Origin of the sequence: Martinezella dioscoreae (genome assembly GCF_009176305.1) — a bacterium.
In the GTDB taxonomy this organism is placed as follows: Bacteria; Pseudomonadota; Alphaproteobacteria; order Rhizobiales; family Rhizobiaceae; genus Rhizobium; species Rhizobium dioscoreae.
Window position 1 is genome coordinate 508215 of sequence record NZ_BLAJ01000001.1, and the last position, 55034, is coordinate 563248.

At 59.9% G+C, this 55034-nt stretch carries 58 protein-coding genes, 1 tRNA gene and 1 riboswitch (2 of these 60 cut by a window edge); of the genes, 30 read left to right on the forward strand and 29 right to left on the reverse strand.

Annotation, left to right across the window (positions count from 1 at the left end):
• The 4 genes from tolA to hmuQ all read left to right on the forward strand — a co-directional run.
• Nucleotides 1–634 carry the 3' portion of a cell envelope integrity protein TolA gene (gene tolA / locus GDN47_RS02445; protein ID WP_113420457.1) on the forward strand. It extends 617 nt beyond the left edge of the window, so 634 of the gene's 1251 nt are visible here — the last part of the coding sequence; its start codon lies beyond the left edge, outside the window; it ends in the stop codon at nt 632–634.
• Between the two features lie 198 nt (nt 635–832).
• Nucleotides 833–1231: a DUF2325 domain-containing protein gene (locus GDN47_RS02450; protein ID WP_113330217.1), complete on the forward strand. Its 399-nt coding sequence runs from the start codon at nt 833–835 to the stop codon at nt 1229–1231.
• The gene (locus GDN47_RS02455) at nt 1228–1506 is read left to right on the forward strand and encodes a hypothetical protein (protein ID WP_113420458.1); all 279 of its coding nucleotides are present in this window, start codon (nt 1228–1230) and stop codon (nt 1504–1506) included. The genes GDN47_RS02450 and GDN47_RS02455 overlap by 4 nt, the downstream gene beginning before the upstream one ends.
• Before the next feature lie 18 nt (nt 1507–1524).
• A complete protein-coding gene (hmuQ, locus tag GDN47_RS02460; protein ID WP_113395443.1) occupies nt 1525–1839 on the forward strand; it encodes a heme-degrading protein HmuQ in 315 nt (104 codons plus the stop codon).
• 34 nt (nt 1840–1873) lie between these two features.
• Here hmuQ and GDN47_RS02465 read toward each other — a convergent pair whose 3' ends face one another.
• The 3 genes from GDN47_RS02465 to GDN47_RS02475 all read right to left on the reverse strand — a co-directional run bounded on the left by GDN47_RS02465 (nt 1874) and on the right by GDN47_RS02475 (nt 3781).
• Nucleotides 1874–2251 carry a DUF423 domain-containing protein gene (locus GDN47_RS02465; RefSeq protein WP_113351720.1) on the reverse strand — a complete coding sequence of 126 codons (378 nt, stop codon included), beginning with the start codon at nt 2249–2251 and terminating at the stop codon, nt 1874–1876.
• Nucleotides 2252–2258: 7 nt separating this feature from the next.
• Nucleotides 2259–2648, reverse strand: a complete 390-nt coding sequence (locus GDN47_RS02470; protein ID WP_145632184.1) for a group II truncated hemoglobin — start codon at nt 2646–2648, stop codon at nt 2259–2261.
• Between the two features lie 89 nt (nt 2649–2737).
• Entirely contained in the window at nt 2738–3781 is a 1044-nt protein-coding gene (locus tag GDN47_RS02475; RefSeq protein WP_145632186.1) for a substrate-binding domain-containing protein, read from the reverse strand.
• Between the two features lie 135 nt (nt 3782–3916).
• Between GDN47_RS02475 and GDN47_RS02480 the strand changes: the two genes are divergently transcribed.
• The 13 genes from GDN47_RS02480 (at nt 3917) to olsC (ending at nt 16167) form a co-directional block, all read left to right on the forward strand.
• Nucleotides 3917–4960, forward strand: coding sequence for a Gfo/Idh/MocA family protein (locus GDN47_RS02480; protein WP_152092592.1), 1044 nt, complete (start codon nt 3917–3919; stop codon nt 4958–4960).
• 4 nt (nt 4961–4964) lie between these two features.
• The gene (locus tag GDN47_RS02485) at nt 4965–5858 is read left to right on the forward strand and encodes a sugar phosphate isomerase/epimerase family protein (RefSeq protein ID WP_145316328.1); all 894 of its coding nucleotides are present in this window, start codon (nt 4965–4967) and stop codon (nt 5856–5858) included.
• Nucleotides 5859–6094: 236 nt separating this feature from the next.
• Nucleotides 6095–7363: an ABC transporter substrate-binding protein gene (locus GDN47_RS02490; RefSeq protein WP_152092593.1), complete on the forward strand. Its 1269-nt coding sequence runs from the start codon at nt 6095–6097 to the stop codon at nt 7361–7363.
• A 71-nt stretch (nt 7364–7434) separates the two neighbouring features.
• Nucleotides 7435–8340, forward strand: a complete 906-nt coding sequence (locus tag GDN47_RS02495; RefSeq protein ID WP_113330209.1) for a carbohydrate ABC transporter permease — start codon at nt 7435–7437, stop codon at nt 8338–8340.
• A 1-nt stretch (nt 8341) separates the two neighbouring features.
• Nucleotides 8342–9217 (forward strand): carbohydrate ABC transporter permease, encoded by an 876-nt coding sequence (locus tag GDN47_RS02500; RefSeq protein ID WP_113330208.1) that lies wholly within the window; start codon nt 8342–8344, stop codon nt 9215–9217.
• A gap of 90 nt (nt 9218–9307) precedes the next feature.
• Nucleotides 9308–10396 (forward strand): ABC transporter ATP-binding protein, encoded by a 1089-nt coding sequence (locus tag GDN47_RS02505; RefSeq protein ID WP_113330207.1) that lies wholly within the window; start codon nt 9308–9310, stop codon nt 10394–10396.
• Nucleotides 10397–10491: 95 nt separating this feature from the next.
• Entirely contained in the window at nt 10492–11055 is a 564-nt protein-coding gene (locus GDN47_RS02510; RefSeq protein ID WP_113330206.1) for a TetR/AcrR family transcriptional regulator, read from the forward strand.
• Nucleotides 11056–11074: 19 nt separating this feature from the next.
• On the forward strand, nt 11075–11416 hold the full coding sequence (locus tag GDN47_RS02515; protein ID WP_113330205.1) for a DMT family transporter: 342 nt from the start codon (nt 11075–11077) through the stop codon (nt 11414–11416).
• A 164-nt stretch (nt 11417–11580) separates the two neighbouring features.
• Nucleotides 11581–12366: a ThuA domain-containing protein gene (locus GDN47_RS02520; RefSeq protein ID WP_113330204.1), complete on the forward strand. Its 786-nt coding sequence runs from the start codon at nt 11581–11583 to the stop codon at nt 12364–12366.
• Between the two features lie 8 nt (nt 12367–12374).
• A complete protein-coding gene (locus tag GDN47_RS02525) occupies nt 12375–13418 on the forward strand; it encodes a Gfo/Idh/MocA family protein (RefSeq protein WP_113330203.1) in 1044 nt (347 codons plus the stop codon).
• Nucleotides 13419–13459: 41 nt separating this feature from the next.
• Nucleotides 13460–14287 (forward strand): class I SAM-dependent methyltransferase, encoded by an 828-nt coding sequence (locus GDN47_RS02530; RefSeq protein WP_113389032.1) that lies wholly within the window; start codon nt 13460–13462, stop codon nt 14285–14287.
• 43 nt (nt 14288–14330) lie between these two features.
• A riboswitch (Fluoride riboswitch) is annotated at nt 14331–14419 on the forward strand.
• A gap of 212 nt (nt 14420–14631) precedes the next feature.
• On the forward strand, nt 14632–15021 hold the full coding sequence (crcB, locus tag GDN47_RS02535; RefSeq protein WP_113389031.1) for a fluoride efflux transporter CrcB: 390 nt from the start codon (nt 14632–14634) through the stop codon (nt 15019–15021).
• 300 nt (nt 15022–15321) lie between these two features.
• Nucleotides 15322–16167 (forward strand): ornithine lipid ester-linked acyl 2-hydroxylase OlsC, encoded by an 846-nt coding sequence (gene olsC, locus GDN47_RS02540; RefSeq protein ID WP_113330200.1) that lies wholly within the window; start codon nt 15322–15324, stop codon nt 16165–16167.
• A gap of 80 nt (nt 16168–16247) precedes the next feature.
• Here the strand turns inward: olsC and GDN47_RS02545 are convergent, their stop codons facing one another.
• From GDN47_RS02545 to olsE, 5 genes are all read right to left on the reverse strand, one after another.
• Nucleotides 16248–17966, reverse strand: coding sequence for a flotillin family protein (locus GDN47_RS02545; RefSeq protein WP_113389030.1), 1719 nt, complete (start codon nt 17964–17966; stop codon nt 16248–16250).
• Nucleotides 17963–18616 carry an OB-fold-containig protein gene (locus tag GDN47_RS02550; RefSeq protein ID WP_113330198.1) on the reverse strand — a complete coding sequence of 218 codons (654 nt, stop codon included), beginning with the start codon at nt 18614–18616 and terminating at the stop codon, nt 17963–17965. The genes GDN47_RS02545 and GDN47_RS02550 overlap by 4 nt, the downstream gene beginning before the upstream one ends.
• A 3-nt stretch (nt 18617–18619) precedes the next feature.
• Nucleotides 18620–19765: a PspA/IM30 family protein gene (locus GDN47_RS02555; RefSeq protein WP_152092594.1), complete on the reverse strand. Its 1146-nt coding sequence runs from the start codon at nt 19763–19765 to the stop codon at nt 18620–18622.
• 248 nt (nt 19766–20013) lie between these two features.
• A complete protein-coding gene (locus GDN47_RS02560) occupies nt 20014–23337 on the reverse strand; it encodes a thiamine pyrophosphate-dependent enzyme (protein WP_152092595.1) in 3324 nt (1107 codons plus the stop codon).
• A 221-nt stretch (nt 23338–23558) separates the two neighbouring features.
• A complete protein-coding gene (gene olsE, locus GDN47_RS02565) occupies nt 23559–24554 on the reverse strand; it encodes an ornithine lipid hydroxylase OlsE (RefSeq protein WP_145316346.1) in 996 nt (331 codons plus the stop codon).
• A gap of 133 nt (nt 24555–24687) precedes the next feature.
• Here olsE and aac(6') point away from each other — a divergent pair, with 133 nt between their 5' ends.
• On the forward strand, nt 24688–25128 hold the full coding sequence (aac(6'), locus tag GDN47_RS02570) for an aminoglycoside 6'-N-acetyltransferase (protein ID WP_145632198.1): 441 nt from the start codon (nt 24688–24690) through the stop codon (nt 25126–25128).
• 21 nt (nt 25129–25149) lie between these two features.
• Here aac(6') and GDN47_RS02575 read toward each other — a convergent pair whose 3' ends face one another.
• The gene (locus tag GDN47_RS02575) at nt 25150–25812 is read right to left on the reverse strand and encodes a GNAT family N-acetyltransferase (RefSeq protein ID WP_152092596.1); all 663 of its coding nucleotides are present in this window, start codon (nt 25810–25812) and stop codon (nt 25150–25152) included.
• 29 nt (nt 25813–25841) lie between these two features.
• Nucleotides 25842–26525 (reverse strand): pyridoxamine 5'-phosphate oxidase family protein, encoded by a 684-nt coding sequence (locus GDN47_RS02580; protein ID WP_145632201.1) that lies wholly within the window; start codon nt 26523–26525, stop codon nt 25842–25844.
• Between the two features lie 94 nt (nt 26526–26619).
• On the opposite strand from GDN47_RS02580, the gene pdxR reads away from it, so the two are divergent.
• The gene (pdxR, locus tag GDN47_RS02585) at nt 26620–28044 is read left to right on the forward strand and encodes a MocR-like pyridoxine biosynthesis transcription factor PdxR (protein WP_152092597.1); all 1425 of its coding nucleotides are present in this window, start codon (nt 26620–26622) and stop codon (nt 28042–28044) included.
• On the opposite strand, the gene GDN47_RS02590 is transcribed toward pdxR, so the two are convergent.
• On the reverse strand, nt 28034–28897 hold the full coding sequence (locus GDN47_RS02590; RefSeq protein ID WP_145632207.1) for a helix-turn-helix domain-containing protein: 864 nt from the start codon (nt 28895–28897) through the stop codon (nt 28034–28036). The genes pdxR and GDN47_RS02590 overlap by 11 nt on opposite strands.
• Before the next feature lie 134 nt (nt 28898–29031).
• Between GDN47_RS02590 and GDN47_RS02595 the strand changes: the two genes are divergently transcribed.
• Entirely contained in the window at nt 29032–29967 is a 936-nt protein-coding gene (locus tag GDN47_RS02595) for a phytanoyl-CoA dioxygenase family protein (protein ID WP_145632210.1), read from the forward strand.
• A gap of 87 nt (nt 29968–30054) precedes the next feature.
• On the opposite strand, the gene GDN47_RS02600 is transcribed toward GDN47_RS02595, so the two are convergent.
• From GDN47_RS02600 to GDN47_RS02620, 5 genes are all read right to left on the reverse strand, one after another.
• Nucleotides 30055–30636, reverse strand: a complete 582-nt coding sequence (locus GDN47_RS02600; RefSeq protein ID WP_113351740.1) for a histidine phosphatase family protein — start codon at nt 30634–30636, stop codon at nt 30055–30057.
• Nucleotides 30637–30767: 131 nt separating this feature from the next.
• Nucleotides 30768–30974, reverse strand: coding sequence for a hypothetical protein (locus GDN47_RS02605; RefSeq protein WP_113330188.1), 207 nt, complete (start codon nt 30972–30974; stop codon nt 30768–30770).
• Entirely contained in the window at nt 30971–31717 is a 747-nt protein-coding gene (locus GDN47_RS02610; RefSeq protein WP_145632214.1) for a COG4280 domain-containing protein, read from the reverse strand. The genes GDN47_RS02605 and GDN47_RS02610 overlap by 4 nt, the downstream gene beginning before the upstream one ends.
• Nucleotides 31718–31838: 121 nt before the next feature.
• Nucleotides 31839–32738, reverse strand: a complete 900-nt coding sequence (locus GDN47_RS02615) for a MurR/RpiR family transcriptional regulator (RefSeq protein ID WP_145632217.1) — start codon at nt 32736–32738, stop codon at nt 31839–31841.
• 145 nt (nt 32739–32883) lie between these two features.
• Nucleotides 32884–33921, reverse strand: coding sequence for an LLM class flavin-dependent oxidoreductase (locus GDN47_RS02620; protein WP_145632220.1), 1038 nt, complete (start codon nt 33919–33921; stop codon nt 32884–32886).
• Nucleotides 33922–34135: 214 nt separating this feature from the next.
• On the opposite strand from GDN47_RS02620, the gene GDN47_RS02625 reads away from it, so the two are divergent.
• Entirely contained in the window at nt 34136–34513 is a 378-nt protein-coding gene (locus tag GDN47_RS02625; RefSeq protein WP_113330184.1) for a cupin domain-containing protein, read from the forward strand.
• Between the two features lie 57 nt (nt 34514–34570).
• Here GDN47_RS02625 and GDN47_RS02630 read toward each other — a convergent pair whose 3' ends face one another.
• A complete protein-coding gene (locus GDN47_RS02630) occupies nt 34571–36124 on the reverse strand; it encodes a phosphoethanolamine transferase (RefSeq protein WP_233788760.1) in 1554 nt (517 codons plus the stop codon).
• Nucleotides 36125–36481: 357 nt separating this feature from the next.
• Here GDN47_RS02630 and GDN47_RS02635 point away from each other — a divergent pair, with 357 nt between their 5' ends.
• Nucleotides 36482–36868, forward strand: a complete 387-nt coding sequence (locus GDN47_RS02635) for a response regulator (protein ID WP_113330421.1) — start codon at nt 36482–36484, stop codon at nt 36866–36868.
• A gap of 11 nt (nt 36869–36879) precedes the next feature.
• Here GDN47_RS02635 and GDN47_RS02640 read toward each other — a convergent pair whose 3' ends face one another.
• Entirely contained in the window at nt 36880–37587 is a 708-nt protein-coding gene (locus GDN47_RS02640; protein ID WP_233788759.1) for a phosphatase PAP2 family protein, read from the reverse strand.
• 269 nt (nt 37588–37856) lie between these two features.
• Nucleotides 37857–38234 (reverse strand): VOC family protein, encoded by a 378-nt coding sequence (locus tag GDN47_RS02645; protein WP_113330181.1) that lies wholly within the window; start codon nt 38232–38234, stop codon nt 37857–37859.
• A 359-nt stretch (nt 38235–38593) separates the two neighbouring features.
• On the opposite strand from GDN47_RS02645, the gene GDN47_RS02650 reads away from it, so the two are divergent.
• Together GDN47_RS02650 and GDN47_RS02655 are read left to right on the forward strand one after the other, a co-directional pair.
• Nucleotides 38594–38986 carry a YciI family protein gene (locus GDN47_RS02650; RefSeq protein WP_145632229.1) on the forward strand — a complete coding sequence of 131 codons (393 nt, stop codon included), beginning with the start codon at nt 38594–38596 and terminating at the stop codon, nt 38984–38986.
• Between the two features lie 31 nt (nt 38987–39017).
• Nucleotides 39018–40298, forward strand: coding sequence for an RNA polymerase sigma factor (locus tag GDN47_RS02655; protein ID WP_152092598.1), 1281 nt, complete (start codon nt 39018–39020; stop codon nt 40296–40298).
• A 32-nt stretch (nt 40299–40330) separates the two neighbouring features.
• Here GDN47_RS02655 and GDN47_RS02660 read toward each other — a convergent pair whose 3' ends face one another.
• Nucleotides 40331–41731: an MFS transporter gene (locus tag GDN47_RS02660; protein WP_145632235.1), complete on the reverse strand. Its 1401-nt coding sequence runs from the start codon at nt 41729–41731 to the stop codon at nt 40331–40333.
• A 121-nt stretch (nt 41732–41852) separates the two neighbouring features.
• Between GDN47_RS02660 and GDN47_RS02665 the strand changes: the two genes are divergently transcribed.
• Together GDN47_RS02665 and GDN47_RS02670 are read left to right on the forward strand one after the other, a co-directional pair.
• Nucleotides 41853–42848, forward strand: a complete 996-nt coding sequence (locus GDN47_RS02665) for a LysR family transcriptional regulator (RefSeq protein ID WP_113330178.1) — start codon at nt 41853–41855, stop codon at nt 42846–42848.
• Between the two features lie 19 nt (nt 42849–42867).
• On the forward strand, nt 42868–43386 hold the full coding sequence (locus tag GDN47_RS02670; RefSeq protein ID WP_145632237.1) for a GNAT family N-acetyltransferase: 519 nt from the start codon (nt 42868–42870) through the stop codon (nt 43384–43386).
• Here GDN47_RS02670 and GDN47_RS02675 read toward each other — a convergent pair.
• On the reverse strand, nt 43383–43844 hold the full coding sequence (locus GDN47_RS02675) for a cupin domain-containing protein (RefSeq protein WP_145316380.1): 462 nt from the start codon (nt 43842–43844) through the stop codon (nt 43383–43385). The two genes, GDN47_RS02670 and GDN47_RS02675, sit on opposite strands and share 4 nt — an antisense overlap.
• 376 nt (nt 43845–44220) lie before the next feature.
• On the opposite strand from GDN47_RS02675, the gene GDN47_RS02680 reads away from it, so the two are divergent.
• The 3 genes from GDN47_RS02680 to GDN47_RS02690 all read left to right on the forward strand — a co-directional run bounded on the left by GDN47_RS02680 (nt 44221) and on the right by GDN47_RS02690 (nt 47372).
• Nucleotides 44221–45321: a porin gene (locus tag GDN47_RS02680; protein WP_075851272.1), complete on the forward strand. Its 1101-nt coding sequence runs from the start codon at nt 44221–44223 to the stop codon at nt 45319–45321.
• 300 nt (nt 45322–45621) lie between these two features.
• Nucleotides 45622–45933, forward strand: coding sequence for a hypothetical protein (locus GDN47_RS02685; RefSeq protein WP_145632243.1), 312 nt, complete (start codon nt 45622–45624; stop codon nt 45931–45933).
• Between the two features lie 251 nt (nt 45934–46184).
• On the forward strand, nt 46185–47372 hold the full coding sequence (locus GDN47_RS02690) for an IS481 family transposase (protein ID WP_152092844.1): 1188 nt from the start codon (nt 46185–46187) through the stop codon (nt 47370–47372).
• Nucleotides 47373–47415: 43 nt separating this feature from the next.
• Here GDN47_RS02690 and GDN47_RS02695 read toward each other — a convergent pair.
• The 4 genes from GDN47_RS02695 to xylF all read right to left on the reverse strand — a co-directional run bounded on the left by GDN47_RS02695 (nt 47416) and on the right by xylF (nt 51097).
• A tRNA-Arg gene (locus GDN47_RS02695) sits at nt 47416–47492 on the reverse strand.
• Nucleotides 47493–47653: 161 nt separating this feature from the next.
• Entirely contained in the window at nt 47654–48436 is a 783-nt protein-coding gene (locus GDN47_RS02700; RefSeq protein ID WP_069612788.1) for an ATP-binding cassette domain-containing protein, read from the reverse strand.
• A 15-nt stretch (nt 48437–48451) separates the two neighbouring features.
• The gene (locus tag GDN47_RS02705) at nt 48452–49765 is read right to left on the reverse strand and encodes a sugar ABC transporter permease (RefSeq protein WP_145632249.1); all 1314 of its coding nucleotides are present in this window, start codon (nt 49763–49765) and stop codon (nt 48452–48454) included.
• A 291-nt stretch (nt 49766–50056) separates the two neighbouring features.
• Nucleotides 50057–51097 carry a D-xylose ABC transporter substrate-binding protein gene (gene xylF, locus GDN47_RS02710; protein ID WP_113332140.1) on the reverse strand — a complete coding sequence of 347 codons (1041 nt, stop codon included), beginning with the start codon at nt 51095–51097 and terminating at the stop codon, nt 50057–50059.
• A gap of 223 nt (nt 51098–51320) precedes the next feature.
• Here xylF and GDN47_RS02715 point away from each other — a divergent pair, with 223 nt between their 5' ends.
• A complete protein-coding gene (locus GDN47_RS02715; RefSeq protein ID WP_113332141.1) occupies nt 51321–52562 on the forward strand; it encodes an ROK family transcriptional regulator in 1242 nt (413 codons plus the stop codon).
• 57 nt (nt 52563–52619) lie between these two features.
• Here GDN47_RS02715 and GDN47_RS02720 read toward each other — a convergent pair whose 3' ends face one another.
• The 4 genes from GDN47_RS02720 to iolG all read right to left on the reverse strand — a co-directional run.
• Nucleotides 52620–53243 (reverse strand): ATP-dependent Clp protease proteolytic subunit, encoded by a 624-nt coding sequence (locus tag GDN47_RS02720; protein ID WP_145632252.1) that lies wholly within the window; start codon nt 53241–53243, stop codon nt 52620–52622.
• 44 nt (nt 53244–53287) lie between these two features.
• On the reverse strand, nt 53288–53647 hold the full coding sequence (locus GDN47_RS02725) for an SRPBCC family protein (protein WP_113351776.1): 360 nt from the start codon (nt 53645–53647) through the stop codon (nt 53288–53290).
• On the reverse strand, nt 53644–53958 hold the full coding sequence (locus GDN47_RS02730; RefSeq protein ID WP_145632258.1) for an ArsR/SmtB family transcription factor: 315 nt from the start codon (nt 53956–53958) through the stop codon (nt 53644–53646). The genes GDN47_RS02725 and GDN47_RS02730 overlap by 4 nt, the downstream gene beginning before the upstream one ends.
• A 152-nt stretch (nt 53959–54110) precedes the next feature.
• On the reverse strand, nt 54111–55034 hold the 3' portion of the coding sequence (gene iolG / locus GDN47_RS02735; protein ID WP_113389302.1) for an inositol 2-dehydrogenase. It continues 69 nt past the right edge of the window; 924 of the gene's 993 nt are visible here — the last part of the coding sequence; the start codon falls outside the window, past its right edge; the stop codon is at nt 54111–54113.

Sequence of the window (55034 nt, forward strand, 5' to 3'; positions counted from 1 at the left end):
GCAGACCCAGCCAATGGCAGTCGCACCCGAGCAGCCGCAGATTTTGGCGACGCAGGTACCGGCCGAGACGACGGTCATCCAGCCCGTCGAACCGGTGCAGCCTGTTGATAGCCAGGTTGCCGAAGTTCAGCCGACAGAGCCTCCGCCGGAGGTTGTGACGCCGGTGGAGAAGCCGAAGCCAGTTGAACGAGCAAAGGAAGTGAAGAAGCCTGCCGCAAAGGTCGCGAAGGTGAAGTCGGGATCGCGCGGCGAGAGCGAGCAGGATTCCAAGCGCGGGTCTGTCGATGGTACCGAGGCAGCGCAGTCCGATACCAATTCACAGGTAAATGCTCGTCGGACCGGTGCGGGTAGTGCAGCTGTTGCCAATTATCCTGGTAAGGTGCAATCGCGCATCCGGCGAGCTGTGCGCCTCTCATCCAAGTACGAGCCCGGCATTACTGTGCGTATCCGCCTCACGATTGGTTCGAGCGGTGATCTGACCTCCCTGTCAATCGCGCGGAGCTCGGGCTTCCCGGAGTTGGACGAAGCAGTTACCAGCGGTATCCGCCGGGCGGCACCGTTCCCGCCGTTGCCTTCGGAATGGGGCAAGCCGAGTTGGTCTTTCACGCAAGAAGTGCAAGTGACGGGACGATAGGTCCTGGGCCTGTCGGTTAGGTGTAACCAGATGCCGTTTACCGGTTCTGGAAGGGGCAAATCCCGAACATCCGCCAAGTGCCTTAAAATATGATAAAAATCATCAACTTTATACTTTACTACAAAACTCATGTTTACTAAGGTCGCCTCACGCTTGGTGGAATCAAGCGTGGACGAGCAACCAGCAAACGGGTGATGTATGGCGCGTAAGGGGAAGAGGGATTCTGGCCGTGAGAGCCGTGAGACGCAGACAACGGCGCAGGTTTCCGGGAAATCCACTCTCGATGGGCGCAGCTTCCTCTATGTGGGCGGCCGTGATTGCCAGGTGGCGCATCTTCGCCAGATCGCCAGCAATTTCGGTGCCGAACTGATCCACCATGATGGCGGCCTGCGCGAGGCGGTCTCGCGTATCGATACCGTGCTGCCGTCGGTCGACTGTGTGTTCTGCCCGATCGATTGCATCAGCCATGATGCCTGCCTGCGGGTGAAGACGGGCTGTAAGAAGTTTGGCAAGGCCTTCATTCCCTTGCGCAACGGTAGCAAATCCAGCCTCGAGCGGGCGTTGCAGACCATGAAAGAACGAGACGCATCAAGATGATCGATAACGGCCCTGACGGGTTTATGCTCATCGGCCTGCATAAGCTGGCCGCACAGAACGGCGATGGGTTGGTGCCCGAACTTTATGAATTGCTGATGCGTCGCAGCGAGGAACAACGGCGCGCCGCCAATGTCGCGACATTTCCGGCCTGGAGGACGCGGCAGCCGGGAGACGTGCCGGAGCAGCCGCTCGATGAAGCAAGCCGCAATGGCGCAAATGTCGTTGCCTTTGCGCCTGCCGTAGATAAGACTGTTGCCCATCGCAAGAAGGTCTGATCGTCGAACGAGGTTGCCATGTACATCGCCATGAACCGCTTCAAGGTCGTCATCGGTTTGGAGGGCGAATTCGAAGAGGTCTGGAGAGGCCGCGATTCTCGCCTATCGGAAGTGCCTGGTTTTCTCGAGTTCCGTCTCCTGCGCGGGAAATCGAGCTTGGAGGAGGGCTATACGCTATTTTCCTCGCACACGACCTGGCACAGCGAAGAAGCTTTCATCAACTGGACGAAATCCGAGCATTTTCGCATGGCGCACCGCAATGCGGCCGATAACAAGCGCCTCTATTGGGGGCCGCCGCAATTCGAAGGCTTCGCTGTCGTTCCGGGGATTTGAGACAGCGTCACCTACCTCGGTAAAATAGCTTCTTTCAGGCCTTGGTCGCACCGGTTCTGAAGAAAGCGCCGAGCGCTATCGCCGCCCAGCCGGCGATCATGCCCATTCCGCCCGTCGGAGCGGCCATCGGAAACAGCGAGCTGCCGCCGAAATGCCTGTTGATGAGATCACCGGCGAAGATCAGTGTCCCCAATCCTAGCAAGACAGCCGCAATCGGTGCGGTGCGGATGCGGTCATAGCCGGCATAAAGCGCCAGGAGGGCAGGGGCGTGGGCAAGGCTCATGGTGGAGGCCGCGCCGAGGAAATGCGTGTCGCCGCCATGAGTCGCTGCTGCGGCCAGCGCCACACCGCCGCCCCCGAGGATGCCGGCGATAAACAGGGTAGCCGGACGGATTATGGCGCCGATGCTCATGTTTTCCTCATTGCCTGTTCTGCATGTGAAAAGCCAGGCGCTCGATCGGCTCCCAGATGATCGCCCGCAGCTTTTCATTCTCGATGGCTTCATCCATGGCTCGGCGGAAGCATAGCAGCCATTCATCGCGCTCTTTCGGGCCGATGGCGGCAACGAAGTGGCGACTGCGCAGGCGAGGATGCCCGCGCTTCTCGATATAGAGCTGCGGCCCGCCGAGATAGCCGGTCAGATATTCGTAGAATTTCTCTTGCGAGCCTTCGAGGCTCGGCGGATGCACGGCACGGCAATTGGCGGCCTCCGGCAGCGTATCCATCAGTTCGTAAAAGCGCGCCGCCAGCGCCCGCACGGTTCGGCCGCCGCCGATCGCTTCGTAAAGTGTGATCGTTTCTTCGCTCAAGCCCAGGCCTCTGTTTGCGATGTCCTAGATGGCAACTCAGAGACGCTGCCGCAACTGTGGAAGCGGTCGGTGCGGCGTTTCGGCGCTGGTTATTTTACTGTTGTCAGCTGGAACGCGTCGCTTTCGCCGGGAATGAGTTCGAGAGGCCACACCGTCTGGCGTGCCTTCCCGGAGTATTCCTGACTATAGGCGGGCATACTGGAAAGCAGGATTTCCGCCAGCTCGACGCCAAGATCATGCACCGAGGTGCGAAAGCAAGTTAGCGCCGGCTGCAGGAATTTGGCGCGCGGCGCCTCGCGGAAGCTGACGACGGCGATGTCGCGGCCCGGAACGATGCCGGCTTCCATGAGGCGACGATAGAGGCCGATCGCCATCAATTCGTAGATCAGGATCACTGCGGTCGGCCTGTCATGCAGCTTCAGCAGTTCGTCGCCAACCTGGTAACCACCCTGTTCGCTCGATTTGGCGCGAAGGACCAGCGCAGGATCATAAGCGATGCCGTGCCGCTCCAGCGCCCGGCGATAGCCTTCCACGAAGATGAAGCCGAGATTGATCTCGCTTGCCGGCGCGCTGATGGCGATGCGACGATGTCCGTGTGCGACGAGCCGGTCGACGGCGGCATTGGCGACGCCGTCGAAATCGAGGTCGGCCCAGGCATGCTGCGCGCCGGAAAGACTGCGGCCAAGCGCTGCAAACGGGATCTTTGCCTTGGCGAGCAGATCGAAGCGCTTGTCGACACGCTGCGTCTCCGAAATGATCATCGCATCGGCAATACGCCGCGCTACCATGCGCTTCAGATATTCATAAGGGTCTTCGTCATGCGGGCAGGGGAGCATGATCAAATCGAGATTGTGTCGCGAGAAGACGCTCTGCAGCCCGCCCGTCACGGTCAGAAAGAAATTGTCGCTGTTCTCGACCGTTTCCCGGCTGGACTGGATCATCAGGCCGATGACATTTGTTGTGCCCTGTCGCAGGCTTCGTCCCGATTGATTGGCGACATAACCCAGTTGCTCAGCGGCGGCGAGAACGCGCTTGCGGGTTTCCTCGTTGACATCAGGCTTGCCGTTCAACGCGCGTGATACTGTGCCGATCGAGATATCGAGATGCTCGGCAAGCTGACGAATTCCCTTCATCGGCCGCGGTTTTCCTCCATGCGCCATTTTCCATAGTCCTCCTCTATTGACACAGGAAAATCTTTTCGCATAGTATCGTAAACGTTTACGGAGCGCGTGTCATGAGGGGTAATGCACGGCCCGCAGGAGGAAATCGTGAAATTTAATGCCATTTTGTGCGGGTGCGGAGCTATGTCCAAGGGCTGGCTCAGGGCTATCACCTCGACGCCGGCGCTTGCCGAATCCATTCAGATTGTCGGTCTGGTCGATCTCGATCGGGCGGCCGCCGAAAGCCTTGCGAAAGAGTTTTCTCTCGACGGTGCCGTCATCGGCTCCGACCTCGCGGAGGTCATTGCCGCGACCAAGGCGGATCTGGTCTTTGATATCGTTATTCCGGCTGCGCGTTTCGGCGTGGTTTCGACAGCGTTGAAGGCCGGCTGCCATGTGCTGAGCGAAAAGCCGATGGCGACGTCGCTCGCCGAGGGCGCAGCGCTGATCGATCTGGCCGCTGAAGCTGGCAAGATCCATGCCATCATCCAGAACCGCCGCTTCATCTCCGGCATCCGTCGCATGCGACGCTTTGTGGAGGAGGGGGCGATCGGCGAGCTGACGGGCGTCCATTGCGATTTCTTCCTCGGCCCGCATTTCGGCGGTTTCCGCGAGGAAATGGACAATGTACTGCTGCTCGACATGGCGATCCATACCTTCGATGCCGCCCGCTTCGTCTCAGGTAAGGTGCCGCTCTCAGTCTATTGCATCGAAAAGAATCCGGTGGGCTCCTGGTACAAACATGGCGCCTCGGCGCATGCGCTCTTCGATTTTTCCGATGATGTCGTCTTCAGCTATCGGGGGTCCTGGTGTGCCGAGGGCCGGCGTACGAGCTGGGAGAGCCAATGGCGGCTCACCGGCAGCAAGGGCATGCTGACCTGGGACGGCGAAGAGAGTTTCGAAGCCGCTGTTGCCGGCAACGAGCCGGGTCTGCTGCATGGCTTCACGCCGATCGAGGTTCCCGGACCGAAGCATGAGGAGGAGACGCATGGCCATGCCAGCGTTATCGCCTCCTTCATCGAAGCGATCAAAACGGGCAAGCCGCCGGAAACGGCGAGCTCTGACAACATTCGCAGCCTCGCCATGGTCTTAGGCGCGATAGAGAGCGCCAAGACTGGCCGCCGCGTCGACATTTCAGCACAAGGACAATGACATCATGACAAATCCGGCAAAGGCCATCCGCATCGGCACGATGATCAGGGCGACGAACGAGGATGCCGCAGAGAATATCGCCAAGATCGCTGATCTCGGCTTCGAGAGCTTCGAGCCCTTCTTCTGGCAGACGACCAACGGCCAGAACCTTGCGGATCTCGGCAAGCGCTGCCGCGAGGCCATCGGCGACCGCGACATCACGATCTCGACTCTCGGCATGTTCGGCAATCCGCTCGAAGAGCGCGAGATGGACCTGCAGACGCTGCAAGGCTGGAAGGATTGCATCGACAATGCCCATCATTTCGGCGCAACCTGCGTTGCCGGCTTCACCGGCCGCATCCGCAACCAGCCGCTCACCGACAGCCTGCCGCGCTATAAGCAGATCTGGAGCGAGCTTGCCAAGCGTGCCGCCGACAAGGGCATCAAGATCGCCTTCGAAAACTGCGCCATGGACGGCAACTGGGCGACCGGCGATTGGAACATCGCGCATAATCCGGATGCTTGGGAACTGATGTTCAACGAGACTCCGGACGATAATCTCGGCCTGGAATGGGAGCCTTGCCATCAGATGGTCTATCTGATCGAGCCGCTGCCGCAGATCCGCAAATGGGCGAAAAAGATTTTCCACGTCCATGGCAAGGACGCGACGATCCGTTGGGATGTCATCAAGGAACACGGCATCTTCGGCAAGGAGAAGTTCGTGTTCATGCGCACGCCGGGCTTTGGTGACAGCAACTGGACCGACATTATCTCCGAGCTGCGCTTGGCCGGCTGGTCCGGTTCCATCGATATCGAGGGCTGGCATGACCCGGTTTATCGCGATGCGCTCGAAATGACTGGCCAGGTTCACGGCCTGAACTATCTCAAGAGAAGCCGGGGTGGGGATTTCGTCGAGTAAAGCGCGCATTTGCGAATCTGCATCGATTTAGGAGGCGAGTTGTGCGTTAATGAAGTGCCCGGAGCGTCTGATGTTTCGGGCAGGACGGGTACCCAAACGGAGGAACTGCCGAGCGTCCGCTCCTTGTCCCAAGTGACAGGCGGGCGCTTGGTGCAGATAAGAGGAAAACGCCGATGGCAGCGCGGGCCATGTCATCGGACAGATACCGTCACGGTTCGCATGGTGGAGGAGAATATATGAATATTTTTTCGAAGCTGGCGATCACAGCCGGCATGTCGCTTCTGTTGGCTGCCGGTGTAGCGCAAGCCCAGAGCAAGACATTTAATGTCTGGTGGTTCGAACTGCCGGACACTTCGCAGGCCAAGGCCTGGACCAAGGCGCTCGAAGAGCTGAAAGCCAAGCATCCCGACGTCACGATCAATTTCGAACAGAAGACATTCGAGCAATTGCAAAAGGCTGGCAGCCTCATCCTCAATTCGGATCAGGCGCCGGATGTGCTTGAATACAACAAGGGTAATGCCACTGCAGGTCTCGTTGCCTCGCAGGGGCTGCTGACGCCGCTCGACGATCAATTCAAATCGCGCGGCTGGGACAAGATCCTCAATGAAACCAATAGCCAGCTCAGCAAATACGACGGCAACGGCATCTACGGTTCCGGTCCGATTATCGGCATCCCCGTCTATGGCGAATTCGTTTCGGTTTTCTACAATATCGACATGTTCCAGGCCAACGGCGTGAAAGTGCCGACCACGCTGGACGAGTTCGAAGTTGCGCTGGACACTTTCAAGAAGAAGGGCATTACGCCGCTTGCCTATGGTACGGTGGATTCCAACGCACAGCACCTCGTCTATACGCTTGCTCTGACGCAGGCTGACGACACCTGGGTCAAGAACTATCAGGGGCTCAAGGCACCGCTCGATACCAAACCCTTCCTGTTTGCCGCTCAGAAGATCGCCGACTGGGTGAGCAAGGGTTACATTTCGAAGGATTCGACCGGCCTCAAGGGTACCGGCGGCGCCGACAATCTCTTCTCGTCCGGCACAGCTCCAATGTTTGTCAGCGGCACCTGGAACAACGGCAATTTCGCGAGCTCGATCAAGACCTTCAAGTGGAGCCAGTTCATCTTCCCGACTCCGAAGTACAGCGTGGGTTCGACTGGTAACCTGTTCATGGTGCCGAAGAGCGCCAAGAACAAAGACCTTTCCTACGAGTTCATCGATCTCGTCCTGAGCAAGGAAAACCAGAACATGCAGGCCAATCTCGGTGGCGTTGCCATCGCTGCCGATCCGGCCTCGGTTACCGATGAGGTCGGCAAGCGCAACGTCGAGCTCTTCAACCAGATCTCCAGCAAGGGCGGCCTCGGCCTCTACCCGGACTGGCCGGTGCCCGGCTATTACGAACTGCTCATCCAGGCCACGACCGGCCTGGTCAACGGTTCGACCACGCCTGATCAGTTCGTGGCGCGCCTGAAGAAGGCCTATGACGACGTGCAGGCAGCGCAGTAACACCATCGGCGACAATCACAACGGCAAGACGGCTTTCCTGCCGCCTTGCCGTATCGGACTGGAGGATTTCGATGGATAAGTCGAAGAGCGCCGGCAGGGCGGGGTACTATCTCTATATGATTCCCGGCGTGCTGGGGTTTGTTCTTATCGTGCTTGTTCCGCTGATTGCCAATTTCGCGATCAGCTTCACCACGTGGAAGGGCGGCGTCATCCCGCCGCGTTATGTCGGTCTGGAAAACTATGCCAGGCTGCTTCAGGATACCGCTTTCTGGGGCTCCATCCAGCATACGCTTCTGTTCATCATCTCGATGACGATCGTGCCCATCCTTTTGGGGCTGCTGCTGGCGGCAGTGCTGTTCGATTATATCAGCGCGCAATTCGGCGAGACATGGTCGAGCTTCTTTCGGGCAGGCTTCTATCTGCCGCAGATCCTGCCGCTCACCGCTGCCGGCGTGTTGTGGGCCTGGATTCTCAACCCCATCGGCATCATCAATGCCGTGCTGAAGGCGATGGGCCTCGATTTCATGGCGAAGAACTGGCTGGGGGATGCAAGCTATGCGCTCTGGGCGGTTTCGGCCGTCATCGTCTGGGTCCAGGTCGGCTATTGCCTTGTCGTGTTCATGTCCGGATTGGCACGCGTCGATCCTTCGCTCTACGAGGCCGCCGAGCTCGACAATGCGAGCTGGTTCGCGCGTTTCCGCGCCATCACCATCCCGATGCTGATGCCAGAAATTTTCGTCGTCGCGCTGACGACGCTGATTGCGGCGCTAAAGGTCTTCGCACCGATCTATGTTCTGACGTCAGGCGGACCGGACAATGCGACGACGGTTCCATCCTATCTGTCATATTACCATTTCTTTACGACGAACCGCGTCGGATACGCGGCAGCCATCGCGACGTTGCAGACGGTCATGACCATCATACTCGGCATCGTTTTCCTGCGTATGCAGTCGAAGCAGGCCGAAGGAGGGCATTGAGATGGCAACGGCATCCTCGATTTCCACGCATGTCGCTTCGGCGGAACATCGCGTAAGAAGGGGCTTCGGCCGCTGGGTCGTTCTGGGTATCCTGCTGGTTTTCCTGGCGGGCACCCTCTTTCCGTTCTTTCTTGCGGCAGTCAACGCCATCAAGACGCCCTCCGACTATGCCGCCAATGGTCCGCTTGCACTTCCGCACAGCTTCGATCTGACGGCGCTCAAGAACTTCTGGGCGACCGTCGATTTCCCCCGGAAGCTCTTCAACAGCGTTCTCATCAGCGGATGCACCGCCATTCTGGCCGTCGTCCTCAGTCTGCTGAATGCCTATGCCATCGGCATAGGGCGCGTACGAGGCGGGCAAGGGGTTCTCGTCCTGCTGCTGATTTCAATCATGGCGCCGCAGGAGGCATTGGTCTATCCGCTCTACTATATGTCAAAGCAGGTCGGACTGTTCGACTCGATGCTCTCGGTTATCCTGATCATCGGTGTGCTGCACACCGCATTCGGGACCTATCTTCTGTCTTCGGTGCTGGCGACCTTCCCGCGAGAGATCATCGAGGCGGCGCAGATCGACAATGCCAGCCGCTGGCAGATCCTCTGGATGGTGATCGTGCCGGTGCTCAGGCCGACGCTTGCGGTGCTTGCGACCTTCTTCTTCATCTGGACCTGGAACGAGTTTCTGATCCCGCTGGTATTCCTCGTTTCCAATAACAACCAGACGGTCTCCGTCGCCATGGGCGTGCTGTCGGGCGCCAATACACAGGACCCGACGGCAATTGCCGCGGCTTCACTGCTCGGCATAACTCCTACGATCATCTTCTTCCTGATTTTCCAGCGGACCCTGACGCGCGGTGTCGCGGTAGGTGCCGTCAAATAACCAATGCGGAAGCCCCGTTCGGCGACAGCGGCCGGGCGGCGCGATGAATGGCAAGTTCGATGAATTCGATTTTTCCGCAGGAGGCGTAAAGTGGCAGGTATCAATATCAAATCCCTCACCAAGCATTTCGGTGCCGTGCAGGTTCTGAACGACATCGATCTGACGATCGAGCGCGGCGAGTTCGTTGTCTTCCTCGGCGGTTCGGGCTGCGGCAAGTCGACCTTGCTGCGCATGATCGCTGGTCTGGAGACGATCACCAGCGGCGAAATCTGGATCGGCGGAAAGCGGGTCGACCAACTGCCGCCCGGCGAGCGCGGCGTATCGATGGTCTTTCAGTCCTACGCGCTCTATCCGCACATGACGGTTCGCGAGAACATGTCCTTCGGCTTAAAAAATATCAAAACGCCCAAGCACGAGATTGCAAGGCGCATTGAAGAGGCTGCGAAGATCCTGGAAATGCCGCATCTATTGGATCGCAAACCCTCGGCACTCTCCGGCGGTCAGCGCCAGCGCGTCGCGATCGGCCGCGCCATCGTGCGCGAGCCTGACGTCTTCCTTTTCGACGAGCCGCTTTCCAACCTCGATGCCGGCCTACGCACACGTACGCGCGTGGAACTGGCGCAGCTGCATGAGCGGTTGGGCGCGACGATGGTGTTCGTGACGCACGACCAGGTGGAAGCGATGACACTCGCCGACCGTATCGTGTTGCTCAACAACAAGAAGATCGAGCAGGTGGCAACCCCCGTCGAGATCTACACGCGCCCGGCGACGCGCTATGTCGCCCAGTTCGTCGGCTCGCCCGGCATGAACTTTATCAACATAGCCGGCCTGGATGAAGCGGGCGGGCTGGCAACGGCGACCTTGCCGGATGGCTCTGTCATCAAAACGGCTGTCGCGCTTAACGGCCTTGCTAATTCCGGACTGACGCTTGGCATCCGCCCGGAGCATCTGGTCGTGACGACGGCGGAGAAGGGTGATATCGGCGGCCAGGTCGAGACTGTGGAGCGCCTGGGCGACCGTTCGCTCGTTCATGTCCGGCTCAAGGATGGATCGAAGATCATCGGTACCGATCCCGGCATGACGACGATTACGACCGGCTCGCCGATCGCCTTCGCCGTGGAGGCAACCAAGGTCAGCATCTTCGACGAGAAGGATGCGGCACATCATTCCGTAAACTGAGGAGGAAACAACACAAGATCATCCACAAGCAATTAGGCCTAGACACTACCGATTAGAGCGTTGACGAAACCGTCCAACTGGTATGTTATGTCGCCATGTCCACCGCCCACCATAGAAAGAAGCAGCCCTTGTTCGTCCGCCAGCAGTTGCTGGAGGTGGCGGCGCGGCTTGCTTCCGAAAAGGGGATGACGGCGGTGACGCTGGATGCCGTTTCCGGCGCCTCCGGTGTCAGCAAGGGCGGCTTGCTGCATCACTTCCCCAGCAAGAACATGCTTCTGGAAGCACTGTTCGACAGCCTGCTTGAGCGGCTGGATGCGGCGATCGAGGAAGCGATGCGTGCCGATCCGTTGCCGCATGGCCGCTTTACCCGCGCTTATCTGCATGCCTGTCTGGCGCTGCGCGATCAGCCGCAGGGTACGAAGGACTGGGCACAGGTGACGATGGTGTTGCTCACCGAACCGCAATTGCGGCAGCGATGGCATCAGTGGGTGCGCGAGCGCAGCGAGGAATATGTCGGCACGGACTCCTCGGTGGATGCGGCAATCGTCAGATTGGCGGCCGATGGGATCTGGCTTGCCGACCTGCTCGGCAGTCACGACATGGACGAGAGTGCCCGTCAAAGGCTGATCGACCGGCTGATCGAGCTCACGCAGCTCTAGCCCTATCGGAGATAATGGAATGGCGAACGCATCGGTCTATGCAATGCTGCTGGTCGCGATCGTGCTTGAAGTGATCGGCACGACGGCATTGCAGATGTCGCAGCAGTTTACGCGTCTCGGCCCGACGGTCGTTCTCGTGGTCTGCTACGCGGCAGCGTTCTATTGCCTTTCGGTAACGTTGCGGGTCATCCCGGTGGGCATCGCCTACGCCATCTGGAGCGCGCTTGGCATCGTGCTGATTTCGATGGTGGGCGTGGTGCTTTTCCGGCAGAAACTCGATCTCGCCGCGATCATCGGTCTCGCATTGATCATCGTCGGCGTGCTCGTCGTGAACCTCTTTTCAAAATCCGTGTCGCACTGAAAACAGAGGTGTTGTTCATGGTTGTTTTTGGCTTTGTCAAATCGCTTTGAACGCATTATGTCTTGCGCTGGATAGGCTGATGGAGGCTTGAAATACGGCGCTTTTCCAAAGCGCTTTGGATCGCATAACCTATTCAATCCTAATGGTATTAGAGGAGTGCCGTAATGACTATTCGTGCCGTCGTTTGGGGCGAGAACATTCATGAGCAAACAAACAAGGTCGTCGCCGAGATCTATCCGGAAGGCATGCATAACACCATCGCCAAGGCGCTGAATGCCGATGCAGGCATCGAGGCTACCACTGCAACGTTGCAGGAGCCGGAGCATGGTCTCAGCGAAGCCCGCCTGAAAGACACCGACGTCCTTCTGTGGTGGGGGCACAAGGACCACGGCGCCGTCAAGGACGAAATCGTCGAGCGCGTGGCAAAGCGGGTGTGGGAAGGCATGGGCCTCATCGTACTGCATTCGGGCCATTTCTCCAAGGTCTTCAAGCGCCTGATGGGTACGCCCTGCGCGCTGAAGTGGCGCGAAGCCGGTGAGCGTGAGCGCCTCTGGGTCATCAATCCCCGCCACCCGATCGCAGCTGGCCTCGGTGAGCATTTCGAGCTGGAGAATGAGGAAATGTACGGCGAACAGTTCTCCGTTCCGGAGCCCCTGGAAACCGTGTTCATCTCCTGGTTCCAGGGCGGCGAAGTCTTCCGCTCGGGCATGACCTGGCGCCGCGGCGCCGGCAACATCTTCTATTTCCGTCCCGGTCACGAGACCTATCCGACCTATCACAACGGTACGGTTCAGAAGGTTCTGATCAATTCCGTGAAATGGGCTCATAACCCGCTCGGCACCCAGGCCAGCATCCATGATGCGCCAAATGTGCCGGTCGAAAAGGCACTGGAGCCGATCGTCGAACGCGGCCCGAAACTGCACCAGGCCGGCGAAGCCGGTTATCGCTGAGGTATCAGATGCGTCTCATAGTAGTTGGCACGGGCGGCATGGCGAAGAACCATGTGGAGCATTTCGCCCGCATTCCTGGCGTCGAAATCGTCGGCGCCGTCGATACGGATGCGACGAGGCTCACCGCCTTCTGCGATACGTTCGATATCAAGAAGCGCTTTTTGTCTTTGGACGAGGCGCTGGCCTGGGGTGAGTTTGATTCGGTGACCAACGTCACGCCGGACAAGGCTCATAATCCGACGACGCTTCCGCTGCTCGCCGCCGGCAAGCATGTTCTCTGCGAGAAGCCTCTCGCGGAGAATTATGAAAAGGCTCTGGAGATGACGGAAGCTGCCGAAAGGGCAGGGGTCGTCAACATGGTCAATCTGACCTACCGCAATGTCGCGCAGCTGCAGAAGGCGCGCGAGATGGTGATTTCGGGCGAGATCGGCACGGTCAAGCATGTGGAGGCGTCCTACCTCCAGAGTTGGCTCGTGTCCAAGGCCTGGGGCGACTGGCGCAGCGAGTCCAAGTGGCTTTGGCGCCTGTCGACCGGTCATGGCTCGAACGGCGTTCTCGGCGATATCGGCATTCACATCCTCGACTTCGCCGCCTATGGCGCCGCGACCGATATCGATCATGTCTTTGCCCGTCTCAAGACTTTCGCAAAAGCGCCGGGCGAGCGCATCGGCGAATATACGCTCGATGCCAATGACAGCTTCTCGATGTCGGTCGACTTCGCCAACGGCGCGCTCGGCGTCGTGCATGCGAGCCGGTGGGCGACAGGACATCTGAACGAGCTGAAGCTCCGCATCTATGGCGAGCGCGGTGGCCTGGAGGTGTCCCATAGTCCGAACGGTTCGGAACTGCGGGGTTGCCTTGGCGATGACACGGAAACAGCGACGTGGAGGGTGCTTGAAGTACCGCCGGTTCCGACCAACTATCAGCGTTTCGCCGAAGCTGTCATGAACGGCAGCAGCCAGGACCCAAGCTTCCGCCATGCAGCCAACTTGCAGCGCGTGCTGGATCTTGCCATGGTGACTGAAGTTGAACGGCGCGAACTGAAGGTCTGATATCATAGTCAGCCTTCGGGCAACGCCTTGGGAGTGCACGCATGTCTACCGAGGAAAAAGTTGCCAGCCACTATACGCATGGATCGCTGGAAACGGCGATCCTGCAAACGCTTGCTGCGGGCGGCAAGGATATCGATAACTTGCGCATCCGCGACTTGGCTGACGTCGATGAATTCCATTTGGGGCGACATGCCGCAACGGTGGATTTCGCGAGGGATCTCGATCTTTCTGCCGGCCTGCGTCTTGCCGATATCGGTTCCGGCCTCGGCGGGCCGGCCCGCCATTTTGCCGACTCCTACGGATGCATCGTATCGGGCATCGATCTCACCCAGGAATTCGTTCAGGTCGCCAACTCGCTGACGCTTCGCTGCGGCCTGGCGGAGCAGGTCTCCTTCCGGCAGGGAAGTGCTTTGGCATTGCCCTTCGAGAGCGGCAGCTTCGATCGCGTCACGCTCATTCACGTCGGCATGAACATAGAGGACAAGGCGAGACTGTTTGCGGAGGTCCGGCGCATTCTCAAATCGGACGGCCGTTTCGGCCTCTATGAAATCATGCAGATGCGCGACGGCACGCTCCCTTTTCCCATGCCCTGGGCGATGGAGCTGGAAACCAGCTTCGTCCGTAGCCCGGATGTCTATCGTCAGCTGCTGGAGGAAGCCGGTTTCGCGGTGGAGCTGGAACAGGATCGCAGCGCTCTCGCGATCCGGCTCGCGCATGAGGCGCGCGCCAAGGCGGCCGCGGGCGAGCCGCGAGACCAGGGTTTCCGGACGTTGATGGGGCCACGGGCTGGTGAGCGCATGAGCAACGTCAACGTGTCGGTCGAGGGCGGCCTGCTTGCACCGATCGAGATGATTGCCCGGGCGGTGTGACGGCTGCTGCCCGTTGACAGCGATGGGCCTGTTTCTATATTGAAAATCCAACGGTAATGGATTTCTGCCGGGCCTTGGTGGCCGAACCGCTGCTCTGATTTTCCCAGGGAAGCTGATGACTCCTACTCAACACGCCCGAAAGGCGAAGGAGTAGAGTTATGTCTTTTTTCTTGCCGTTATTCCATTCAGCTTTCGTAGTCACCGTCTCGATTGGCCTATGGCCGTGTTGGCGGGCGGATCTTGGCGCCGGCATTTTCGATAGCCGATATCGCAATGCCGCTAATTTGGGTCCTTCGATCGGGAATGTTGCGGATGATGACCAATAAACACAGCGGGAGATTGCCGTGATCTATCTTATTGTTTTTATGGGGGCCGGACTCGGCGGTGCATTCCGTCTTGGCGTGAATGAACTCGCCGCACGCGCGGTCGGTGTCGAGTTCCCGTTTGGTACCCTCATCATCAATATTCTCGGGGCCTTCATCATGGGGCTGCTGACGGAGTATTTCGCCTTTCGCGGCGGTATGTCGCAGGAGATGCGGTTGTTTCTGACAACAGGCCTTCTGGGTGGGTTTACGACGTTTTCGACCTTTGCGCTGGAAAGCGTCGTGCTCTGGGAGCGCGGCCAATGGATGCCGGCTATTGCCTATGTCGCCTTGTCCGTTTTTCTCTCGATTGCAGCCCTGATAGCAGGTCTTGCAATTGTCCGGCTAATAATTCAGGCTCAAACGGTATAGTGATGAAGGGTCGGCAAATTTCGCCGCATTTTTGCCGATTCTGAGGTGAATGCCTCTCGAGAATCGCTGGAGTTTCTGTCCACGACATCCACCGCTCGTTGCGAACGGACTCTCTTGCGAAATTCGACTAATCAACTCATATAATCGCCTATTACGATCACCGTATAACAGAGGAGTCGGGCGTCAATCAGGAAGTGCCGGGCGAATATCCCAAGTTTTTAGCCCGTTGCCACTTCGGGAATTGCATGCAGCTTCCCCCCAGCAAAGACTTCCTCCCTGGACGGCCCTTAATAGATAGACATGACGGAGAGTCCCTTGAGCGCACCTGCTCCCACTTCCAACCAATCTCCTGCTCCGGAACAGACTTTCGGCACGGCTGGCATCGCACCGATGGATCGCCCCAGCGCCATGACGCGCTTTTTCATGGGCATCGTCGCCTGGGCGGAAGGCCTCAATCTGAAATACGCCAAGCTCGGCAATCCGCCGGTCTATGACACCAAGACTTTCCCCTGGGCCGCAGAGATAGAAAAGGATTTTCCGGCCATCCGAGCCGAGCTGGAAAAGGTGCTGCTGCGCCAGAGCGAGCTGCCGACCTTCCAGGACATCTCGACCGACGTGAAGACCATTTCGACCGATACGCGCTGGAAGACCTTCTTCCTCCTCGGTTTCGGTGTGAAGTCGGAGCAGAACATCAAGGCGTGCCCGAACACCTGGGCGGCCGTACAGAAGATCCCCGGCCTGACGACGGCCATGTTCTCGATCTTCGAACCGGGCAAGCATCTTCCGGCTCATCGCGGCCCCTATAACGGCGTGCTGCGCCTGCATCTCGGCCTTATTGTGCCGGAGCCGAACGAGAAGCTCGCCATCCGCGTCGACAAGCAGGTTTGCCATTGGCAGGAAGGCAAGGCGCTGATCTTCGACGACGCCTATGAGCACGAAGCGTGGAACCATTCCGACAAGACGCGCGTCGTGCTCTTCGTCGACTTCGTCAAGCCGCTGAAATTCCCGGCTCGTTTCGTCAACTGGGCCTTGATGAACCTGGCGATCTTCACGCCCTTCATCAAGGAAGGTCTCGACAACCACAAGGAATGGGAAAAGAAGTTCTACGCCGAAGCCGAGGCGTTCAGAAATCGCCCGAAGCCCTGACCCAATCAGCCAGTAAATTCAACAAAACCCCGGAATCCTTGCAGATTCCGGGGTTATGTTTTGAACGATCAGCCTAACGCTCAGGCAGGCTTATCCGTCTCTTCCGTGTCATCATAGTATTCCTCTTCCACAGGCTGCGTGGCATTGGTCTTGCCATCCAGATTGCCAAGCAGTGCCGAGATGGCATTGTCGCCGTCGAAGCCGGCTTCCTTCAGCAGGCGGTCGAGGATCGGCTTGTTGGCCTGGTAGGAGAGAAGCTGGCCGGCAAGCCCTTCGCCGAGGCCGACGCCGCTGCCGCTATTGGTCCCGTTGCCGTTGCGGCCGAGCATGCCGCCGGTGTCGAAGATACGGATATCCGAGATTTTCTCGATCGGCTTGACCGCTTCGGCAAGGGCGGCGGGCACGATGCGGATGCGCTCGCGGGTAATCTCGAATTCGATGATGGCGGGGCTGAGCTTGTTGCGCGCTTCGTTCAGCAGCGCTTCGCTTTCAGCCGTTGCTTTACCGGTTTCGAGAATACCCTTGGCCTTGATGATCGCAGCGTCGGCTTCTGCCGTTGCCAGTGTCTTGATGGCTTCGGCCTGGTCGGTCGCGGCCTGCTTTTCGGCTTCTGCCGCAATGGTGACCGCGGTTGCCTGGGTCTGTGCGCGCTTCTGTGCGTCGATCACGGCGATCTGCTTCTCACGTTCGGCGATCTCGACCGCCTTGGCGGTGCCGACCTTTTCCTCGGCTGCTATGGCAAGTGCGCGAGCGGCTTCTGCCTTTGCCTTGGCCTCCGACTCCTCGCGGCTCTTGTTGGCGACCGCGATGGCGCTTTCCTGTGCGACGATCTGGATATCGCGGCGGGCTTCGGTATCGCGCTGCTGCACGGCACGGGTCGAGTCGATGTTGGCGGATTCGCGAGCCTGTTTCGCAGCTGCCTCGCGTTCGGCGATCGCCTGTTCGGCGGCGATGCGGGCTTCCTCTTCCGCACGCTTGGCCGCCTGTTCCTGCTGTGCGGTCTCGGCGCGGGTGGCGGCGGACTTGTTGGCGATGTCGCGCTGTTGGTTCAGTTCGGCCTCGCGCTTCGTCCGCTCAATGGCGAGCGACTGCTGGCGGGCTTCCAGGTCCTTCTGGGCGATCGCGACTTCGGTATCGCGAACGACTTCGTTGCGCTCCTTCTTGCGCGCCTCGGTGACGCGGGTCAGAGCAGCCAGACCATGGGCGTCGAAGAAGTTGTTGGCGTTGAAGTGTTTGATATCGGTCTGGTCGAGGCGCGTCAGTGACACGGATTCCAGTTCGAGACCGTTCGACTGCAGGTCGGAACCGACTGCATCCTGCACCGCCTTGACGAAATCCATGCGTTGTTCCTGCAGGGCATCGAGGCTCATCGTGGCCGCCACTGAGCGCAGGCTGTCCACGAACTTAGCTTCGATCAGCTGACGCAACTGTTCGCTGTCGTTGGTGCGGTTGCCGAGCGTCTGGGCGGCGAGAGCGATCGAGGAGCTGTCCGGCTTGACGCGAACATAGAACTCGGCGCCGATATCGACGCGCATGCGGTCCTTGGTGATCAGCGCGTCGTTCTCGCCGCGCTGGACTTCCAGGCGCAGCGTCTTGAGGTTGACGCGGGCGATCGAGTGGAAAATCGGCAGCACGACGGAACCGCCGTCGAGCACGACTTTCTGGCCGCCGAGGCCGGTGCGAACGTAGGCCTCATCGCGGCTCGAGCGCACATAGAGCGAGGCAAGGACGAAGCCGATCCCGAGGATCAGGACGAGACCTATGCCTGCGGGAAGAATAAGGTCGTAAAGGCCGTTCATGAAGGTTGCTCCGTAGAGGATTTGTCATCGGACCTCACAAGGTCCGAGGGGGCGGAAACTGCGATGAAGATGTCGGCCTTGCGGTCGACAAGCAGAACTTGGGCGCCGATCGGCAAGGGGCTTTCATCCTTGGCGGCGCTGGCGCGCAACTGATGCCAGTTGCCGTGCGCATCTTTGACGCTGACGCGGCCGGGCAGACCCTGATCCAGAGGACCGATGGAAACCGTGCCGGTACGGCCGACAAAGTCGTCGGCCTCGACGGCATAGGTCTCGTCGCGCGGCACGATCCTGGCGATCATTCGCGTCGAGCCGCGGACGAGAGGGATCGTGACGGCGAGGGCCGGCACGGCGGCAACGATCGCCGGCAGCGGCGCCCGGATCACGTCGGCCACGGTCTGGATGGCAAAGCCCGTCACGGCGAAGATGCCGAGGGCCAGCATGATGAGGATCAACAGCGGCACACCGCCGATATTGATCCAGGACAGCAGGCCGGCGAGCACTCCGTCATGACCTTCGAAATGCGGCTTGCCGATGAGTTCGCTCAGAGAAAAGCCGAGCAGCATCGAAAGGATTTCGATTGCCGTCAGTCCGATCAGGATCATTGCCGCGATGGCAAAGGGCGCACATTCGGGTGCGAGAAACAGATGCATCGGTTACTGGCCGTTGGCCTTGAAGCGGGCAAGGCGTGCTTCGATAGCCTGCTCCCGGTGCAGGCGATCGAGCTCATCGAGCTCGGCGCTGGTTGCGGGCTCACCCGAGGGTACGCCGGTCAAGCGGGAAACGGCGGCTGCCGCGCGCGCGGCACCGGCGGCCGGTGTCGGCCGTGGATTTCCGCCCGTTGCTTCTTCGGGAGCATGGCGGGCGATGCTACGCTTGAAATCGACAAGCCGCGCTTCCGCCTCGCGACGCGCGGCAAGAACAGCCTGAAGCGCCTTCTGACCCTCGTCGATCCGTGCGTTCGCATCCGCAAGCGCCTTGTCGAGGGCCGCAGTCTGGGCTTCGAGGTCGATCTGGCGCGAGACGCCGGCCTTGGCGAGATCTTCGCGGTCGGCAGAGATCGCAAGCCGGATCTTGGCGTCGAGCGCGTCGAGATCGGCGACGATCTCGCTGCGGCGGCTCTGGATGCGGTATTCCTCGGCGCGCGCCTTGCCGAGATCGGCACGTGCTTCATCGGCGGCGGCGTCGATCTCGCGCAGCGCCTGCTCGATGACGGCAACCTTGCTGGCGCCTTCTACGGCGTCGACTGCGGCATTGGCGAGGCCTGCAATCAGTCGCCCCATGCGGGAAAGAATGCCTTCATGCATCGTCATGTTATCCTCCGTTCGGGGAGAGTTTGGTGTTACCCCGATGTGAATCGCGTAGTGGCCGCCATCGGCGATCAGATAGGCGGGGATATTGCTCTCCCAGCCTTTGAAATAGCCGGCCACGTCGAAGGGCACGGCAACACGACCGCGCACCGTCGAGATTGTCAGGTCTGACGGACCCTTGATGGCAAAGAGCTTTTCGTCGAGCGGCAGCCGGTTCCAATCGGCAAGCCCGCCTCGATTGGCCGCAAAATCACGCAAGCCCAGCGTCACGAGGCGCGCGGGTAAAGCAGTGCGTTCGCGGATGGTCTCATAGGCAAGATCATGAAGCGTGACGAGATTTGCTCCGGCTCTGTCCGGAGCGATTTCGCCCAAGAGTTTCATCATCTGCCCGTATGCGGCAAAGGTCTCGTCCAGAGCCTGCCGCGCTTCGTCATCGGGAGCGAGATCATATCGCAGACGAGAGCGGTGCGTTGGTACATGTATCTTTGCCATGGCCTTCAAGTAAAGCACCGCTACGGTGCTTTTCAAGGGAGCATGACGTCAAACATGAATGAATTGTAATGAATAATGGGTCGCATAGGTTGCAAAAATTTGATGCTTCTCTCCGCCTATGGGCGATCGCATACCCTGCAAGCTCGCGTATATGTAGTGATTGGATGTAAAAAAACCATATGCAAAGCGCGGCCAATCGGCCGCGATGCATTGGAATTATCAGTGGAACGTTGGGGGCGGAACCGTGATTATTTCACGGTTCGCACGATTGCGGCACCTGCCGTCATGCCGCCGCCGAAGGCCACGAGACCGAGGTTGAGCGGTTCGGAACGCTCATTGGCGACATGCAGCATGGCGAGCGGAATGCTCGACGAGCTGGTGTTGCCATAGGTCTCGATGACGCTGAGAGCCGGGCGGCCGCTGCGCTTGGCAATCGTGTCGATGATGCGCTGGTTGGCCTGGTGCGGTACGAGCAGATCGAGATTGGCAAGCTCGATGCCGGCGTCGACGCAGGCGTTTTCGATCGAGCGGGTCATCGAATGCACGGCCTCGGTGAAGACCGAGCGGCCGTTCATGGCAATGACTCCATCATCCGGCAGCGGAACATAGAGTAGATCGCCCGGTTCCGGCCGGCCGCTGACGATCGGACGGCTTGCGGTGAAGAGCGGGTTGCGCGCCATGTCGCGGCTGGTCACCAGGCTGGCCGTGGCTGCATCGCCGAACAGGATTGCGGTGGAGAAATCGTTCATGTCGAGCAGCGGCGACAGAACTTCCGAGGTAATGATGAGCACCTTGGCATCGTTCTGCTGGGCGATGAAATCATAGGCCTGCTGCAGGGCGTAGAGATAGCCGGAGCAGGCGGCACCCATGTCATAGGCGGCCAGCGATGGCCGCACGCCATCTTCGGCGACGGCAACCGCGACGCGGCTTGCGAGCGACGGCGTGGCGATGTCAGGCGTTCCGGTGGCGGCGATCACCAGATCGACATCGTGGATCGACATCTGGTTCTGCTTGAGAAGATCGCGCGTCGCCTTGGCGGCAAGGCTCAGCGTGCCCTCTTCAGGGCCGACCCAGAAGCGGCTCTTGATGCCCGTCAGCGCCAGGATCTCGTCGGCGCGGCGGTTCGGCCAATTATGGATGATCTCTTCGTTGGTGACGCGGCGGGCGCCGGTCGCGATGCCAATGCCGTTGATGACGACTTCCGAGAAGCTGCCGGTATGGCGGCGCAGCGTCGGGATGACATGAGACTTCAGCCGGCGCAGCACGAACTTGTTCTGAATCTCGGACGCCAGCGCAAAATTCTGTTCGCTGAGATCACGGTTGGCGTCGACGGTCAGAAGGGGGCTGTCGGTAGCTATCTGGTCGCCGATCTTGGCGAAGACCTCCTGCACGACACCGCCGATATTGGCGCAGATTTCGACGGAGGCTTTCGTCGCCTCGACAACGGCGACGAGCTGGCCGACCTCGATCTTGTCGCCGGGCTTGACGAGCATATCGGTCACGAGGACGTTCTCGTCGGCAGGGCCGGAGCCGATTGCCTTGATCGCCGCCGTCGGGCCGCTGTCATCCTCTTCGTGCCAGGTCACCTCGCATTCGAGGACTTCGGCCATCAGATCGACCAGCTTGCGATAGGAGGGCAGTGTCTCGAGCTGATTGCGGAAGTTAAAGGGAATGTGAGCGTCCGAGCGGGCCAGCCTGCGCACGACGACCGGCACATCGGTCTTTTCGGTGACGGTCGCGATGATTTCCGCGCCCATACCGACGGTGCGGTTATCTTCATGGACGACGATCAGGCGGCGGGTGCGCCGTGCGCTCGCCAGCACTTCCTTCTCGTCCCAGGGTGAGATCGAGCGCAGATCGATCACCTCGACGGAGAAGCCCTGTGCCTCGAAGGCGCTTGCAGCATTGGCGCAGAGCGAAACCGTGTTGCCGTAGCTGACGAGCGTGATGTCGCGGCCACGGGCGACATGGCGCGACAGGCCGGGATGGACGAAATGCTTGTCGATATCCTCGGAGGTGCGGCCGTCGGAATTATTGAGCACGGCCTTCGGATAAAGGAAAACCGTGGGGCGCCGCGACTCGAAGGCAGCATTCAGCAGACCGGCCGCATCGCCGGCGCTGGAGGGCATGACGACGTCGATGCCCGGTGTGTGCGCCAGCATCCCCTCGAAGCTCTGGGCGTGGAACGGGCCAAGGCCGGGCTTATAGCCGCCGCAGCTCACCATCAGGATGACGGGTGCTTCCCAGGCGCCATTGCTGCGCCAGAACATGCTGCCCATTTCCGAGACGATCTGATTATAGGCCAGCGGCAGGAAATCGGCGAACTGCAGGAAGGCGACGGGGCGCTGGCCGGCCAGCGCGCGGCCAACGGCGGTGCCGACGATTGTCGATTCGGTGAGGGCGGCGTTGCGAACGCGGTCGGGATATTTCGTGCTGAGGCCGCGGGTGACGCCGAAGACATCGCCTTTCGGATCTTCAATATCCTGCCCGAATAGGACAACTTCGGGGTTGGCGGCCAGCTGCTTGTCGAGAACGACATTAAGCGCCTCGCGCATCGTCAGCGTCGAGGCGGTCTCGTTGCCGCGATATTCTGCCTTCTTGCCGAAGGAAGCAGGGTAAGGAGCTTTGGCTTCCGGCTCGACCTTCGGGGCGTCTTCCTTGCGGGCAAGGGCGGCTTCCGCCTGCACTTCCGCAATCAATTCCCGTTCGATCTCTCGCAGAGCATCGGCATCGATGCCGGCCTTCTGCAGCATCGCCCGCAGATTTGGCAGCGGGTCGCGCGAGGAGCCCGCCTCGATTTCGAGCAGGGTGCGATAGGTCTTCTGATCGTCGGCATTGGTGTGGTCGGAAAGGCGCTCGACATTCAAAAGCACGATGCTTGGCGTGCGGTTGTTGCGGCTATGACGGACGGCCTTGCGGAAAGCGTCGCGCGATGCGGTGAGATCGTCGCCATCCGTGCGGATGATATCGATGCCGTAGAAAGAGGAGGCCGGGCCGGCGGGCAGATCGAAGAAGGTCTGTTTGCTTGTGCGCGTCGAGATGGAGAAGCTGTTGTCCTCGATGACGAAGACGACCGGATATTGGCTGCGCACGGCTTCGGCGACCGCTTCGAGGAATTCGCCCTGCTGCGTGGTGCCATCGCCGACGCAACAGATGGCGATCGGCATGCCGGGCTTATGCTTCAAGGATGCCGCGACGCCGACAGCGTGCAGGGCATTGTTGCCGACGGGGCCGACGATCGATGTGATGTTGAGAGCGCGGGAGGATAGATGCGCGCTCATCTGCCGGCCGGCGGAATGGGAATTGGCTGTCGCAAGCAGACTGGAAAAGAACTCACGAATGGGCATGCCACGCGCCAGCATCAGGGCTTTGTCGCGATAATGCAGATGCAGCCAGTCGTCGTCCTGAAGGAATTCGTTGAGAAGCGCCGTGGACTCGTGGCCGGCGCCGGAAACATGGAAATGTGCTATGCCCTGCTTGATGAATTCTCGCTCAAGGCGATCTATTTCTCTGGAAATGAAAAATATTCTGTGAAGTTGCTTAAGGTATTCTGTTGCAAACCTCCCTTCCATCTCAATGATTTTCCTGATCTTTCGTCTCAAATAAATGCTGGGAGTTAGGTAAACCCCCAGCCTGCCTTTTTCAATACACGTTAAATGACAAGATCTTCTCGGTTTGAAACCGAAATACGTATATTGCGGGGCTGCAATTTTTCACGATGTTTCTGTCCACAAGGCATGCGCGACAATGCCCCCGCCCAAACGCGAAACGGGTGCGCCTTTCGTGCATCTCGTCAGCCCGATTTGCGCATCGAGGCGGCGGCACGTTGTCTTTCGGCGGCGGCCTTTGCGGCCTGTTCTTCCTTGAGAATCAGCTCTTTGGGCTTCTTGCCGATAATTTCCTTGCGGCCTTTTCGGGAGAAGGGTTGGATGAGCTGAGCGAGGAAACCCTTGGCTACCTTACCTGTGATGCCGATATCGGTCGAGGACGGACGCGGCGGGTTGTAGAAAGTGCCGAGAAGCTGATCCCAGATCACGAGGTTTTCCCCATAATTCGTATTTCCCTCGGCAAGAATCTTGGAATGATGCCAGCGATGGAGGCGTGGAGTCGAAAATATGAGGTCGAGCGGGCCGGTGCGCATGTCGACGTTACAATGCGTGAGCAGACCGATGAAAGCCGTAACCGCGCCGATCCAGAGGAAGACAGGCAACGGTGCGCCCAGCAGATAGAGCGGAATCTGACCGAGCGCGATCTTGAACAGCGTATCGATGACGTGAAAACGGCCTGTGTTGATGACCCATAGCCGTTCGACGCTGTGATGTAGCGCATGAAAGCGCCAGAGCGACAGATGCTCATGCGCCAGGCGATGCGCCATATAGAGGCCGAACTCCGCAATGACGAGGCCTAGCACGACTTGGAACGCCATGGGCCATTGATCCGGCCAGAAATGCGAATGGTAGCTCAACGCCGGCTGCGCGACCGTCGCGACCGCCATCGGGAAGGAGGTGCCGATCGCAGCGGCGATCTGTACGCCCCCCTTGTTCAGCAGCGTGTGGGCAATATCGTTGAACGTCTCACCATCGCGCTTCTGCCAGGTCTTCTCGTAAGGCATCAGTCGCTCGAAGAGGGCAATCACCGCCACTGTCGACAGATAGACGACGTTGAACCAGAGCAGATGCATATTCGATTCGAAGGCGAAATATGCACCGGTCAATCCGGCACAGAAGATGGCGGGCCACAGCAGGGAGGAAACAGCAGCGTAAAGACGCGAACTGCTTTGAAATGTCATTCCATCATCCTCAGATTCTGATCAGCGAAAAATTTACGCGTGAGTATGCGGGATATGTAGCGCGATGATTGTGGAGTCGAAAGCGAAATTTTTCCGTTCGCCAGCAACAGGTAGTTGGTCAGGAGATCGAAACATGCGGATAGAGCAGGCAGCAGACGAATATCTGGAGGAGTGGACGCGATTGCGCGCCGAGCTTTGGCCAGATAGTTCGTACGAACATCATCGCGCGGAGCTGGCACAATTTCGCGCCAATGAAAATGCTGTTGCGTATCTCGCGATCGATTCTGCCGGTCATGTCGCCGGTTTTGCTGAAGCGACATTGCGGCACGATTACGTCAATGGCTGCAAGACGTCACCGGTTCTCTTCCTCGAAGGCATCTATGTGCGCCCTGAACATCGACGCGGAGGGGTGGCGCGGGCGCTCTGCGATGCAGTTGGTACGTGGGATCGGGCCGCCGGCTGCACGGAGTTCGCCTCGGATGCGCTGATCGACAATCTTGCGAGCCATGCCTTCCATGCGGCGCTCGGCTTTATCGAAACCAGGCGCGTGGTTTATTTTCGCAAGCTTCTATAGCCGGGGTTGGCACAGGCTGCTTTATGCGAACGTCAGCTTGGTCTTCTGCTGGCCAGCCTCATCGAAGTTCTCCAAGGCCAGCCAGCGTTCGTAACCGGCCTTCAGCCGCGGCCAGTCGGCGTCGATCATGGCAAACCAGGCGGTGTCACGGTTCTTGCCCTTCGCGACCATGTGCTGGCGGAAGATGCCTTCGAAAACGAAACCAAAGCGTTCCGCTGCTCGCTTCGACGGCTCATTGAGATTATTGCACTTCCATTCGAAGCGACGATAGCCAAGGGTATCGAAAACGTATGATGCAAACAGATAGAGCGTTTCGGTCGTCACGCGGCTGCGCGCGATGCCGGGTCCCCAGAGGATACTGCCGATCTCGATAACGCCATGCGTGTTGTCGATGCGCATCAGAGCCTGCCGGCCCTCGGCGCGTCCCGTGCGCTTGTCGATCGTCGCGAAGAAGAGCGGATCGGTGCCGGAAGCGGCTTTCTCGAGCCAGGGAGAGAAGGCGGCGTGATTGGCCGGCGCGTCTTCGAAAAGGTAGCGGAAACGATCTTCGGCGCCGGGGGCTCGAGCTGAAGCGTAAAGGTCCTCGCCGTGTCTGGCCGGCTCGAGCGGCTCGATCCGGGTGTAGCGGCCTTCAAGGGTAATGCGCTCGGGGCGGGCGACGCCCTTCCAGTTCGTGAGATCCATATCAAAGTCCTTTGGTCATCAAATGCGGTTCAGCGAAGCCGGCCCGATTGTATCAGGTCTGCGAGGGATTGTGGCAGCTCTATCCCGTCTGGCATGCCCGGCGCCGGTTGCGGCGGCACAAGGTGGCTTTCGATGGGCAGGATGCCGGCCCAGACGGGATGATCTGCCTCGTCCATGTCGCCGGGCGGGCCGTTGCGGATTTTAGCCGAGGCCTCGTCGATTTTCATTCGCATCACCGAAGTCGCCTTGACCTCCTGCTTTGTCATCGGCCTGAGGCTGTCCCAGCGGCCGGGGAACAGGTCTTCGACGAAGCGACGCAGTGCATCCGTCTTTTCCTCGATGTCGTCGACCAGCCGAGCCGTGCCGAAGACCATGGCTGAGCGATAGTTGACGGAATGGTTAAAAGCCGAGCGGGCGAGCACATAGCCATCGATCATGCTGCAGGTCAGGCAGACCGGCATGTCCTCAGCAGCGCGCAGGAAGCGGCTGGCAGAGGAGCCGTGCCAATAGACGTAGTCGTCCTCGCGCCAATGCAGGGTCGGTGTCACATAGGGGGCGCCGTTGATGACATAGCCGACGTGACAGAGCGGCGCGGCATCCAGAATCGCGTGGACGTCGGCATGAGCGTGGCTGCCACGCTTCGGGCTGCGCCGCACGCGGGTACGCTCGGTGGTCGGGTAGGTGCCGGTATTAGGTGGATAGTGATCGGCCATGTCTTCCTCACAGATCGGGCGTTGATCTGTGTCAGCAAAGAGGTAGGCTATAAACGGCCAGTTTTTTGATTTTTAGCAGACCAGTTGAGGTTTCATGACAGAGGTGGCGCAGTGGCCGGCACTGGACCGGATTTCGGGCGATCTGGAAGGGCAAGTCTATCGCCTGATGCGCGACCGCATTCTTCGTGGTCAGATGCCCGCAGGGCAGCGCGTGCCGTCGACACGGGCGATGGCCGTCTCGCTCGGCGTTGCGCGGTCGACCGTGGTCAATGCCTATGATCGGCTCAAGGCTGAAGGCTACCTGCGCTCGGCATCGGGTGCGGCGACACGCGTTGCAGCGTTCCCGACGACGCCATTGCCGGGTCAGGTCGCACCGCCGCCGCCAAATCTGCCACGGGTTACGGAATTCAAAAGGGGAGGCTTGTTCGAGCCGGGAGTGCCCGATGTCTCGAGTTTTCCCCATGCCGCCTGGGCGCGTTGTCTCGGCGCCCGCGGTCGTTCATTGCGGGTACATGATCTCGGCTACAGCGATCATGGTGGCGTTCACGAATTGCGCGAGGCGATCCTTGAGCATATCTCGGCGACGCGCGGCGTGGTTGCCCGTCCCGAGCAGATCGTGATCGTGCCATCGACGGGGGCGGCGATCGGGCTGCTTGCGAGTGTGTTGCTTCAGCCGGATCATCCGGGTGATGTCGTCTGGATGGAGGACCCCGGCTATGCCAGCGCGCAAGCAATTCTGCGCATGGCCGGGGCGAGCCTCGTGCCGGTGCCCTGCGATGCCGAGGGCATCGATATCGCGCAAGGGGCCGGGCCATCGCCGCGGCTGATCTATGTCACGCCCTCGCATCAATATCCGACCGGCGCCACCATGAGCCTGCCGCGCCGTCTCGCTTTGCTGGAATTTGCCCGCGCTAATGGTGCGATCGTGCTGGAAGACGATTATGACAGCGAATTTCAATATGCGTCGCGCCCGATTGCCGCCCTGCAAGGCATCGATCACGGCGAGGTGGTCGCTTATATCGGCACCTTCTCGAAGACGCTCGCGCCTGGTCTGCGCGTCGCTTATGCCGTCATTCCCTCACGGCTTCTGGCGGCGACCGAAGCGGCTCAACGGCTGAGAGGCGCCATCGTGCCCGTCCACATCCAGGCCGCCCTTGCCGATTTCATGCGTGAGGGGCGGTTTCGTGCGCATCTGAGGCAGATGAACGGTATTTATGCGGAGCGCATGGCAGCAACCGTCGAGGCGTTTCGTCGCCATTGCGGCGCTGAACTCCAAGTCGGAGCTGGTGGCGGCGGGTTGCAGCTGGCCAGCTGGTTCCGCGATGCAGAGACCGATGATATCGCCGTCGCCCGGATCATCAATGCCAATGGCTTTGCTGTGCGGCCGATATCGGCGCTGTATCTCGGCTCCGCGCGACCCGGGCTGCTGCTCGGCATTGCCCGCATGGAGGCGTCCGCGGCGGATGCGGCGGCGGCGAAAATTGCGAGGCTGCTCGAAGTGGTGCTTCTCAGCGCCTGAGGAACATCGCCCGATATTCGCGCGGTGTCATGCCTTTCAGCGCCCTGAACTGCCTGTTGAAATTGGCAAGCGAGGCATAGCCGACGGCATCGCTGATGTGGTGCACGGCTTGATCCGTGGAAGAGAGGCGGGCACAGGCATCGCCGATGCGCATGCGCGTGAGATAATCGGATATCGTTCCGCCGGTATGGCGGCGAAACATGCGGTGTAGGCCGGAGACGCTGAGCGCCGCGATATCGGCCAGCTCATCGAGGCTGATTGCGCGGGCATAGTGAAGATGCATATGCGTCAGCACGCGGTCGATGCGCTCGCGGCTTTCCTTGATATCCGGTGCCTGCGCCGGTGCGCTGGCGAGCGGCGTCGCTTGCCGATCTTCCGCGACCGTCACTAGGACGCCTAGCAGAGCCAGAAGGCGCTCGACGGGCGGCTTTTCGAAAATGGTTTCGAATGCAGGGCGGACGGCGGCGGAGGTCACCTCGGAAAAGTGCAGGCCGTTGTCTCCACTCCGCAGCATAGCTTCGATCGATCGGAATTCGACCGCGCCGCCCGTCATCTGCAAGAGCCAGTCGCGATTGAACCAGAGCACCAGTGCGATATGCGGCTTTTCTTCCTCGATCTTGGCGCGCGAAACCCAGCTGTGCGGCAGGTTGGGGCCGACGAGAACGAGATCGCCGTCTTCATAGTCGCCGCTATGGTCGCCGATAAAACGCTGGCCGATGGAATTCAGCGTCAGCGTCAGTTCGAATTCCGGATGGTGATGCCACTGGAACGGAATGCAGTCGTCAAGCCTGCGGTTCAGCATGCTCCAGGATGCTTCCGGCGAACGCGGCAAAACTTCGAGATAGGGCTTCATGGGGCGTCCATAACACAATGGAGGCCAGAATAGTATCAGAATTGGCCAGAGCCGGGCAACATCGCCGCGCCAATTGAAGCTACATCTTTCCCGTCACCCGAAGTCAAAAGGGGTAGCCAAGATGGAGGAAACCGATGCAGCCTGCCTTGAAGAGAGACGCGCACCCGACCGCATCCGCGGTCACGACGCAATTGAAGGATATCCAGAAGACCTTGCCGCTCAGAGTGCTGTCGAAGGACGATTGGCAGCACTGGATCACGAAAGGCTATGTGATCGTGCGGCAGGCTGTGCCGGCTGCGAATGTCAAGCGGCTTGTCGAGCTTTTGTGGCGTTTTGACGAGAAGGATCCGAACGACCCCTCCACCTGGTATGCGCCACAGCGGCGCGAGCACAAGATGAAGGAGCTCAACAATACCGGCATGCTGGAGATCTATAATCACCAGTATCTCTGGGATAACCGAATGGAAAAGCGGATCTACGATGTCTTCGTCGACATCTGGGATCGCGAGGACCTTTGGGTCACCATCGATCGCGCCAATCTCAACCCGCCGAAGAAGGTGAAAGGCAACCCGAACGGCTTCATCCATTGGGATGTCGATACTTCGATCCGGCCGCTGCCGATCGGCGTTCAGGGTGTCCTGAGTCTGAAGAAACAGGATGGCGATGTCGGCGGATTCCAGTGCGTGCCGGAACTCTTCGAGCATTTCGAGGAATGGGAAAAGACGCAGCCGGCGGATCGCGATCCTATGCATCCTGACATGACGGGTCTCTCGGTCGCCAATATCGACATGGAGCCCGGCGACCTGATGATCTTCAACTCGCTGCTCGCGCACGGCGTTCGTCCGAACCATTCGGAGAACCGCGTTCGCATGGCGCAATATATCTCCATGCATCCGGCGGAATACGACAATATCGCCGAGCGCGAGGAACGGATCCGCCTGTGGAGGGAACTGGATTCCCCGAAGCGCGACGCCTTTCCGGGCGATCCTCGCGAATGGGAAAAGCACAATGCGACGACGGCCAAATTGACGCCGCTCGGTGAAAAGCTGTTGGGCCTCAAGCCTTGGTAAGCAGCGGAAGGCTGATTTTCTGAAAGACATCGAGCGGCCTTGGGCCGCTCGAAGCGTTTGTGGAGATTGGCGGGCAGGCGCAGGCCGTCAGATTTCGTTCCAGCGGCGGATGACCGGCTCGGTCAGATCATGCTCGTAGCCGAGCACGCTGATACTCGTGGTGTCGAGGATGAAATGCTCACCGCCCTCCGGCGGCAGGCCAACCCAGCGGGCGGCGAAGACCCGCAGGAAATGGGCGCTGGAAAAGATCAGGATAGAGCCTTCAATACCCCGAAGTTCCCCGATGATCCGATCGGCACGCGCGCCGACATCGGCGGCTGTTTCTCCATTCGGGCAGCCGTCGCGGAAGACTTGCCAGCCGGGACGTTCGGCAAGGATCGCCTTGGTGGTGATACCCTCATAGGCGCCGTAATCCCACTCCGCCAGATCCTCCTTGACGACGCGACGGTCGCCGAAGCCGGCCAGCGCGCAGGTGTTTTGTGCGCGCTGCGACGGGCTGGACCAGACGGCGGCGAAATCGATCTGGGGTAGGCGAGCGGCGAGCTTGCGGGCAGCTTCCTCGCCGGCAGCGGTCAGGGGAATATCGGTACGGCCGGTATGCCGGCCGGAGAGGCTCCACTCCGTCTGTCCGTGGCGTACCAAATAGACTTCGGGATAGGCGCTGCTCATGCCGTTTCTCCTTTGCATTTGCCGTGCGAAATTCTTCGCATCTGCGAAAGCGTCTGTCGAGAGCTAAAGCGGATTGGCAGCTGACCCGACAACCCTCTGCGAATCCAAGCTCTTGCAGGAAGTTGTGAATCTCATCGTTTCACGGCGCGGCGAACGCTATAGAGCAGAATGGCGAGGCAGCCAACCAGCAGGAGAATCCCACCTGCGAGCGGCGGCATGGCGAGAAACTCCACCGCTCCGGCAATCACGAGAATGAGGATGAGGCAGAGTGTCGCGAGGCTGCCGTCATCGATGAACATGCCGATAAGCTCGGACAGGGCGATACGCAGGACATTCATTGGGCTGCCTTTGCTGTTGGATTGCCGCGCAGGCCGCGGATGATGGCGTAGGAGGCAAGCGAGACGATCGCGAAGATGGCGATCAAGGCGAGATCCTCGCCCGGCCAATGCGCGCCAATGCCTTCACCGGTCCAGAAGATGCCGAAGCTTGTCAGCATGAGGCCGACGACGAATTTGAGGGTGTTTTCTGGCACGGTGGCGAGCGGACGGTGGACCAACAACCCGATCAGCATGACGAGCACGAAGGCGGCGAGCGCACCGAGGCCGGCATAGAGTGTCAGGCCATGCGCGCCGCCGACGGCGATGACGATGAAGACCACTTCGACACCTTCGAGCAGCACCGCCTTGAAGGCGGCAAGGCCGGCGAGATAATCGGCGCGGCGATCGGCGGACTGCGCCTCTAATGCCGCCGTCTCCTTAGAGAAGGCCGCCTCCTCGTCGTGCAGGGCGATGACGCCGAGCGAGCGGAGAATGGCTTTGCGCAGCCAGCGCATGCCGAACAGAATGAGGAGAACGCCGACGACGAATTGCAAGATTTCGATCGGGATCAGCGCCAGCAGTGGTCCGAAGATGAGAACGAGAGCTGCCAGCACCGCAAGGGCAAGCGTGGCACCCGTGAGCGCCGGGCGCCAGCTTCGTGTGACGCCGACAGCAAGGACGATGGTGAAGGCTTCGACGACTTCGACGAATGAGCCGAGGAACGACGCCGTCACCGTAGATAGAATGGGTGTGAGGCTGTTCATGAGATGATTCCCAAAATTCGGTTAGGGCTTTGAGTGCACACGGTATTTTCCGGACTGCTGTTCCTCATGTGTCGAATGAACTCGCACGTGAGACACTCCGGCTTGGCGATCTGGTTACCATTCACTTGCGTTTCCTCGTGCCGCGTTTGCTCCATGATTTATCAAGCGCGCCACGCAGCTGGCTGAGCTGATCGAGGCTATCGATGGCGGCGTCCTTCCTCTTGGCGGCTAGCGCGACGATCAGGGATTCAATCAGCACCATAGTACCACCATGCATGGCGAGGTGGCCGGCATTGCCGCGCGGCACGGGTAGGATTTCAGTCACCTTGTCGGCAATCTGTAAGCCGAGATCATCGCTGATGAGGATGACCGGCACCTCATACTTGCCGGCGTATTCCAGCAGCACTTCGACCTCACGATAGAGCGGGGCATAAGCCATCATCAGCACGACGTCGCCTTTGCTCATCCCAAGCAGACGGTCCGCCAGAGCAATGCCCGCCGCCGAGAGCGCATGGGTCGCCAGGCCGATGCGGTTGATCTGCAGGCTGGCATAATCCGCCATGGCGCCCGACGGGCCGATGCCGAAGACATGACGTCGGGCTGCCTTGGCAAGAATATCGACACAGCGTTCGAAGCTTGCGGCAAATTCCTCGCGTCGCAGAACATCCAAAGCCTGCTCGTGCATACCGATGACATGGTGAAGCGCATCGCCGGCCTGGCTGCCGGTTTCAGCCAGCGTGCGTTGCATCCGCATTCCGGGTGACGGCGTTCCCGTCAGCTCTTCAAGCAGGGCGGCCCGCAACATCGACAGGCTTTCGAAGCCGAGCGCGCGAGCGGTGCGGACGACCGTCGCGTCGCTGCTGCCGGCGAGCTGCGCGATCTGGGCGGCCGAATTCAACAGTGCGACCTGCTTCTGATCGACGAAGAAACGGGCGATGCGTTGCTCGGCCGGTGCCAGCGTTTCCATCACATCGAGAACGCGGTCTTCGAAAGTGCGAGGTTTCCGTGTCGCTTCTGCCATCGGATACTTTGTAGTGAATGCTACCAATTACATTATCTGTAGCATTTACTGCAAAAGAATGACAGCGCAAAACAAAGGGCGCTTCGCACCGTTGCAAAGCGCCCTTTTTGATCGCGTAGAAAGGCAAGCGCGGAGCAGGCTGCAACTATTCCGCCAAGGCCGCGCGCACCGCCGGGATCACCTTCTGGCCGTAGAGTTCGATACAACGCAGCATCTTGTCATGGCCGAGTGCGCCGGCGCTGTATTTCAGCTGGAAGCGGCTGATGCCGAGCGTCTTGACGACCGGGGCGAGCTTGGCGGCGACGGTTTCCGGCGAGCCGACATAGAGCGAACCCTTTTCGATCTCGTTGTCGAATTCCGCACGCGTCATGGGCGGCCAGCCGCGCTCGCGGCCGATGCGGTCGCGCATCGCCTTGAAGCAGGGCCACAGCTCCTCGCGCGCCTGCTCGTCCGTCTCGGCGACATAGCCGGGCGAGTGGATGCCGATCGGCTTGACGGGTTTGCCGAGCTGCTTGTAGGCGCGGTGATAGAGGTCGACATAGGGCTGGAAGCGATAGGGGCTGCCACCGATGATCGCCAGCATCAGCGGCAGATCGTAGTGAGCGGCGCGCACCACCGATTCCGGGCTGCCGCCGACGCCGATCCAGGTCTTCAGCTGGCCGCTCTCGATGGTCGGGAAGACCTTCTGGTTGCGCAACGGCGGGCGGATGCTGCCCTGCCAGTTCACCGGCTCATTTTTAAGAAGAGCCGCGAACAGATCGAGCTTTTCCTCGAAGAGCTGCTCGTATTGCGACAGCTCGAAACCGAACAGCGGGAAGGACTCCGTAAACGAGCCACGGCCTAGGATGACCTCGGCACGGCCGTCCGAAACCGCGTTCAGGCTGGAGAAGCGTTGGAACACGCGGATCGGATCGTCCGAGCTTAGCACCGTCACGGCGGATCCCAGATGAATTTTCGATGTGCGGCTGGCGATGGCGGCCAGGATCGTTTCGGGCGAGGAGACCGCAAAATCCTCGCGGTGATGCTCGCCGATGCCGAAGAAGTCGATGCCGAGCTGATCGGCAAGGACGCCTTCTTCGACGACATTGCGCAGCACCTGCGCATGCGGCAGCGGTGCACCCTTATCGTCGAAGGTCACATCGCCGAAAGTATCCAGGCCGAATTCGACATTGTTTGTCGTCATGATTTTTCCTGTCATGTGTCGAAATGATAATGTTGAGACAGCATGTAGTGCCGCTCCCGACCATCCACTACCCGGAAAGTTTCGGCTGAAATCTTCGAAGAATTCGATATGCCGATGGTAATAGGCGATATTCGGCAATACCGGCGTTGCGATCGGTGGCAGTCACGCCAATATTAGCTTCGACCTGAGCGCAGTTGGATTAAGGAGGAAACATATGGTCGCACTGAAAAAGGTGAACCTTACCAAAGCCTTTGCAGCCTTCGATGAGACTTGGAGTCCGCGCATCGGCGGTGATATCAACGATTTCCAGGTCAAGCTCACCAAGCTGGAAGGTGCATTCCATTGGCACCATCATGAGGAAGAGGATGAGCTCTTTCTGGTCGTCAAAGGCACGCTGCGCATGAAGCTGCGCGAGGAAAACGGCGGCGATATCGTCCTTGGCCCTGGCGAATACATCATCGTTCCGCATGGGGTGGAGCATTGTCCGGTCGCCGAGCCGACCTGCGAAGTCGTGCTGTTCGAGCGCAATACGACGCTCAATACCGGCAATGTCGAAAACGAGCGGACGATCCGCGCGCCCAAGCATCTTTAAACGATCCCGATGGTCCGGCCGCCCGTCAAAAAGGGCTGCCGGACATTGCCCAGTCCATCAGTTCAGCGCCAGCTTGTTCGACGGCGTGCGACAGGCCGCGAAAACATCCAGCTTCGGATCATAGACCTTCGTCGAGACGTCCGTCATGCCGAGAACGCTGTGGAAGATGTTGTCCTGAGAGTAGGTGCCCTCGGCGGCCTGCTTGGCTAGGCAGGCCATGTCGAAACCGGCGGTCTTGGCGAGATCGTCGGCCATCCATACCAGCATCGGCACATGCGTCTGCTGTGAAGGAGCGATGAAATAGGGCGTGCCGTGCAGATAGATGCCATTTTCACCGAGCGACTCGCCGTGATCGGAGAAATAGAGCACGGAGCCGGATATCGAGTCGGAGCGCTGCTTCAGCTTGTCGATCACCATGGCGACGATGTGATCCGTATAGAGGATCGTATTGTCATAGGCGTTGGTGATTTCCTCCTGTGAGCAGGAGCTGAAGTCGTTGGAGCGGCAATCCGGCCGGAACCGGCGGAATTCTTCCGTGTAGCGCTGATAGTAGGCGGGGCCGTGACTGCCGAGCTGGTGCAGCACCAGCACGCTGTCGCCCTTCACCTTGTCCAGCCAGCCGTCGACCTTGTCGACGAGGATCTCGTCCTTGCATTCGCCGTCCTGGCAGAAGCGCGGATCCGCAGAGTGCGGCAGAAAGGTGTAGGAAACGCGATCGGTGACGTTGTAGCTGCCCGTGTCATTGTCGAGCCAGGTTACGTCGACCTTGGCATGGGTCAGGACATCGAGCAGGTTTTCCGTCTCTAGCCCCTTGCGATGGCTGTATTGTTGGCGCGTGTAGACCGAGAAGAGGCAGGGTATGGAGGTTGCTGTCGCCGTACCGCAGCTGGTGGTATTGGGGAAGTAGACGACATTGCGCTTTGCCAGTTCCGGATTGGTCATCTTGGCATAGCCGCCGAGCGAGAAGTTCTGCGCACGCGCCGTTTCCCCGGCCACGATGATCGTGACGCGCGGCTTGCCCTTGTCGACGACGCCGATCCTATGGGCGTCCGTGCCCAATGGCTGTGCGACGACGTTTGCGTTTCTTTGCGTATCTATGACGTAACGCACCGCGCTTGTGATCGGCATCACCGGATTGAGGGTATCCATCAGGTCGCGATGAGCGCGGCCGACGCCAGCATAAGTCTTATAGAAGGTCGTCCCGGCGATGACGAAGATCGCCGAGCAGGCGAGGATGACGGCGGTATTGTAGGCGAGTTTCTTGAAGATCGGGCGATGGACGATCCGGACCCATGCGACGACAAGCGACGGCAAGATGCCTGTCAGCAAAACATAGGTGATGAAGCGCGTCGTAATCAGATGGCCGCTTTCCGCGCCTGTCGAAACAGCCGCATTGCGGATCATCTCCTTGTCGATGATGACGCCGAACTGGTCGTTGAACCAGGACGATACCGATGCCACCAGAATGAAGAAGATCAGGACCGGCTTCGTGACGTATTTGGCGGAGAAGAGCGTGAAGAGCGCCATGATGGCTGCGGAAATACCGATGACGAAGGCGGCAAAAGCGGCCGGGTCAGCGATAAAATAGCCATAGGACTTCGTCCAGAACATCTTGTTTGTCACAAGAAGTACATAAAGCGTGGCTATAAGGCACAGTGTGACACTGCCGATTGCTGGCCGGAATATCTGTCGGCCAGATGATGCGTTTTCGCTGGTCAATGGTTGTCTCCGAGGCGTGGGCTATCGGCGGGGTGCCTGTAAACCCATCACTGCAGGATGGCGCTTTGGCTGTTGAAGCCGGCCACCATGGTTACCAATCCTGACATTTACCTGAATGACAAGCTTTTGTGCAGGGCTATTTCGGACCTGATTCCGATTGTCGTCTTTTTTGCCGGCTTCATATCCGGAGTTCAGGTCGCCGTCAGAAATAGGCATCATAGCTGCTTGATTGCAACTGGGGATGCAATCGTGCGGCTTCTATTGGTCGAAGACAATATACTCATAGGCAATGCCGTACAGGATCATCTGCGTGCGGAGGGGTGGTCGGTCGACTGGTCCATGGATTTGGAATCCGCCAGGGGGGCCGTCGCGGCCGAAGCCCACGACGTGATGCTACTTGATCTTCGCTTGCCCGATGGCAGCGGCCTCGATCTGCTCAAGCTCATGGAAGCGCGCGGGGAAACGACCCCAGTCATTGTCATGTCGGCCTATGATCAGCTGTCGGACCAGATGACGGCCATGAATATCGGTGCCGTCGACTATCTCGTGAAGCCTTTTGCGCTAAGCGAGATGGCGGTTCGCGTACGCAAGGCGGCAAGACGCCGCCGCTTGATCCGCATGCGCAACGCTGGCTGAGCCGACGGCTTTCAGGGCCGGGCTGTCGTTCCCGACCGCAGGAGATCGAGCACAGCGATGGTTGCGGCAAAGACCACCAACGACAAGAGCCAGCCCAGGACCGCGTCGGACAGATAGTGGGCTCCGGTCATCACGCGCATGATCGGCATCATGATCGAGACGGCAGCCAGGGGAATGCCGAGCGGAAAACGCAGGCGCGGCGGCAGCAGCAAGACGAGGCAAAGCAGCCAGCCGGCAGACGACGCCTCGCCGGAGACGAAAGAGCAATTTCCAAGACACCGGCCGGCAAACGAGCCTGCCTGGACAAAATCCAGCGAGCCGCCGAAAAGATCCGTGCTGCGCGGTCTCGGCCTGCCGCTGTAGCTCTTAAGCAGCGTGTTGACGATGAGGCCGCAGCCGATGACAAGCGATATCAGTGCAGCGATGTACCGATCCGTTTTCAGCGTCCGCCAGCCTGCACCGAATTTGCGCCAGGACGAGATTAGGTTGGCAATCAGGACGACGACGGCGATATAGGGCAGGGTGAGCGTCACATCTCGCACGATCTCGAAGATACGGTTCTTGGCCAGCGCAAAGGCGCCGCAGACTTCACCCGGAATGACGGCGGATGCGCAGGGCGTAGCAGTGAAGACACTCTTCGCGACGACGAGATCGATATTGGGAAATCGATAGAAGACGAACAGCAGCACCCACCAGAGCGCGAAGAGCGCGAGAAACACAAAAAAGGATCTGCTGACAGGAGCGGTCCGTTTTGTGTAAGCAATGGAGTTGTCGTACATCGTAGACGCTGGCCACTGTCTGAACAGGTTCAAAACAAGTGCCCGTTCGCGTTGTGCAAACGCCCAAAGGCCACTATCGGGCGTCTTTTATGACAGAAGCCTGACAGTAACCTGAAAGATCAAACGGTTAAGAAAGTCTCTTGAGGCTCGGTAGCCCGCTAAAGCGACTGCAGCGGTTGACGGTGCCTTTCTCTATTGTGTGCGGTGAGTTATTCGCCGGTCTTGAAATAGGCTTCCAGCCGGTAACCATCGGGATCGATAACGAAGGCTGCATAGTAGAACTGGCTGTAGTCGGGCCGGATGCCCGGCTTGCCATTGTCTTCGCCGCCATTGGCGATGCCGGCGGCATGAAAGGCGTCGACGGCTGCCTGGCTTGGCGCCACGAAACAGAAATGCAGGCCGGAACCGCGATCGGCGGGAACGGGACGTTCCACCTCACTGACCCAGAACTGGGCACGCTCCGCCCCATATCCAACCGTGCCATCGAAGTTGGTGACGCGCTCGTAGCCAAGCGGAGAAAGGGCTGCGTCATAAAATTTCTGCGCCCGCGTCAGGTCTTTGACGCCGATCGAAATATGGTCGAACATGAAAACGAGCTCCTGCCGTGTTGTCTGCAGAGCTTTGCGGAAGGTACGCCCTGGAGAAGCGCCGGCTTTCGAAAGTCCGCAGGTCGAATTCGTCTCACCATCTTGCAACGGTCATGGGAAGTCAACAAAACGAAGCGATGGGCCGTCCAGTCGCTTGCCCCGGGTGTTTCGTCTACAAATGGTCGAAGGATGCCGCTCCCGGTGAGATCAGCGGATTGGGAGGGGGATTTTTCGATGCTCGGCCGCGATGCGAATTTTTCAAAACGACTGTCGATTTCCGGAGAGCAGCTTCGTCGTCAATATGAGCGAGTTTATTGAGCGGCAATGGTGCCGGCGCCTCGCTTCCGGAGGACATTTCCATGCGTTTCATGTCTATCGTCACATCCACCGATTTCATGCATCCGACGCCGGAGCTTGCCGAGGCCATGCACAAGCTCGCCGATCGGGAAATCAAGGCCGGCCGCATGATCGATACGGCGGGACTGATGCCTCTTGCGACGGGCGCCCGCGTCACGATCAAGGATTGCAAGCTGAGTGTCGTCGACGGTCCCTTCGTGGAGGCCAAGGAGGTCATCGGCGGTTATGCCATCTTCGAACTGCAGAGCAAGGAGGAGGCCGTGGCACTGGCAGTCGAGTTCATGCAATTGCACAGGGATTTTATGCCCGGTTGGGAAGGCACATGTGAGGTGCGCGCCTACTTCGAGCCAAATGCCGAAGGTGTATGTGACCCGCTCGCCGAAGCAACGGCATGATGCTTTCGGTTCGTGACCGGGGCGGGCGGCCTTGACAGCCGCCGGCACCCACCGAGCGATCCTTGCCGTCTGGCGGATCGAACAACCGCGGCTCATCACCAGCTTGGCGCGATTGTTGCGCGACGTGCCGCTGGCTGAGGATCTGACACAGGAAGCGCTTGTTGTCGCCTTGGAGCGATGGCCGGAAACGGGCATCCCCGAGCGCCCCGGCGCTTGGCTTATGACCACTGCCAGGCGTCGGGCGCTGGACCATTTGCGTCGCCGGCGAATGCTCGACCAGAAGCACGAGATGATCGTTCGAGAGATGGAGGAGGAAGAGCAGATCATGCCCGACCTAGACACCCCTCTCGATGACGACATCGGCGATGAAATGCTGCGCTTGATCTTCACTGCATGCCATCCGCTGATCTCGCGCGAGGCGCGGGTGGCGCTTGCCTTGCGGATGATCTGCGGTCTGACGACCGAGGAAATCGCCAGGGCGTTTCTCGCGTCGGAGGCAACGATCGCGCAGCGCATCGTCCGCGCCAAGAAGACATTGTCGGAATCGGGACTTTCCTATGAAACGCCACACGGCGAGGAGCTGTCGCAGCGTCTCGCCTCGGTGCTGGAGGTGGTTTATCTGATCTTCAACGAGGGATATACGGCCGCGCGCGGCGAGAATTGGATGCGGCTGCAATTGTGCAGCGAAGCGCTGCGGCTCGGGCGAATATTGACGTCCGTCGCGCCGCAGGAGCCGGAGGCACATGCGTTGCTGGCCCTGATGGAGCTGAATGCGTCCCGTTCGGCGGCCAGGACGGATGCCAACGGCAATCCGATTTTGCTGCTCGATCAAAATCGCGACCGCTGGGATCGGCTGCAGATCCAGCGAGGTCTGCAGGCCTTGCGACGGGTACAGGAACTTGGCGGCGCCGGCGGGGTTTATGCCTTGCAAGCCGCGATCGTCGCCTGTCACGCGAGAGCGAGGACAGCTGATGAAACCGACTGGAGGCGGATTGCCGATCTCTATGCGAAACTTGCCGAGCTTGTTCCTTCCCCGATCGTCGAACTCAATCGCGCTGTCGCCGTGGGCATGGCCGAGGGTCCCGAGGTGGCGTTAGACATCATCGACGGTCTCCGCGATGAACCTGCACTGAAGGACTATCATCTTTTGTCGAGCGTTCGCGGCGATCTTCTCCGCAAGCTTGGCCGATGCGATGAAGCGCGGCAAGCCTTTGAGGCGGCGGCCGCACTTGCTGAAAATCGGAGAGAGCGTGATTTCCTGATGCGCCGTGCTGCCGAAGCCGCCGACGCCGCCGACACAAGGAAGAATTGACCCGCCGGAGAGGCGGGTCATCTTGCTTTGAACTATTCTGCAGCCTGATAATTCGTGGCCCTTGCCGCGGATGAGCGCGGGCCGACGGCGGCGAGCAGCGTGATGGCGGCAGCGAGGATCGTCACGAAACCGATGCCGGCAATATAGGGGTTCCAGCCGAAGCTCGGAGCCGCACTGAAGACGGCCGATGCCGCCGCCAGAATGATGCCGCCGCCGATCTGGAAGGAGGCAAACAGCATGCCCGAAGCCAGGCCGGATTCATCGTCGCCGACGTCTGAGAGGGCTGCAACCTGGATCGAAGGATAGGTCATGGCGTAGCCGACGCCGAGCAGGAGCTGCGAAATGGCGACGAGTACCATCGTATCGATATGCTCGGCCGACAGCACCCAGAAGAGATAGCTGATGGCCTGCAATCCCACGCCGAAGGTCATCAGCAAGGTCGTACCGCGGTTCTGGCCTATCGTTGCAAAGCGCGGTGCCAGGAACATCACGCAAGTGCCGCCGATGGCGAAAGCGAAGCCGGTGGCGAAGGCCGACCAGCCGACGACGGTCTGGTAGTAGAGCGTCGCAATGAACTGGAAGCCGACATAGGCTCCCTGGTACAGCGCGGCGACGGCATTGGCATGGCTGAGCTTGGTGCGACGGAACATGGCAAGCGGCACCATCGGATCATGATGGCGCGACTCTACGACCAGGAACAGCAGGATCAGGATCAATGCGGCAAGGAGCGAGCCCCAGGTCGCGAAGGCCTGCCAGCCATCGGCGGCGGCATTGGTGACGCCGAAGACGAAGAGCAGCAGGCCGGGGGTGATCGTCAGCGCACCGGCCCAGTCGAAGCGGGCGCGCGGGCCGCTGCGTTTGTGATCGGCTGGCAGGACGAGCGGAGCAATGATTAGCGCCAGGATGGCGATGGGAGCCCCCATGACGAGGGTCGCGCGCCAGCTGATGAGGGTTGCCGCTCCACCCAGTACCATGCCGAGCACGAAGCCGGCAGCACCGGTGGAGGAGAAGACGCCGAGCGCCTTGGCACGGGCATTGCCGTCTCCGAAGACGGAGAGAAGAAGGGCCAGTGCTGCCGGTGCGGTGAAAGCGGCCGCAATGCCCTTGATTAGGCGAGCGGCAATGAGCGTCGGCGCGCTGTCGACGAAGCCGCCGGCAATGCTGGCGGCGGCGAAGATGCCGAGCGACCACAGGAAGACGCGGCGGTGGCCGAAGAGATCGGCAACGCGGCCGCCGAGCAGCAGAAAGCCGCCGTATCCGAGCACATAGGCACTAACGGCCCATTGCAGCGAGGTCGCCTGCATGCCGAGCTCTTTCTGGATTGCGGGCAGGGCCACCCCAATGGTGGAGACGTCCATGGCGTCGAGGAAATTGGCGGCGCATAGCAGCAGCAACGCCAATCCCGCCCCGCTTCGGGTTTGGGAAGAAGTCATCGGGATCGTTCCTTTCTGTGCTGCCGCCTTTTTGGGAGGTTGAAAACGGCAGGGAACGAGAAAATGTACATCTTCAAACCCTATTGCAAATTGATAGTAACCATGTCAGGTATTACTCATAATGATGAATGATGCCACGCTTCGAAAGATCGATCTCAATCTGCTGCTCGCCTTCTCCGTGCTGATGCAGGAGCGGAACGTGAGCCGCGCGGCCGAGCGGCTGCTGCTCGGCCAGCCTGGTCTTTCCGCAGCCCTTCGCCGGCTGCGCGAGACGCTGGATGATGAATTGTTCGTGCGCGTCGGGCGCGGTTTGCAGCCGACGCCGCGGGCGCTGGCGATTGCGCCGGCGATCGAGGATGCGCTCTCCGGCATCGAACGCGCCATTCGTCCGCCGGCAGCCTTCGATCCCGAAAACTGGCATGGCGAGTTCCGCATCGGGCTTTGCGACAATCTCGAATCCTCCTTCTTCGGACCGCTGGTGGCGCGGTTGCGCCGGCTTGCGCCGAATGCGCGACTGACCAGCGTGGCGTTCGACCGGCGCGACGCTGTGCGCCTGCTGGACGAAGGCGCCTTTGACTTCAGCATCTCGGTGCATGACGAGCCGGCCTCCTGGCATGTACGCGCGCCGCTGTTCGAGCAGGCTTCGCTCTGCATCTATGATGGCCGGCATCTCAAATGCGCGACACCGCTGAGTCTGAAGCATTTCGCCAGCGCGCCGCACGTGACCGTTTCGCTGGAAGGTGCCACATCTACCGGCGTCGACGTCGCTCTCGCGCGCCTGGGCCATCGCCGGCAGGTTGTCGCGACGGTTCCCCGCTTTTCCGCACTGCCGTCGACGCTCCGGGCTATCCCAGCCATTGCGACGGTTCCAGAAGCCATTGCCCGCTGCATGGCACAATTGCACGACCTGACGATTTCAGAGCCGCCGTTCGAGCTGCCGGCCGATCCGGTGACGATGCTCTATCGCCGCGTCGATCAGGCTGACAGCCGTTCGGTATGGTTCCGCCGCCTTTTTGTCGAGGTCGTCAAGGAAGCGCTCGAGGCCAGCGGGTGCCGCATGGGCGTCTCCACGGATGCCTGCTGCTACGATCCGCCTGAACTTGCCGAGGCGGTATGATGCTTCGAGGAGAGGGACGATGATCCGGCATACGCCGCGCCTGTCCCTGCGCGTGCCGGAGGAGCGGGATCTCGACTTCGTCACGGCTTTGTTTGCGCGGCCGGAGCTGGTCGCCCATCGGCCCGATCCAACGCCGGATTCGCCTGCGGAAAGTGCCCGGCGGCTCGCTCGGGATCAGGCGCACTGGCGCGTGAACGGCTTCGGGCGCTGGGCGATCGAAACGGAAGGGCGGCTGATCGGCTTTGGCGGCGTTACCGTCTCTACGGAATTCGAGGGGCTCAATCTCTCCTATCACCTGCACCCCGATTATTGGGGAAGCGGCTACGCAACGGAACTGGTGACGGAGGCATTGGCCTTCGCCGGACATGATCTGCGGGCGACACGCGTTATCGGGCTGGTTCGGCCCGTCAATGTTGCCTCTCGGCGCGTTCTGGAAAAATGCGGCTTCGGTTTCGAGCGGGAGGTCATGCTGCATGGAGCGCCGACTCATCTCCTGTCCTTCAAGTTGCCGGTGGCGAGCGCCGGCGAACAGGACTAGCCGTCCGGATAGGGCATGCCATCCTTATGCACGAAACGGCCGTCCGTGCTGGAGCTCATCATGTCGACGTCCGAGCAGGTGATGAGATCGGTCGGTGAGCGCGTACCGACCTCGAGATAGATGGCCGTGCTATTCGATTTGTTGATCATATGATGGCCGTTGCCGGAGCCCTTCGGGAAGGCCGCGCAATCGCCGGCGCGCAGCACCGTCTCGCCATCATCCTCGATCAGCGTCAGCTCGCCTTCCAGCACATAGACGAATTCATCCTCCTCTGAATGCCAATGCCGCTGGCTCGACCAGTTGCCTGGCGGCAGCCGCATCAGGTTGACGCCGAAATCCCTGAGGCCGCCGGCATCGCCCAGTCGCTGCCTGACGCGCTCGGTGGAGTGATCATTGAAGGGAGCGGGATAGCGCGTGCCCTTGATTTCCGGCACGGCTGCAACATCGATCTTCGGCATGATGATCCTGCCTGCGATTTGCCAAGGGTGGACATGCTGTCTGTGCGGTTTCAAGTCTAACAAGACTCATCGCTGCCAGTCCAGCAATGCATCTCGGTAGAGCATGGCAAATCAGGCTTGGTTGCCTGTATTTGTCATCTGGTTGTTACCTGGTTGTCATCGTTCATACACATGTGCGTCGTTTGAGCAACACGCCGTATGTAGGTGCTGTCACATATGTGGGGAGCCTTCTTAAATCCTTGTAAAAGCAAAATAGTAAATGCAGCTTACTATATGGAAGCGAGGCCTTGTGCTTCGAGTTAGCCACTGAAACTTGATGTCGGACGGCCCCCCAGGTTCGTATCTCGCGCAAGTTCGTTTGAAGAATGGAGTTACAATGAACATCAAGAGCTTGCTTATCGGCTCGGCTGCGGCTCTCTGCGTCGTATCCGGCGCTCATGCGGCTGACGCTATCGTCGCCGCCGAACCGGAGCCGCTGGAATATGTGCGCATCTGTGACGCGTTCGGCGCCGGCTATTTCTTCATACCCGGCACGGAAACCTGCTTGCGCGTTGGCGGCAAGGTCCGCACCGAAGGCCAGTGGAAAGATCCTTACAATCGCGACAGCAACTTCGGCACCAAGTGGCATACCCGCGCCGAACTCAACCTCAATACCGCGACGGACACCGAATATGGTCCGCTGAAGACCGAAACCATCGTTCGCTGGGATTGGAACGACGGCGGCTCGACCTCCACCAACCTGCTGTGGGCCTACATCACCCTCGGCGGCTTCACCGTCGGTAAGACTGACTCGCAGTACAACCAGTTCGTCGGCTATGCTGGCGACGTGATCCAGGACGACGTCATCTATGACGGTCCGTATGAATTGAACCAGCTGACCTATAATTACGACAGCGGCACGGGCTTCACGGGCGTCATCTCGCTCGAAGACAGCAATTCCGGCACGACCACAAGCGCCTATGGCGGCAGCTGGCAGCTTTCGAAGGCTGATCACTACGCTCCGAACGTTGTCGCCGGTCTCGGCTACAAGGCTGGTATGTTCGGCTTCAAGGTCGTCGGCGGCTACGACTCGATCGTCGAGGAGGGCGCCATCAAGGCTCGTGTCGACGCCGACTTCGGTTTCCTCACGGCCTTCCTGATGGGCGGCTGGAACACCGATGGTGACAAGCTCAACCAGTATGCCGGCTCGAACCAGAACGTCTCGGCCTGCACGACCTCCGACGGCGTCGTTCACGGTGCAAAGTGCGGCTGGGGTGACTGGGCAGTCTGGGGCGGTGTCGGCGTTCCGATCAACGACAAGCTGAAGTGGAACGTTCAGCTCGCCTATACCGATTCCAAGATTTTCGAGGCAACGACCAACGTCAAGTTCAACCCGGTCAAGAACCTGCTGGTCGAGCCGGAGTTCACCTACGTTCACTATGATCTGCCGAGCGATGATACCTTCTCGGGTATCCTGCGCTTCGAGCGGACCTTCTGAGGTCGGTCGACTTGGCTTGACCTTCATCCGAAATGGGGCCTGGTATTCGCATCAGGCCCTGCCTGCCTCATTCGAGGTGATTGGAAAACCTAGTTCGCCGACATGATGCCAATCGGCATGATGCAAGGCGAAGCGGCTTTCAGCTCGAGAGTATCCGAACCACGAGCTTGCCGAGCGATCGCTCACGATCGCGACCCATACAGCTGATAAAGGGAAGTCGGCTCACTGTCATAAATGTAAAGCTAATGAAGGGATATCTCATCCTTTCTAGCGCTATTTGGTGCCACCAAAGGAAGCCCCATGAAGACGATTATCATACTTGCGGCAATCGGACTGATGTCCACCAACGCTATGGCCATGTCGGCCTATAATTCCAAGTCGATGACCTGTGCAGCCGTGCATGAGAAGATGGCACAGGAAGGTTCGATCGTGCTGAGGTACCCGTCTCATCATCCGGGCCTGATGATGTACAACCGCACCGTCTCGAACTCGATGGCATGCCTCGGCCAGGGCGCGATGAGCAGCGCCAGCGTTCCGACGAGCGACGATCCCAGCTGCAAGATCAAGACCTGCAGCTTTGCGACCGGCAAGGGGCCGAATAAGAATCATTGAGGTGGTAGCATAAGGCGGACCAGCTCTTAAAGGCAGAATATCGGCCTGGCAGGATACCCTCCTGCCAGGCCGATTTGATGTTTCTCGGTGAGTCGTTCGCTCGATCGCTTCCTGAACACGCTTGCAAACAAGATCGTGATCACGAAAGTGGCGGCCGCCTTGATCTTTTGAATAGTGTCCTTCCTGAGCGATAGGTGACGTTTTGTACCGGAGACATGGGTAACACTTTTCGCTTTTGGCGGGAGATGTTGATGCCGTGGAGAGAGACTTCGGTGATGGAGGAACGTCTACGATTTGCCGCCCGCCTGCCGGAGGGCGAAGGGATGAGCGATGTGTGCCGGGAGTTCGGCATCTCGCGCAAGACCGGCTACAAAATCTTCAATCGCTACAAGGACGACGGCCTGGAGGCGCTGACGGATCGGTCTCGACGGCCGGTGCGGTATGCCAACCAGTTGCCCGAGCCGGTGGAGGCAATGATCGTGCGGCTCAGACAAGAGAAGCCGCATTGGGGTGCCAGGAAGATCAGAGAACTGCTGGTCAGGAGGCTTGCCGGCGATGTGCGCGTGCCGTCGAAGAGCACGGTGCATGCCGTTCTTGACCGGCACGGGCTGGTCGCCCATGCCCGTAAGCGGCAACGCCATCGGGCCGAGGGAACGGAATTGTCTCAGGCATTGCTGCCGAACGATCTGTGGTGCGCCGACTTCAAGGGCGAGTTCAAACTCGGCGATGGCCGATACTGTTACCCGCTGACGGTCACCGACCAGGCGTCACGCTACCTGCTTGCCTGTGAAGCCTTCGAATCGACAAAGGAGGTGGGGGTGTTCGAGGCGTTCCGCCGATTGTTTGCCGAACATGGCCTGCCAAGCGCGATCCGCAGTGACAACGGCCCGCCGTTTTCCAGCCCCAACGGCCTCTACAATCTGTCGAAGCTGTCAGTCTGGTGGCTGCGGCTCGGCATCGCGCTCGAGCGCATCAGGCCGGGCCATCCGCAAGAGAATGGCCGGCATGAGCGCATGCATTTAACGCTGAAGAAAGAGGCGACTAGGCCACCTGGCAGAAATATCCTGCAGCACCAGGCCCGCTTCGACGCGTTCGTCAGCGAATTCAATACCGAGCGGCCGCATGAAGCCCTGGCGATGAAGGTGCCGGTCGATCTCTACGCGCCATCGGCGCGCCGATATAACGGGCTGCCGGAGATCGATTATCCGTTCCACGACCGTGACGCACTGGTGACCCATTGCGGCCGCATCTGCATCTACCGCAAGAAGATCAATATCTCGACCGTGCTGACCGGACAGAAACTGGGAATCAAGGAGGTCGACGACGGTATTTGGCTCGTCAGCTTCATGCACTATGATCTGGGATATATCGACCTGGAGCAGAGGACTTTGCAAACCATCGACAACCCGTTCGGCACGAGGTTGTCACCCATGTGTTAGGTACGATCCGTTACCTATGTCTCCGGGCTGGACATAGAGGAAGTGGCGCACCCGACAGGATTCGAACCTGTGACCTTTGGAATCGGAATCCAACACTCTATCCAGCTGAGCTACGGGTGCATGCCGTGGCGGTTTGAATCGCCTGTCCGATGGCTGGTTCTTAGCCTAGGAAGCGCTTGGCTTCAATCGGGAAAATTCAGGAAAGCGTGAGATCGGACGTTTTGGTGAGATGAGGCCGCGGGCTTTGGGCGCGCGGCCTTGCTGTCATGGGCGGTCTCGGATCATTCCTTCATCGCGCCGGGGCCGGGGGTGGCCTTTGGCGGCACCTTGCCGAGGATGATCATGCCCAGCACTTCGTCCTTGGTGACGTCTTCGGTGCGGGCGTGGCCGACGACCTGGCCGTTCTTCATGACCGAGACGCGGTCGGCGAGGTCGAAGACGTCGTGGATGTCGTGGCTGATCAGGAAGATGCCGATGCCTTCCTTTTTCAGCTGCTTGATGAGCTCGCCGACCTGCGCCGTCTCCTGCGGGCCGAGCGCCGCAGTCGGCTCGTCCATGATCAGGATACGGGCATCGAAGAGGATGGCACGGGCGATCGCGACCGACTGGCGCTGGCCGCCGGACAGCGCCTTCACCGGCTCCTTGAAGCGCTTGAAGTTGGGGTTGAGGCGCCCCATCACTTCGCGGGCCTTGGCTTCCATCGCGACGTCGTCGAGCGTGCCCCAGCGGGTCTGCAGCTCGCGGCCGAGATAGAGGTTGGCGGCCGCATCGACGTTGTCGGCGACGGCAAGCGTCTGATAGATCGTCTCGATGCCGTATTTCTTGGCGTCGCGCGGGCTGCGGATATCGGCAGGCTCGCCGTTGATCAGGATATCGCCGCTGTCGCGCTTGTAGGCGCCCGAGAGGATCTTGATCAGCGTCGACTTGCCGGCGCCGTTATGGCCGAGGAGCGCTACGACTTCGCCGGGGTAGAGATCGACCGAGGCGTTGTCGACCGCGTGGATGCCGCCGAAGGAGATGGAAATGTTCTTCATTTCCACAAGCGGAGTGGTTTGATCCGTCATGGTTCAGAATTCCTTTTACTTGGCGCGCGAGCGATAGACGATGTCGAGCCAGACGGCGATGACGAGCACGACGCCGACGACGACGTTCTGGATCGGCGTATCGACATTGGCGAGCCCCATGCCCGATTGCAGCGACTGCATGACGAGGGCGCCGAGCATGGCGCCGGCGATGGTACCGCTGCCGCCGGCAAGCGACGTGCCGCCGATGACGGCTGCGGCGATGGTGAAGAGTTCGTAGGTCGTCCCTTGCGAATTGGCGGCGGCATTCAGACGGGCGGTGGAGATAGCCGCGGCGACCGCCGCAAGCAAGCCCATCAGCGCGAAGATGCGCACCGTTACCCAGCGCGTCTTGATGCCGGCGAGTTCCGCTGCTTCCGGGTTGCCGCCGATCGCGAAGACGTAGCGGCCGAAGCGCAGGCGGGTGGCGATGAAGGTCATGATGATACCGATGCCGACGGCGATCAGCACGGGCACGGCGATGCCGTAGGGGATATCGAGCCCCGTTTCCGGCCAGGGGATGTTATGCTCGGTCGCGTATTTCTTCGCGATGCCGGTTGGCCAGTAATAGATGTTGAAGACGTAGATCGTGACGAGGACGAGAGCGGAGCCGAGGATGGCGAGGAAATATTCCGCCCAGAGCGGCCGGCGCGGGAAGTTGAAGCGCTTGCGCTGATGGCGCCCGCCGATAATGCCGAGAACGATGAACACGCAGGCGAGTACGCCAAGGATCCAGCTCCATGTCGCACCGATCGAACCTTCGGCGCCGCCGCCCATGATGCGGAAGGTGGCGTCGAGCGGGGCAACCGTCTGGCCGCTGGTGACGTACCAGGCAAGGCCGCGCCAGGCGAGAAGGCCGCCAAGGGTGACGATGAAGGAGGGGACATTTAGAAAAGCGATGATGACGCCTTGGAAGGTGCCGAGCAGCGTACCGATGACGAGGCCGCAGATCAGCGTGATGACCCAGGTCCAGGAACTGTCGAAGCCGAGATAGGCGGGCAGGTATTTTGCCTGGATGACGCCCATGATCATGGCGATGAAGCCGAGCATGGAACCGACGGAAAGGTCGATATTGCGGGTGACGATGACCAGCACCATGCCCGTCGCCAGCACGGCGATCTCGCAGGTCTGAACGGAAAGGTTCCAGAGGTTTCTGGGGGTCAGGAAAAGGCCGCCGGTATAGACGTCGAAGCCGATCCAGATGATCAGCAGTGCGCCGATCATGCCGAGCAGGCGGGTATCGATTTCCGTTGCACGCAGGAAGCGCGTGATGGCGCCTTCTTCCGCCTTGCGCGGACCGCTCGATGTTGTGGAATGTGTCATGTCGGCCATCGCTTTGCCGTTCTCCCACTTGTTGGGCGCAGGCCCGCGAATGCTCTTTCTTGATCGCTGGGCAGTATCCGCGCTGGTCACAATAGACGTCATCGCTCGCCCATCCGGTTGTCCCGGGTCCACGACCGCCATCCGGCAGGCCGATCGGATATGCGATGACGCAACACATGCGGGAGGCCTTCATTCCCATTCTGGGTTTGGTTGCGGGCCTCTTATCCGCATTCGACGCCGCAATGGAGAGCCCCTTGCGGCGTCGGCATTATCTTCGGGTCAGCTCGTCAAGCCGGGTGCTTATTTGCAGGCAGCGACGCTGCCGGCCTTCACGCCCTGGCAGGCTTCAGCCTTGGAGATCCAGCCTGCGTCGATGACGACGTTCAGGTTGTCCTTGGTGATCGGGATCGGGGTCAGGAAGACCGACTTCATGGCGACGTGCTTCGGGCCGCCGTTGAAGGTCTGAACGCCTTCGATCTGGTCCTGGGTCTTGCCGCCGGCGAGAGCGAGGGCGATTTCAGCGGCGCGCTTGCCGAGTTCGCGCGAGTCCTTCCAGACCGAAACGGTCTGCGTGCCGAGCGCGATGCGGTTCAGAGCGGCCTTGTCGGCGTCCTGGCCGGAAACCGGAACGGAACCTGCGAGGCCCTGGGCGTCGAGAGCGGCAACGGCGCCGCCGGCGGTGCCGTCGTTGGAGGCGACGACCGCGTCAACCTTGTTGTTGTTGGCGGTCAGGAACTGCTCCATGTTGCGCTGCGCGTTCTGCGGCAGCCAGCCGTCCGTGTAGGCTTCACCGACATTCTTGATCTTGCCGGCGTCGATGGCGGACTTCAGCACTTCGATCTGACCGGAGAACAGGAAGTCGGCGTTCGGGTCGGACGACGAACCCTTGATGAAGACGTAGTTGCCTTCCGGCTTTGCCTTCAGGACTTCGCGAGCCTGCATGCGGCCCACTTCCTTGTTGTCGAAGGTGATGTAGAAGGCTGCCGGATTTTCGATCAGACGGTCATAGCCAACAACCGGAATGCCTTCGTCGGCGGCCTTTTCAACGGCCGGGCCGATGGCATCGGAATCCTGAGCGAGAATGATGAGGGCATTAGCACCCTGCGAAATCAGCGACTCGACATCGGTCAGCTGCTTGGAAGCGGACGACTGGGCGTCGGCGGAAATGTACTTGGCGCCGGCGGCTGCCAGAGCCTTCTTGATGGCTGCTTCATCGGTCTTCCAACGCTCTTCCTGGAAATTCGACCAGGAAACGCCGACGACGAGATCCTTGGCGAAGGCGGCCGTCTGCATGGTCAAAACGATGGCCGCGCCCGCAGCCAGCTTGATGAAAGCTTTCATGTGATCCTCCCGAGTGAATGCGACCGCACGTATCCTGAACTCCCGTCGGCCGCGGCGAAAATGCTGACAAGAAAAGCTTTGGACTTTTTTCTCGACAGTCGAGAAATTTAGTGTCAGAGATTTTTTCAGCTGTCAACACCCGCGCCGCCAGGTTTCATCGGTCGTCCGAAAAAGCTATCAGGGGCTGCGGAGGAGGAGGGTTGAATGAGCAGGGAGTTTGCCGATGCTGGCCAAATCGAGCACCGAATTGGTCCGTCAAAAGAACAGCGCCTTGGTCTTGTCGGCGCTGCGCCGGCACGGCCCGCTCGCCCATACCGAGCTCTCTGATTTCACCAGGCTCTCTTCTGCGACCGTATCGGTCATCACGGCCGATCTCGAGCGGGCGCAGATCATTGAAAAGGCCGAGCAACAGGCGGCCAGCGGCCGCGGGCGTCCGCGCGTTTTGTTTTCGCAGCGGCGTGACTGCGGCTATCTGATCGTCGTCGTCATTTCATCGGATGCCGTGCAATATTCGCTCGTCGATTATACCGGTCGACTGATCGACCGCTTTACCGAGGACAGGCAGCAGAACGCTACGGGTGTCGAGCGCTTCGTGGCCGGATTGCGTGATGCCCTGAACCGGATTGTCACCCGCTCGCAATTGCCGCGCGACAAGGTGCTGATGATCTCGATCAGCAGCAAGGGGCTTGTCGATACTTCGGCGCCGGTGCTGCGCTGGTCGCCGATCTTCGGGCGCGAGGAAATCGATTTCGCCGCCGTGCTTCGCGACGAATGGTCGGCGCAAATCATTCTCGGCAACGAAACCCTGCTTGTGGCTGCGGCCCTTGGGCGGCAGGAGGAAATCAGCACGCGCGGCGATTTCCGCTCGCTGGCGGCGCTATCGCTTGGCCATAGTATCGGGCTCGGCATCGTGCGCCGGGAACATGAAGGCGACCATCATATATCGGCGCCGAATTTCGGGCATATGATGCATGTGCCGGGCGGCGCTCTTTGCCGCTGTGGCGCGCGTGGATGCATCGAGGCCTATGCCGGTTTCTACGCCATGCTGCGGACGGCCTTCGACGTGCCGCTCGACACGATCCCGGCGAAGTTCGTGCCGATCGCCGAACTCGACAAGATCGCCGCGAGCGCGCGTCACGGCGGGCGCCGCAATGTGCTAGCCTTTCGCCAGGCCGGCCTGGCGCTCGGCAACGGCCTTTCGCGCGTCCTGAGCCTGCACGAGCGGATGCCGATTGTCATCACCGGGCCTGGTGTACGCTACTATGATTTGCTGATCGAGGGCATAACCGAGGGCTTGGCGGAATCGCACGTCGTGCGCATGGAGGGCATGCCGGAGCTGCGTGTTATCGCCGACGAGCCGACGCTCGTCTTCGAAGGGCATCTGAACCGCGCATTTTCGATCATCGACAATGATATCGTGAAGAGGGGAGCCTCGGTCGTCGAGCTGCGCGATCAGGCGGGTTGAGAGGTGAGGGCGGCGCAAGGCTTGGCAATGCGCTTGGCCGCAGGGTCGTCATCCCGATCAATCTGTCAGGCCCAAAGGCTGTTCATCTTCGCGGACCTGAAGAATACGGTCGATCAGCCCCCATTCCAGAGCCTCTTCCGCTGTCATGAAGTGGTCGCGGTCCATGGCGCGTTCGAATTCTTCGTAGGAGCGGCCGCAATGTTCGGCGTAAAGCCGCGTCATGCGATGCTTCGTTCGCCTCATTTCTTCCGCGTGGATAAAGATGTCCGATGCCTGTCCCTGGAAACCGCCCAATGGCTGGTGAATATGGATGCTGGCATTTGGAAGCGCGAAGCGCTCACCCGGCTGGCCCGACATCAAGAGGAAGGAGCCCATCGAACGAGCGGTTCCCATGCATAGCGTATGCACCGGCGCGCGGATGTAACGCATGGTGTCGTACATTGCCAGACCGCTGGTCACGACACCGCCGGGCGAATTGATATAGAGATGGATCGGTCTCTTGGGATTTTCGGCCTCGAGAAACAGCAGTTGCGCGCAGACGAGGGCCGAGACATCGTCGTTTACCTCACCATTCAGGAAGATAATTCTCTCGCGCAGCAGGCGGGAATAGATGTCGAAAGACCGCTCCCCTCTGCTGGACTGCTCGACGACCATAGGAACGAGTTGCATCGCTTCGCGCATCGGCGAACTCCAATGTTATTGAAATTGTTGATCTATTCAGAACGTCAGGCGGCGCGCATGACGGTCAGGCTGTTATTGTTTGCCGCAGCCTTTTCAGTCTCACGAAGCCGAACGTCATCGAGCTCGTGGATGATCCGCAGGCAGGTGCCGCCGTTTGCGTTCGAAGATATCTTGAAAGTCACGATGCTTTCGAGGAAGGGCGGTGTGTCGTCCCGCAGCCTATAGCTGACTTCTTTGCCCGGCGTGACTGATATCGACTCGGGACTGGCCAAGGCCTCCTGCGGCAGCCAGTTTTGGCGAAGCTCAGGGGTGCTGATTGCACGCCAGACTTTTTGCGGCGGTTCGCTGAGCTGGTATTCCAGCGCGATGCCGTTCTTTCGCTCAGGGATCTTGAGATTGTTCATTGATCCATATCCTTCAGCAACAGCTTGAGAGCTTCGATGCGGGTGGGCCAGTATGCGCGGTATTTCGCCAGCCACTGGGCGATGAGGGCAAGTCCCTCCGGATCGACCTCGTAATTCACGAAACGCCCCTGTCGTTCTTCCCTGACCAGCCCGGCACTCCGCAGAACCGCTAAGTGCTGCGACATCGCCGGCTGGCTGATGTCGATACCTTCGCGCAGAGTGCTGGCATTCATGCCGCCCGTCGCCAGCTTTTCGAAGATGGCGCGGCGGGTCGGATCGGCCAAAGCCCGGAATATCTCATTCTCTATCATGGCAACAGATAAGCATAGGCTTATGTGATTCGCAAGAGATTTCCATCGAAGCCTCTCGGGAGCTCCAGATCGCGCCAAAGAAAAAGTCCGCCGCGAATGGAGATCGCGGCGGACTTTTGGGAGGATCACATTCCTTGAGGAATGGAGGCGGCTTAGTCGATCTTTACCAGGCGGCCTTCCTTGACGGACTGCAGTGCGGCATCCGCCAGCTTCAGTGCGGCAAGGCCATCGGCGCCCGATGGTGTGATGGCCGCGCCCTTTTCGACAGCGGCGATGAAGCTCGCGATCTCGTTGGCATAGGCTTCGGTGTAGCGTGTCATGAAGAAATCATGCAGCGGCGGGCGGGTGTAGCCATCGCCGTTGGCGACTTCGATGGAGAAGGGGCGCTGGTTTTCAGCGGAAACCAAGCCCTTCGAGCCATGGATCTCGATCCGCTGGTCGTAGCCGTAGGTGGCCCGGCGCGAGTTGGAGATAACAGCCTGCTTGCCCGACGCCGTCTGAAGAATGACGGAAACGCTGTCGTAATCGCCGGCTTCGCCGATTGCCTTGTCAACCAGAACGGCGGCAGTTGCAGTGACGGCGACCGGCTCTTCGCCGAGCAGGAAGCGGGCCATGTCGAAATCGTGGATGGTCATGTCGCGGAAAATGCCGCCGGAGCGCTTGATATAATCGACAGGCGGGGCGCCCGGATCGCGCGAGGTGATCGTCACCATCTCCACGGTGCCGATGCGGCCTTCGTCGATCGCCTTCTTCACGGCCATGAAATGCGGGTCGAAGCGGCGGTTGAAGCCGACCATCAGCTTGCCCTTGGTTTCCTCGACAACCTTGATGCAAGCCTTGACGCGTGCGACGTCGAGATCGATCGGCTTTTCGCAGAAGACGGCCTTGCCGGCACGTGAAAAGCGCTCGATCAGGTCGGCGTGGGTATCGGTCGGCGTGCAGATGACGACGGCATCGATATCCTTGGCGGCCTCGATCGCTTCGATAGTGCGGACTTCGCAGCCATAGGCGGCGGATATGGCTTCCGCAGCCGCGGGAAACGCATCCGCAACGGCGACGAGCTTGGCGTTGGCATC

What these genes read in the sequence shown, in the direction of transcription:
- GDN47_RS02575 (WP_152092596.1), bottom strand. Translation starts at nt 25,812, where the DNA reads ATGGATCTCACGAACTGGAAGGGCGTCGCCCGCCCCGAGCGCATTACC.
- GDN47_RS02660 (WP_145632235.1), bottom strand. Translation starts at nt 41,731, where the DNA reads ATGACTTCTTCCCAAACCCGAAGCGGGGCGGGATTGGCGTTGCTGCTG.
- GDN47_RS02550 (WP_113330198.1), bottom strand. Translation starts at nt 18,616, where the DNA reads ATGCATCTGTTTCTCGCACCCGAATGTGCGCCCTTTGCCATCGCGGCA.
- GDN47_RS02680 (WP_075851272.1), top strand. Translation starts at nt 44,221, where the DNA reads ATGAACATCAAGAGCTTGCTTATCGGCTCGGCTGCGGCTCTCTGCGTC.
- GDN47_RS02545 (WP_113389030.1), bottom strand. Translation starts at nt 17,966, where the DNA reads ATGAACGGCCTTTACGACCTTATTCTTCCCGCAGGCATAGGTCTCGTC.
- xylF (WP_113332140.1), bottom strand. Translation starts at nt 51,097, where the DNA reads ATGAAAGCTTTCATCAAGCTGGCTGCGGGCGCGGCCATCGTTTTGACC.
- GDN47_RS02475 (WP_145632186.1), bottom strand. Translation starts at nt 3,781, where the DNA reads ATGAAGGGAATTCGTCAGCTTGCCGAGCATCTCGATATCTCGATCGGC.
- GDN47_RS02600 (WP_113351740.1), bottom strand. Translation starts at nt 30,636, where the DNA reads ATGAGCAGCGCCTATCCCGAAGTCTATTTGGTACGCCACGGACAGACG.
- GDN47_RS02495 (WP_113330209.1), top strand. Translation starts at nt 7,435, where the DNA reads ATGGATAAGTCGAAGAGCGCCGGCAGGGCGGGGTACTATCTCTATATG.
- GDN47_RS02625 (WP_113330184.1), top strand. Translation starts at nt 34,136, where the DNA reads ATGGTCGCACTGAAAAAGGTGAACCTTACCAAAGCCTTTGCAGCCTTC.
- GDN47_RS02605 (WP_113330188.1), bottom strand. Translation starts at nt 30,974, where the DNA reads ATGAATGTCCTGCGTATCGCCCTGTCCGAGCTTATCGGCATGTTCATC.
- GDN47_RS02610 (WP_145632214.1), bottom strand. Translation starts at nt 31,717, where the DNA reads ATGAACAGCCTCACACCCATTCTATCTACGGTGACGGCGTCGTTCCTC.
- olsC (WP_113330200.1), top strand. Translation starts at nt 15,322, where the DNA reads ATGACGGAGAGTCCCTTGAGCGCACCTGCTCCCACTTCCAACCAATCT.
- GDN47_RS02555 (WP_152092594.1), bottom strand. Translation starts at nt 19,765, where the DNA reads ATGGCAAAGATACATGTACCAACGCACCGCTCTCGTCTGCGATATGAT.
- GDN47_RS02515 (WP_113330205.1), top strand. Translation starts at nt 11,075, where the DNA reads ATGGCGAACGCATCGGTCTATGCAATGCTGCTGGTCGCGATCGTGCTT.
- GDN47_RS02705 (WP_145632249.1), bottom strand. Translation starts at nt 49,765, where the DNA reads ATGGCCGACATGACACATTCCACAACATCGAGCGGTCCGCGCAAGGCG.
- GDN47_RS02630 (WP_233788760.1), bottom strand. Translation starts at nt 36,124, where the DNA reads ATGTTCTGGACGAAGTCCTATGGCTATTTTATCGCTGACCCGGCCGCT.
- GDN47_RS02725 (WP_113351776.1), bottom strand. Translation starts at nt 53,647, where the DNA reads ATGAACAATCTCAAGATCCCTGAGCGAAAGAACGGCATCGCGCTGGAA.
- GDN47_RS02685 (WP_145632243.1), top strand. Translation starts at nt 45,622, where the DNA reads ATGAAGACGATTATCATACTTGCGGCAATCGGACTGATGTCCACCAAC.
- GDN47_RS02715 (WP_113332141.1), top strand. Translation starts at nt 51,321, where the DNA reads ATGCTGGCCAAATCGAGCACCGAATTGGTCCGTCAAAAGAACAGCGCC.
- GDN47_RS02665 (WP_113330178.1), top strand. Translation starts at nt 41,853, where the DNA reads ATGATGAATGATGCCACGCTTCGAAAGATCGATCTCAATCTGCTGCTC.
- GDN47_RS02560 (WP_152092595.1), bottom strand. Translation starts at nt 23,337, where the DNA reads ATGGAAGGGAGGTTTGCAACAGAATACCTTAAGCAACTTCACAGAATA.
- GDN47_RS02490 (WP_152092593.1), top strand. Translation starts at nt 6,095, where the DNA reads ATGAATATTTTTTCGAAGCTGGCGATCACAGCCGGCATGTCGCTTCTG.
- GDN47_RS02650 (WP_145632229.1), top strand. Translation starts at nt 38,594, where the DNA reads ATGCGTTTCATGTCTATCGTCACATCCACCGATTTCATGCATCCGACG.
- GDN47_RS02485 (WP_145316328.1), top strand. Translation starts at nt 4,965, where the DNA reads ATGACAAATCCGGCAAAGGCCATCCGCATCGGCACGATGATCAGGGCG.
- GDN47_RS02530 (WP_113389032.1), top strand. Translation starts at nt 13,460, where the DNA reads ATGTCTACCGAGGAAAAAGTTGCCAGCCACTATACGCATGGATCGCTG.
- GDN47_RS02450 (WP_113330217.1), top strand. Translation starts at nt 833, where the DNA reads ATGGCGCGTAAGGGGAAGAGGGATTCTGGCCGTGAGAGCCGTGAGACG.
- GDN47_RS02620 (WP_145632220.1), bottom strand. Translation starts at nt 33,921, where the DNA reads ATGACGACAAACAATGTCGAATTCGGCCTGGATACTTTCGGCGATGTG.
- hmuQ (WP_113395443.1), top strand. Translation starts at nt 1,525, where the DNA reads ATGTACATCGCCATGAACCGCTTCAAGGTCGTCATCGGTTTGGAGGGC.
- GDN47_RS02590 (WP_145632207.1), bottom strand. Translation starts at nt 28,897, where the DNA reads ATGAAGCCCTATCTCGAAGTTTTGCCGCGTTCGCCGGAAGCATCCTGG.
- GDN47_RS02615 (WP_145632217.1), bottom strand. Translation starts at nt 32,738, where the DNA reads ATGGCAGAAGCGACACGGAAACCTCGCACTTTCGAAGACCGCGTTCTC.
- GDN47_RS02690 (WP_152092844.1), top strand. Translation starts at nt 46,185, where the DNA reads ATGCCGTGGAGAGAGACTTCGGTGATGGAGGAACGTCTACGATTTGCC.
- pdxR (WP_152092597.1), top strand. Translation starts at nt 26,620, where the DNA reads ATGACAGAGGTGGCGCAGTGGCCGGCACTGGACCGGATTTCGGGCGAT.
- GDN47_RS02500 (WP_113330208.1), top strand. Translation starts at nt 8,342, where the DNA reads ATGGCAACGGCATCCTCGATTTCCACGCATGTCGCTTCGGCGGAACAT.
- GDN47_RS02455 (WP_113420458.1), top strand. Translation starts at nt 1,228, where the DNA reads ATGATCGATAACGGCCCTGACGGGTTTATGCTCATCGGCCTGCATAAG.
- GDN47_RS02730 (WP_145632258.1), bottom strand. Translation starts at nt 53,958, where the DNA reads ATGATAGAGAATGAGATATTCCGGGCTTTGGCCGATCCGACCCGCCGC.
- GDN47_RS02675 (WP_145316380.1), bottom strand. Translation starts at nt 43,844, where the DNA reads ATGCCGAAGATCGATGTTGCAGCCGTGCCGGAAATCAAGGGCACGCGC.
- GDN47_RS02510 (WP_113330206.1), top strand. Translation starts at nt 10,492, where the DNA reads ATGTCCACCGCCCACCATAGAAAGAAGCAGCCCTTGTTCGTCCGCCAG.
- GDN47_RS02700 (WP_069612788.1), bottom strand. Translation starts at nt 48,436, where the DNA reads ATGACGGATCAAACCACTCCGCTTGTGGAAATGAAGAACATTTCCATC.
- GDN47_RS02580 (WP_145632201.1), bottom strand. Translation starts at nt 26,525, where the DNA reads ATGGCCGATCACTATCCACCTAATACCGGCACCTACCCGACCACCGAG.
- GDN47_RS02645 (WP_113330181.1), bottom strand. Translation starts at nt 38,234, where the DNA reads ATGTTCGACCATATTTCGATCGGCGTCAAAGACCTGACGCGGGCGCAG.
- GDN47_RS02595 (WP_145632210.1), top strand. Translation starts at nt 29,032, where the DNA reads ATGCAGCCTGCCTTGAAGAGAGACGCGCACCCGACCGCATCCGCGGTC.
- GDN47_RS02720 (WP_145632252.1), bottom strand. Translation starts at nt 53,243, where the DNA reads ATGCGCGAAGCGATGCAACTCGTTCCTATGGTCGTCGAGCAGTCCAGC.
- olsE (WP_145316346.1), bottom strand. Translation starts at nt 24,554, where the DNA reads ATGACATTTCAAAGCAGTTCGCGTCTTTACGCTGCTGTTTCCTCCCTG.
- GDN47_RS02465 (WP_113351720.1), bottom strand. Translation starts at nt 2,251, where the DNA reads ATGAGCATCGGCGCCATAATCCGTCCGGCTACCCTGTTTATCGCCGGC.
- GDN47_RS02520 (WP_113330204.1), top strand. Translation starts at nt 11,581, where the DNA reads ATGACTATTCGTGCCGTCGTTTGGGGCGAGAACATTCATGAGCAAACA.
- GDN47_RS02670 (WP_145632237.1), top strand. Translation starts at nt 42,868, where the DNA reads ATGATCCGGCATACGCCGCGCCTGTCCCTGCGCGTGCCGGAGGAGCGG.
- GDN47_RS02525 (WP_113330203.1), top strand. Translation starts at nt 12,375, where the DNA reads ATGCGTCTCATAGTAGTTGGCACGGGCGGCATGGCGAAGAACCATGTG.